The organism is Flavobacterium silvaticum (assembly GCF_012911565.1).
In the GTDB taxonomy this organism is placed as follows: domain Bacteria; phylum Bacteroidota; class Bacteroidia; order Flavobacteriales; family Flavobacteriaceae; genus Flavobacterium; species Flavobacterium silvaticum.
The window spans coordinates 1-57671 of sequence record NZ_JAAMPU010000102.1 but is presented as its reverse complement, the minus strand read 5'-3'; the positions used below and the strand labels follow the sequence as shown (position 1 = coordinate 57671).

Annotated in this window: 49 protein-coding genes (1 of these 49 running past the window's edge); 16 read left to right on the top strand and 33 right to left on the bottom strand. The window is 45.0% G+C overall.

Annotated features, from left to right (window positions below; all coding sequences use genetic code 11):
• The 3 genes from G6047_RS06385 to G6047_RS06375 form a co-directional block, all read right to left on the bottom strand.
• Positions 1-1962, bottom strand: partial view of a fumarate reductase/succinate dehydrogenase flavoprotein subunit gene (locus tag G6047_RS06385; RefSeq protein WP_169526658.1) — the 5' portion only. 48 nt of this gene lie to the left of the window's left edge; 1962 of the gene's 2010 nt are visible here — the first part of the coding sequence; the start codon lies at positions 1960-1962; its stop codon lies off the left edge, out of view.
• 15 nt (positions 1963-1977) lie between these two features.
• Positions 1978-2847, bottom strand: a complete 870-nt coding sequence (locus G6047_RS06380) for a succinate dehydrogenase cytochrome b subunit (protein ID WP_169526657.1) — start codon at positions 2845-2847, stop codon at positions 1978-1980.
• Positions 2848-2958: 111 nt separating this feature from the next.
• Positions 2959-3846: a hypothetical protein gene (locus G6047_RS06375; RefSeq protein WP_169526656.1), complete on the bottom strand. Its 888-nt coding sequence runs from the start codon at positions 3844-3846 to the stop codon at positions 2959-2961.
• Between the two features lie 151 nt (positions 3847-3997).
• Here G6047_RS06375 and G6047_RS06370 point away from each other — a divergent pair, with 151 nt between their 5' ends.
• The 4 genes from G6047_RS06370 (at position 3998) to G6047_RS06355 (ending at position 8039) form a co-directional block, all read left to right on the top strand.
• Positions 3998-5332: a hydroxymethylglutaryl-CoA synthase family protein gene (locus G6047_RS06370; protein ID WP_169526655.1), complete on the top strand. Its 1335-nt coding sequence runs from the start codon at positions 3998-4000 to the stop codon at positions 5330-5332.
• Between the two features lie 21 nt (positions 5333-5353).
• On the top strand, positions 5354-5902 hold the full coding sequence (locus G6047_RS06365; RefSeq protein WP_169526654.1) for a Crp/Fnr family transcriptional regulator: 549 nt from the start codon (positions 5354-5356) through the stop codon (positions 5900-5902).
• A gap of 62 nt (positions 5903-5964) precedes the next feature.
• Positions 5965-7257, top strand: coding sequence for an aminopeptidase P family protein (locus tag G6047_RS06360; protein WP_169526653.1), 1293 nt, complete (start codon positions 5965-5967; stop codon positions 7255-7257).
• Positions 7258-7259: 2 nt separating this feature from the next.
• Positions 7260-8039 carry an alpha/beta fold hydrolase gene (locus G6047_RS06355; protein ID WP_169526652.1) on the top strand — a complete coding sequence of 260 codons (780 nt, stop codon included), beginning with the start codon at positions 7260-7262 and terminating at the stop codon, positions 8037-8039.
• Here the strand turns inward: G6047_RS06355 and G6047_RS06350 are convergent.
• From G6047_RS06350 to G6047_RS06335, 4 genes are all read right to left on the bottom strand, one after another.
• Positions 8036-10801: a PD-(D/E)XK nuclease family protein gene (locus tag G6047_RS06350; RefSeq protein WP_169526651.1), complete on the bottom strand. Its 2766-nt coding sequence runs from the start codon at positions 10799-10801 to the stop codon at positions 8036-8038. The two genes, G6047_RS06355 and G6047_RS06350, sit on opposite strands and share 4 nt — an antisense overlap.
• 62 nt (positions 10802-10863) lie before the next feature.
• Positions 10864-12288 (bottom strand): OmpA family protein, encoded by a 1425-nt coding sequence (locus G6047_RS06345; RefSeq protein WP_169526650.1) that lies wholly within the window; start codon positions 12286-12288, stop codon positions 10864-10866.
• Between the two features lie 125 nt (positions 12289-12413).
• Complete coding sequence (gene kbl / locus G6047_RS06340; RefSeq protein ID WP_169526649.1) at positions 12414-13607, bottom strand: glycine C-acetyltransferase; 1194 nt, start codon at positions 13605-13607, stop codon at positions 12414-12416.
• 20 nt (positions 13608-13627) lie between these two features.
• Positions 13628-16765 carry a UvrD-helicase domain-containing protein gene (locus tag G6047_RS06335; protein WP_169526648.1) on the bottom strand — a complete coding sequence of 1046 codons (3138 nt, stop codon included), beginning with the start codon at positions 16763-16765 and terminating at the stop codon, positions 13628-13630.
• A gap of 131 nt (positions 16766-16896) precedes the next feature.
• Here G6047_RS06335 and G6047_RS06330 point away from each other — a divergent pair, with 131 nt between their 5' ends.
• Positions 16897-17034: a hypothetical protein gene (locus G6047_RS06330; protein WP_169526647.1), complete on the top strand. Its 138-nt coding sequence runs from the start codon at positions 16897-16899 to the stop codon at positions 17032-17034.
• Between the two features lie 23 nt (positions 17035-17057).
• Positions 17058-17666: a superoxide dismutase gene (locus tag G6047_RS06325; protein WP_169526646.1), complete on the top strand. Its 609-nt coding sequence runs from the start codon at positions 17058-17060 to the stop codon at positions 17664-17666.
• Between the two features lie 282 nt (positions 17667-17948).
• On the opposite strand, the gene G6047_RS06320 is transcribed toward G6047_RS06325, so the two are convergent.
• From G6047_RS06320 to purN, 4 genes are all read right to left on the bottom strand, one after another.
• Positions 17949-19847 (bottom strand): amidophosphoribosyltransferase, encoded by a 1899-nt coding sequence (locus G6047_RS06320; protein ID WP_169526645.1) that lies wholly within the window; start codon positions 19845-19847, stop codon positions 17949-17951.
• Positions 19848-19993: 146 nt separating this feature from the next.
• The gene (locus G6047_RS06315) at positions 19994-20920 is read right to left on the bottom strand and encodes a PfkB family carbohydrate kinase (protein ID WP_169526644.1); all 927 of its coding nucleotides are present in this window, start codon (positions 20918-20920) and stop codon (positions 19994-19996) included.
• Between the two features lie 103 nt (positions 20921-21023).
• Positions 21024-21503, bottom strand: a complete 480-nt coding sequence (gene rnhA / locus G6047_RS06310; RefSeq protein ID WP_169526643.1) for a ribonuclease HI — start codon at positions 21501-21503, stop codon at positions 21024-21026.
• Positions 21500-22066 (bottom strand): phosphoribosylglycinamide formyltransferase, encoded by a 567-nt coding sequence (gene purN, locus G6047_RS06305; RefSeq protein WP_169526642.1) that lies wholly within the window; start codon positions 22064-22066, stop codon positions 21500-21502. The genes rnhA and purN overlap by 4 nt, the downstream gene beginning before the upstream one ends.
• A 172-nt stretch (positions 22067-22238) precedes the next feature.
• Here purN and G6047_RS06300 point away from each other — a divergent pair, with 172 nt between their 5' ends.
• The 5 genes from G6047_RS06300 to pyk all read left to right on the top strand — a co-directional run bounded on the left by G6047_RS06300 (position 22239) and on the right by pyk (position 26681).
• Complete coding sequence (locus G6047_RS06300) at positions 22239-22475, top strand: acyl carrier protein (protein ID WP_014166687.1); 237 nt, start codon at positions 22239-22241, stop codon at positions 22473-22475.
• 164 nt (positions 22476-22639) lie between these two features.
• Positions 22640-23890, top strand: a complete 1251-nt coding sequence (gene fabF / locus G6047_RS06295; RefSeq protein ID WP_169526641.1) for a beta-ketoacyl-ACP synthase II — start codon at positions 22640-22642, stop codon at positions 23888-23890.
• A 90-nt stretch (positions 23891-23980) separates the two neighbouring features.
• Positions 23981-24655, top strand: coding sequence for a ribonuclease III (gene rnc, locus G6047_RS06290; RefSeq protein WP_169526640.1), 675 nt, complete (start codon positions 23981-23983; stop codon positions 24653-24655).
• A gap of 110 nt (positions 24656-24765) precedes the next feature.
• Positions 24766-25245 (top strand): IPExxxVDY family protein, encoded by a 480-nt coding sequence (locus G6047_RS06285; protein WP_169526639.1) that lies wholly within the window; start codon positions 24766-24768, stop codon positions 25243-25245.
• A gap of 5 nt (positions 25246-25250) precedes the next feature.
• On the top strand, positions 25251-26681 hold the full coding sequence (pyk, locus tag G6047_RS06280) for a pyruvate kinase (RefSeq protein WP_169526638.1): 1431 nt from the start codon (positions 25251-25253) through the stop codon (positions 26679-26681).
• A gap of 46 nt (positions 26682-26727) precedes the next feature.
• On the opposite strand, the gene dinB is transcribed toward pyk, so the two are convergent.
• Together dinB and G6047_RS06270 are read right to left on the bottom strand one after the other, a co-directional pair.
• On the bottom strand, positions 26728-27807 hold the full coding sequence (gene dinB, locus G6047_RS06275; RefSeq protein ID WP_169526637.1) for a DNA polymerase IV: 1080 nt from the start codon (positions 27805-27807) through the stop codon (positions 26728-26730).
• Between the two features lie 2 nt (positions 27808-27809).
• Positions 27810-29867 carry a recombinase gene (locus tag G6047_RS06270; protein WP_169526636.1) on the bottom strand — a complete coding sequence of 686 codons (2058 nt, stop codon included), beginning with the start codon at positions 29865-29867 and terminating at the stop codon, positions 27810-27812.
• Between the two features lie 74 nt (positions 29868-29941).
• Here G6047_RS06270 and G6047_RS06265 point away from each other — a divergent pair, with 74 nt between their 5' ends.
• From G6047_RS06265 to G6047_RS06250, 4 genes are read left to right on the top strand one after another with little or no spacing between them, the layout of a single operon-like run.
• On the top strand, positions 29942-30412 hold the full coding sequence (locus tag G6047_RS06265; protein ID WP_169526635.1) for a CYTH domain-containing protein: 471 nt from the start codon (positions 29942-29944) through the stop codon (positions 30410-30412).
• Positions 30403-31374, top strand: coding sequence for a YpdA family putative bacillithiol disulfide reductase (locus G6047_RS06260; protein ID WP_169526634.1), 972 nt, complete (start codon positions 30403-30405; stop codon positions 31372-31374). Before G6047_RS06265 ends, G6047_RS06260 begins: the two co-directional genes overlap by 10 nt.
• Complete coding sequence (locus G6047_RS06255) at positions 31371-31835, top strand: gliding motility lipoprotein GldH family protein (RefSeq protein WP_169526633.1); 465 nt, start codon at positions 31371-31373, stop codon at positions 31833-31835. The genes G6047_RS06260 and G6047_RS06255 overlap by 4 nt, the downstream gene beginning before the upstream one ends.
• 5 nt (positions 31836-31840) lie before the next feature.
• Entirely contained in the window at positions 31841-32752 is a 912-nt protein-coding gene (locus G6047_RS06250) for an alpha/beta hydrolase (RefSeq protein WP_169526632.1), read from the top strand.
• Positions 32753-32802: 50 nt separating this feature from the next.
• Here G6047_RS06250 and G6047_RS06245 read toward each other — a convergent pair whose 3' ends face one another.
• The 17 genes from G6047_RS06245 to uvrC form a co-directional block, all read right to left on the bottom strand.
• A complete protein-coding gene (locus G6047_RS06245; protein WP_169526631.1) occupies positions 32803-34203 on the bottom strand; it encodes an efflux transporter outer membrane subunit in 1401 nt (466 codons plus the stop codon).
• Positions 34200-37376 (bottom strand): efflux RND transporter permease subunit, encoded by a 3177-nt coding sequence (locus G6047_RS06240; RefSeq protein ID WP_169526630.1) that lies wholly within the window; start codon positions 37374-37376, stop codon positions 34200-34202. The genes G6047_RS06245 and G6047_RS06240 overlap by 4 nt, the downstream gene beginning before the upstream one ends.
• Positions 37377-37382: 6 nt before the next feature.
• On the bottom strand, positions 37383-38507 hold the full coding sequence (locus tag G6047_RS06235) for an efflux RND transporter periplasmic adaptor subunit (protein WP_169526629.1): 1125 nt from the start codon (positions 38505-38507) through the stop codon (positions 37383-37385).
• 16 nt (positions 38508-38523) lie between these two features.
• Complete coding sequence (locus G6047_RS06230; protein ID WP_169526628.1) at positions 38524-39015, bottom strand: GbsR/MarR family transcriptional regulator; 492 nt, start codon at positions 39013-39015, stop codon at positions 38524-38526.
• 108 nt (positions 39016-39123) lie between these two features.
• Complete coding sequence (locus G6047_RS06225) at positions 39124-39504, bottom strand: septal ring lytic transglycosylase RlpA family protein (protein ID WP_169526627.1); 381 nt, start codon at positions 39502-39504, stop codon at positions 39124-39126.
• Positions 39501-39962 (bottom strand): septal ring lytic transglycosylase RlpA family protein, encoded by a 462-nt coding sequence (locus tag G6047_RS06220; protein ID WP_169526626.1) that lies wholly within the window; start codon positions 39960-39962, stop codon positions 39501-39503. Before G6047_RS06220 ends, G6047_RS06225 begins: the two co-directional genes overlap by 4 nt.
• Positions 39963-40046: 84 nt before the next feature.
• Positions 40047-40466 (bottom strand): hypothetical protein, encoded by a 420-nt coding sequence (locus G6047_RS06215; RefSeq protein WP_169526625.1) that lies wholly within the window; start codon positions 40464-40466, stop codon positions 40047-40049.
• A 68-nt stretch (positions 40467-40534) separates the two neighbouring features.
• On the bottom strand, positions 40535-42175 hold the full coding sequence (gene pgi, locus G6047_RS06210; protein WP_169526624.1) for a glucose-6-phosphate isomerase: 1641 nt from the start codon (positions 42173-42175) through the stop codon (positions 40535-40537).
• Positions 42176-42236: 61 nt separating this feature from the next.
• Complete coding sequence (locus G6047_RS06205; protein ID WP_394352499.1) at positions 42237-43487, bottom strand: M23 family metallopeptidase; 1251 nt, start codon at positions 43485-43487, stop codon at positions 42237-42239.
• 2 nt (positions 43488-43489) lie between these two features.
• Positions 43490-44443 (bottom strand): tryptophan 2,3-dioxygenase family protein, encoded by a 954-nt coding sequence (locus G6047_RS06200; protein WP_169526622.1) that lies wholly within the window; start codon positions 44441-44443, stop codon positions 43490-43492.
• Positions 44440-45219: a DUF3108 domain-containing protein gene (locus tag G6047_RS06195; protein ID WP_169526621.1), complete on the bottom strand. Its 780-nt coding sequence runs from the start codon at positions 45217-45219 to the stop codon at positions 44440-44442. The genes G6047_RS06200 and G6047_RS06195 overlap by 4 nt, the downstream gene beginning before the upstream one ends.
• A 280-nt stretch (positions 45220-45499) precedes the next feature.
• Positions 45500-46660, bottom strand: coding sequence for a 4-hydroxyphenylpyruvate dioxygenase (hppD, locus tag G6047_RS06190; RefSeq protein WP_169526620.1), 1161 nt, complete (start codon positions 46658-46660; stop codon positions 45500-45502).
• A gap of 13 nt (positions 46661-46673) precedes the next feature.
• Positions 46674-47123, bottom strand: a complete 450-nt coding sequence (locus tag G6047_RS06185) for a CCC motif membrane protein (protein ID WP_169526619.1) — start codon at positions 47121-47123, stop codon at positions 46674-46676.
• Entirely contained in the window at positions 47120-48277 is a 1158-nt protein-coding gene (locus G6047_RS06180; protein WP_169526618.1) for a homogentisate 1,2-dioxygenase, read from the bottom strand. Before G6047_RS06180 ends, G6047_RS06185 begins: the two co-directional genes overlap by 4 nt.
• Before the next feature lie 259 nt (positions 48278-48536).
• Complete coding sequence (locus G6047_RS06175) at positions 48537-50009, bottom strand: amino acid permease (protein ID WP_169526617.1); 1473 nt, start codon at positions 50007-50009, stop codon at positions 48537-48539.
• A gap of 121 nt (positions 50010-50130) precedes the next feature.
• Positions 50131-52335 carry a patatin-like phospholipase family protein gene (locus tag G6047_RS06170; RefSeq protein ID WP_169526616.1) on the bottom strand — a complete coding sequence of 735 codons (2205 nt, stop codon included), beginning with the start codon at positions 52333-52335 and terminating at the stop codon, positions 50131-50133.
• Complete coding sequence (gene uvrC / locus G6047_RS06165) at positions 52332-54137, bottom strand: excinuclease ABC subunit UvrC (RefSeq protein ID WP_169526615.1); 1806 nt, start codon at positions 54135-54137, stop codon at positions 52332-52334. Before uvrC ends, G6047_RS06170 begins: the two co-directional genes overlap by 4 nt.
• 111 nt (positions 54138-54248) lie before the next feature.
• Between uvrC and G6047_RS06160 the strand changes: the two genes are divergently transcribed.
• Positions 54249-54821 carry a 5-formyltetrahydrofolate cyclo-ligase gene (locus G6047_RS06160; protein ID WP_169526614.1) on the top strand — a complete coding sequence of 191 codons (573 nt, stop codon included), beginning with the start codon at positions 54249-54251 and terminating at the stop codon, positions 54819-54821.
• Here the strand turns inward: G6047_RS06160 and G6047_RS06155 are convergent.
• From G6047_RS06155 to G6047_RS06145, 3 genes are all read right to left on the bottom strand, one after another.
• A complete protein-coding gene (locus G6047_RS06155) occupies positions 54784-55437 on the bottom strand; it encodes a lipoprotein signal peptidase (RefSeq protein ID WP_169526613.1) in 654 nt (217 codons plus the stop codon). The two genes, G6047_RS06160 and G6047_RS06155, sit on opposite strands and share 38 nt — an antisense overlap.
• 106 nt (positions 55438-55543) lie before the next feature.
• On the bottom strand, positions 55544-56293 hold the full coding sequence (locus tag G6047_RS06150; RefSeq protein ID WP_169526612.1) for a LytR/AlgR family response regulator transcription factor: 750 nt from the start codon (positions 56291-56293) through the stop codon (positions 55544-55546).
• 101 nt (positions 56294-56394) lie between these two features.
• The coding region (locus G6047_RS06145) for a T9SS type A sorting domain-containing protein (protein ID WP_169526611.1) at positions 56395-57671 on the bottom strand (1277 nt) is incomplete at its 5' end.

Below are 57671 nucleotides of genomic sequence, written 5' to 3'. Positions count from 1 at the left end.
TTCTTTGTTCAGGATTTCTTTATTGATATCCGGACCTTGGTATTCCCAGGCACCTACGAATTTGAAATTCACGTCGTCACGCAGGGTTTCACCTTCGCTATCCTGGTATTCTTCTCGGAAATGGCCACCGCAGGATTCGTTACGCTGCAAGGCATCCATTGCCATAAGTTGTCCCAGTTCCATGAAGTCGGCAACACGCAGGGCTTTTTCGAGTTCGGTGTTGAGTTCGTCGGCTTTTCCGGGAACGTAAACATCGCGGTGGAATTCGGCGCGCAGGGCATCGATTTCCTTAACCGCTTCTGCCAATCCCTGTGCATTACGTCCCATTCCTACCTTGTTCCACATAATATGGCCCAATTGTTTGTGGAAATGATCGACAGATTTCGATCCGTTGTTATTGAGGAATGCATCGATTTGATCTCTGACAGACTTTTCAGCCTCGTCGAATTCCGCTGTTTGTGTCGAGATTTTCCCCGTCCGGATTTCATCTGCCAGGTAATCTGAAACCGTATACGGCAACACGAAATAGCCGTCGGCCAGGCCTTGCATCAAAGCCGATGCTCCAAGTCGGTTCGCACCGTGGTCGCTGAAATTCGCTTCACCGGCCACGAAACAGCCCGGAATGGTGCTCTGCAAATTATAATCGACCCAAACGCCACCCATGGTGTAGTGAACGGCCGGATAGATTTTCATTGGAACTTCATATGGATTTTCAGCTGTGATCTTCTCATACATCTGGAACAGGTTACCGTACTTTTCCTCGATCCATTTCTTGCCAAGTTCCTGTATTTTTTCTGCCGATGGATTATGGTCGCCTGCAACAAGGGCCGCCTGTTTTCCTTTGCTGATTATTTCTGATGCAAAATCAAGGTAAACACCTTCATTCGTATCGTTCGCCTCGATTCCGTAACCCGCGTCGCAACGTTCTTTTGCTGCTCTTGAAGCTACGTCACGCGGAACAAGGTTCCCGAACGCCGGATAGCGTCTTTCGAGGTAATAATCTCGGTCTTCTTCTGCAATCTGCGTCGGTTTGAGTTTTCCGGCCCGGATCGCTTCTGCGTCTTCTTTTTTCTTCGGAACCCAGATTCTTCCGGAGTTACGCAACGATTCCGACATCAGCGTCAGTTTCGATTGGTTCGTTCCGTGGACAGGAATACAGGTCGGGTGAATCTGAACATAACAAGGGTTCGCGAACGCTGCTCCTTTTTTGTGGATTTTCCAGCCTGCGGAAACGTTCGATCCCATGGCATTCGTCGAAAGGAAATAGACGTTTCCGTATCCGCCCGATGCGATGATGACCGCGTGGGCCGAATGTCTTTCGATTTCACCTGTAATCAGGTTACGGGCAATGATTCCGCGGGCTTTTCCATCGACTTTTACAATGTCAAGCATTTCGTGGCGATTGAACTGCTGTACGTTTCCTTGACCAATTTGACGCGACAAAGCCGAATACGCTCCAAGCAATAATTGTTGTCCCGTTTGACCAGCGGCGTAGAATGTTCTTTGGACCTGCGTTCCACCAAAGGAACGGTTGTCCAGCATTCCGCCGTAATCACGTGCAAACGGAACACCTTGCGCCACACATTGGTCAATGATGTTTCCGGAAACTTCGGCCAAACGATGGACGTTTGCTTCACGCGCACGATAATCGCCTCCTTTAATCGTATCGTAGAACAAACGATAGATACTATCGCCGTCGTTCTGGTAATTTTTGGCTGCGTTGATTCCACCCTGTGCCGCGATCGAGTGTGCGCGACGTGGCGAATCCTGGAAGCAGAATGCCTTTACGTTATAACCCATCTCACCGAACGATGCGGCGGCCGATGCTCCTGCCAAACCGGTTCCTACGACAATGATGTCGATTTTGGGACGGTTGTTGGGGGCGACCAGTTTGAGGTGGTTTTTATGGTTGGTCCATTTATCGGAAATATAGCCTTCAGGTATTTTAGAATCTAACTTCATAGTTGAATTGGGCTATTAAATTGTTTTTAGGAAAAAGTGGATGTAGACGGGAAGCACGGCAAACAGGAACGGAACTACGATCGAGAACCCAATCCCGAACGCTTTTATCGCGGCATTGTATTTTGGATGGTTCAATCCTAAACTCTGGAACGCACTGGCGAATCCGTGGTACAGGTGAAAGCCCAGCACCAACATCGAAATCACGTAAAGGATCGTATAAACCAATCCGTATTTCGGATCCTTGAAGAAGGCTACCGTTACTTTGAAAAGATCTTTATATCCGTCTGCTTTCTTGACATCTGCTCCGGTGAAAATGAATTCCGTACGGTCTTTGATGTAAAAGGCTTTGCGTGAAGCTTCGGCTTCTTTTTTATCTGCGGCGACCTGATCTACCGGAATGTATTCCCCAGGGCTTTGGGTCAGGTAATAATCCTTAGCCGGTGCCATCTGGCTTTTGACTGAAATTTTTTCAAGTGGCATTTTGTTATCGAAGTGCATCACTGCCCAGAAACTCATCATGTGCGTCACGATGAAAATCAGGATAACCGTTCCCAAAATCCCCATGTTGCGCGAAGAGATCTTACTGTTCGCAGAGGCATTGTTCTTCACATAACCGACCGGACGTGCCTTGACATTGCGATACGTAAGCAAAGCTCCGTCAAACGCATGGAAAAGAATCGATAAATAAGTCAGGTAAGAAAGCGCCTTGATAGCCGGATTACTGGTCATGAACAGCGCATAGGTATTGAACTGGTGTGGATCTGCGTAAAGTATCTGTAAATTTCCAATTAAGTGCCCGACCAGGAACAGGCATAAGAATAAACCTGTAAGGGCCATCCAGTACTTTTTTGCCAGGGACGACTTCAGGAGCGCTGATTTTGCCATAAGTTGTGGTGAATTTGTAAAAATCACACAAAAATACAGCGAAACGCCTTACTTCGCAAAGCAAACGCGATAATTTATAATGAGTATAAATTCTATGAAAGCAGCAGTGTTTTATGGCGCAACTTCATGGCTCGGAATCAAGCCGCGCAAGCCCATATCGACGACAGACTCGCCAATTGCAGGTTCGTATTTCCCATCGGCCGTAACTTCATGCCATTCAAAGCTTTTGTTGATGGAAAGCGACAACGTGACAATGACATCATGGGTTTCTGTTCCCGTAATTTGAAGCGGTTGTGAAAATTGTCCCGTAACCACGCAGGAACCTGCAGGAATCGGGGAAGTCGAAGCCAACGGATTCGGGACTGTAGTGGCTCCTTCCGGTGCCTGCCCATCTATGCTGTAAGGGTAATCATCTAAAGCAAAAGCCCAATATCCTTGCTTTCTGTTCCCCTCGATATCAAAAAAATTATTGCCGATCGAATGCGAGCCGATGTACGTATTGAACCCCACGAAACTCGCCAAAGTACCCGGATAATCGACACCAGCCTGACGCACGGAAATCCCGTAATTCTGGTACGCCAATGAAACCCGCACCCATTCATAATTACCGGCCGCTATCTGTGAAAACGGGATACTGAGGAAAACCTCGTCTTCACCGACAATTTTTGCCTGGCTGAAATCAATGGCATTCGCTCCGCCCAGATTCGTTTCTGGTGCATGATACAAAACAGCACCTTGGCCAAGTTGGGTATAAGCCGTTTGGGCCAATTCAAAATAATGGGCCGATATGGAATGGAAATCGGGCGATAAAGCCGCGTTTCCGGCCGCAACTGTTGAAGGTTGTCCTAAATTATTAAGCCGCTGCTGGTTCTTATCGAACCGGAATTTTACGATCAGGCTTGGCTCTGTCGATTCACCAACGGAATCGCTTTCACACGAAAACAGTGAAAAGGTAGCTAAACAGCCAAGGACGAGGAGTATTCGGATCGATCTGGACATACGCACAGCAATTGGTTCTGGGTCAAGAACGCTCTTTCTTGCTGAATTATTGCCGGACGGATGTACCTCAGATACAAATCCGCATAAAAATCAACCGAAACTTTTTGCGTTCCGCGCGGCTGTCGTACTTTTAAGGTTTCAAAATCTGAACATGAAAATAGGGATCGACGCCATTGCATTCGACGTTTCAAAAATTCATTTACCCATAAAAACCCTGGCCGAAGCGCGCCATATCGAAGCCGATAAACTCGAAAAAGGGCTCGGTCTCAAAAAAATGACGTTGCCCGACGCACATCAGGATACGGTTGTTTTCGGGGCGAATGCGCTTACACGATTGATTAAGGACAATGCGATAGATTTATCCCAAGTTTGCAGAATTTACATCGGGACCGAAAGTGGCCTTGACAATTCAAAACCGGTCGGATCTTACATAACAGGGTTGATTGAACAGAAATTCGGTGAAAACACACTCGGGCATTGCGATACCGTCGATTTTACATTTGCCTGTATAGGCGCCGTTGATGCCATGCAGAATTGTATCGATTTCATCCGGTTGAATCCCAATAAAAAAGCCATAGTCGTCGCCACCGACATCGCCAAATACGACCTCGGCTCAACGGGTGAATATACCCAAGGTGCCGGAGCGGTCGCACTCCTGTTGTCCCAAAACCCAAGAATCATTTCGTTCGATACGAATTGGGCCACGAGCCACAAAAGCGTTTTCGATTTCTTCAAACCGTACCGGACCATTTCCAAATTCATGATTACCGGGAATGACGATAACTATCCGTGGTTCGGAAACCTCGAAGGCGAGATTGAAATCCATAAAGACCAACCGGTTTTTGACGGGCAATATTCGAACGAGTGTTATATCGACAGAACCAATGAGGCTTATGCAGCATTCAAAAAAGTTTCGGCAGATAAAATTCCATTGGACAACTGGTTCAACATCATCATGCATTTGCCCTATGCGTTTCAGGGAAGACGCATGCTTGCCGGATTGTATGCAAAAGAATTCGGGATTGAAGCTTCGGATGCGGCAGCCGTAAAAGAAATCGCGAAATCTGAAGGCTATAAAAAATTCGTTTCAGATAAATTGGCACCTGCCGAAAGTGCTTCCTCTTTGATCGGGAATTTATATACAGGCTCGATTTTCATGGGATTTTTATCGGCCATTTGTGAATATTCAGATAACAACATCGAAATCGCGGGACAAAAATTCGGGTTCCTCGCTTACGGAAGCGGGTCAAAATCAAAGGTTTTTGAAGGCACGATTGAATCTGAATGGAAAACAGCGCTTTCACCTGTCGACTTATTCGGGACTCTTGCAAAAAGCCACGCCATTTCGTTTGAAGAATATGAAGGCTTACATACCAAAATGAAGCACAATAGTGTACTCGAACCAAAGAACGAATGGGTGCTGGACCGTATAGAACACGAAAAACCGAACCTCGAAGGCGCGCGTTATTATCAGTGGATCGATTGATGTATTTCAAAACCAGATAGCATGTTGCCCGGAGAAAGCAAAGCACTTCAACAGTATATCACGGAACCGGGGTCGCCTTTCCAAAAGCTGCATCTGGACAAAAACCAGCTTCTTTGTGACCAGGGTGAAACCTGCAATCACTTTACGTTTGTCGTCGGTGGGATTTTACAACACGGCATAGAGGTCAACGGCGATGAAAAGACAACGTATCTCGCACTTCGCAACAGTTTTACATCGGCTCTTGAAAGTTTCCTTAATCGTGTTCCGTCACGTAAATTCATCAAAGCGATAGTTGCGACGGATTTGCTTTATGTGGACCGGAATACATTTGAGAAACTGATGTCTGAGGATGTTATTTTCAGACAAGCCTATTTCGACCTGATCCAAAAACAGATTTGCCTAATCGACGATTACCGAATCGACTTACTTACGTTGACACCCGAAGAACGCTACCAGAAACTGCTTTCGACCGAACCGGTTTTATTGCAGCAGGTTCCGCTGCACCTGTTATCGTCTTTCCTCGGAATCTCGATGCGTCACATGAGCCGCATCCGCAAAAACATAAAATAGCGCCAAATGTCCTGATTCTTCAATCGGCGAATGCCTAATTTTACAAAAATCAACTTAGCATCATGAAATACGATTTAATAGACAGTAACCTTTTTATAAAGAACCGCAAAAAATTCATGGCCCAGATGAAGCCAAACAGCATCGCGGTTTTCAATTCCAACGATATTTACCCTATTTCTGCAGACAGCACCATGCCGTTCCAGCAACACCGTGACATTTTCTATTTAAGCGGCGTGGATCAGGAAGAAAGCATTCTGGTTTTATTTCCAGATGCGCCTTACGAACACCAACGCGAAATATTGTTCCTGACCGAAACCAGCGAGCATATCGCCATATGGCACGGAGCGAAACTCAATAAAGAACAGGCTTTCGAGGTTTCGGGAATCAAATCGGTGTATTGGCTCCAGGATTTCCAAAAGGTTTTTTATGAACTGATGACGTATGCCGATACTATGTACATCAACACCAACGAACATTATCGTGCTTCAGTCGAAACCGAAACACGTGAAGATCGTTTCATCAAATGGTGGAAAGAAAAATATCCGGCGCATTCGGTAGCGAAAAGCAACCCGATTCTGCAGCGTCTGCGTTCGGTCAAAGAAGCTGAAGAAATCGCTTTGATGCAAAAAGCCTGTGATATTACCGAAAAAGGTTTCCGCAGATTGCTCGGTTTTGTAAAGCCCGGCGTCTGGGAATATGAAATCGAGGCCGAACTGATACATGAATTCATCCGCAACCGTTCGAAAGGTTTTGCGTATGGGCCAATCATCGCTTCTGGCAACAATGCCAACGTGCTGCATTACGTCGAAAACAATAAAGAATGTAAAGCCGGCGATTTGATCCTACTTGATGTAGCTGCCGAATATGCGAATTATTCGAGTGATCTGTCACGTACCATTCCGGTTTCAGGGAAATTTACCAAGCGTCAGGCCAATGTATACAATGCCGTGCTTCGGGTCAAGAAAGAAGCGACAAAGATGCTTGTTCCGGGAACATTATGGAAACAATATCATTTGGAAGTCGGGAAACTGATGACATCGGAACTTATCGGCCTCGGCCTGATTTCAAAAGCCGACGTACAGAATGAAAACAAAGACTGGCCTGCGTATAAAAAGTATTTCATGCACGGGACTTCGCATCATTTGGGGCTAGACACCCACGATTACGGCTTGTTGCACGAACCCATGAAAGCCAATATGGTCTTTACCGTCGAACCTGGAATCTACATTCCGGAAGAAGGTTTCGGCATCCGTCTCGAAGACAATGTCGTGGTTCAGGAAAGCGGCGAACCGTTCAACCTGATGCGCAACATTCCTATCGAAATTGAAGAAATCGAGCAGTTGATGCATTCGTAATTATGCTGGTTTACAAAAACGCATCGGTGGGTTACAGTGACGTCGGTAAGGGAAAAACCGTCGTTTTTTTACATGGCTTCCTTGAAAACAGGACCATGTGGGATGCATTCGCCGAAGAACTTTCAAAGAAGAACCGCGTCATTTCTATCGATTTGCTGGGCCATGGTGAAACGGAAGCCATAGGTTATGTGCATTCTATGGAAGACAATGCAGATTTGGTCTATAACGTTCTTTCCCACCTCAAAATAAAAAAAGCCACGATTGCAGGACATTCCATGGGTGGTTATGTGGCTTTGGCTTTTGCCGAATACTATCCGGAAATGGTTTCGGGAATCGCACTGATCAATTCCACATCACGCGCCGATAGTGACGAAAGAAAGAAAAACCGGGACCGTGCTATCAAGGCCGTGAAGATGGATTATACTTCCTTCGTCCGGTTGTCCGTCGGGAATTTGTTCAACGAATCGAATCGCGAACGACTCAACCCCGAAATCGAACACATGAAGCAGCAGGCCTTGAAGACACCGCTTCAGGGAATCGTGGCTTCGCTTGAAGGCATGAAAATCCGCAAAGACAGAGAAGTGATCTTGCATTTTGCTCCTTATCCGATATGGTTGTTTCTGGGAAAAAACGACCCGGTTTTGCCCTATGATGACAATGCCGACCAGGCTAATGAGGCATCGGTCAAACTGATTACGTTTCCGGACGGGCATATGTCGCCGATCGAGAATTTCGAGGCGTTGCTCGGGCATCTGTCGGAACTTGTAAAATCAGCTGTCTAAACTTTCTCGCGGAACGGAATTTCGGGATTCAGGATTTCAAGCAGCAAATCGACGAGGATGGATTGATAAGACTGGAGGATTTCATCGGTCACGACAGTTTCCTTTACATCTGGCCTCAGAAGCGTAAAAGGCATAAATCCTGATTTGAGGTTTTTGAACGATACGATGCCGACTTCTATTTCACGCCCTTGTGATGGGTCGCGGAACATAAACGCATATGCAAGTACCTGAAGTATTTTTTCGCGTTTGGTATCTTGTGCCAATCCGGTCCAATCTTCGAGCTGCATATCTTTGGCTTCGACTTTTCCGGTTTTGTAATCGACGATCCTCAATTTGCCGTTTCTAAGCTCTATACGATCTACGTTTCCTCCTATTTTTATCGGATACGGTAGCCGCGGATCTGTCAGTTCTCTTGAACAGGTAAATTCGAGTTCTTTGATGATTATTTCATCTCCGTTTTCGATATCGGCCAATTCCATTTTGAGAAAATTCCCCACGTGCCGTTTGGCAACTTCAAAAGCAAGCAGGTTTTTTCCTTTTTTTATTTCCCCGTCTTTATAGACCAATCGGAATTGATCCAGAATCTCAGCATCGACGTGCTTCTGGCAATCTGCAATGGCTGCTGTAGTCAGCAACTGATTCAAAAAAGGCTTGTATAGATTTTCCAATGTGGCATGAATGATTGTCCCGAGTGTATTCAGGGCGATGCTTTCCTCGACTTCTTCGGTTTCACGAATACGCAGGATTTTTCGGTAATAGAAATCAATTGGATTTCGGATGTAACCGGTCAGCGATGATGGAGAAAAACCTACTTCTGCAATTTCCCTGAGACGTTCCATTACGGATTCGGATTTTGGGATTTCCATGATTTCCGATGCAATGAGCGGAATGGGCGCAAAACGGATTTCGTGCGTCAGGTTGTGCTTCGGACGCTTTTCAATTTCGATTTGGGTCAGGAAACGGCTTTTTTCACCCGCATCGATTCCTTCGCTTTCGGTATTGTACAACAAGTAAATATTCTTGGCCCGAAGCAGTAAATGATAGAAGTGATAACTATAGATGGCATCTTTTTCCTTGAATGTTGGCAGTCCTTTTTCGCGTTTGACATCGTATGGAATAAACGAATTACCGCCTTTGCCCGATGGAAAATTCCCTTCGTTCATAGACGTGATGATAATATGGTCGAAATCAAGCAACCGGCTTTCCAGAACACCCATAATCTGTAGTCCTTCAAGTGGTTCGCCTTCGAACGAAATCTCGGCCATTTCGCTGGTTTCCTTAAAGATGTTACGCAGGGTTTCGAGATTTTCTGTTCTGCCTTCCTTACAGTAATGAACGATAAGCTGGTTGATGAGTTTATAACAGGAATACAACATGGCCAGCGAAATCTGCTCGGCATTGGTGTCTTTCCCCAGATATTCTTTGAGTTGGGTAAGCAACGAGGAAAGCCGTTGTAAAACTGCAAGCGGGCCTTTGTCCCATTTATCGAAAAGCAATGAAAAGACAGGATCAGGCGAAGCGGCCATTGATACTAATTTCTTGTGGGGAATAAACGTGTAATTCCTGTCGATGATAGTATCTATGCAATCATTGGCTTTGACAAACGGTTCAATGAACGGATGATTGAGGATTTCAAGTACATCTTTATAATAGAAAACATATTGATCCTGATTTCGGGCGATGGCATTCAAATGAAGGCGGAACAATTTTGAGATGAGGATAAACGGCGGTGTATTCTTGGCCGGATAACCCATGGTTATGTTCAAAGGCGTCGCCTCGTTTGGCAACGCATGCAATAATGGAAGCAGCAGGTTTTCCTCACCTAATATTATGGCTACTTTTTCAGATTGGCCTATAGTTCCGCTTTTATGCAGATCTTCAATGATGTTACCTGCAACCCTGGCCTGCCCGATGCTTTTTGGTGTCCCGATGATCCGTATGTTTTTCGGCTTTGAAAAATCGTCTGACATCCAGTCGAAGGTTCTGTTTGAGTAATACGGCCAGACATTTTTATATCGCCTTAAAAACAAGGAAGCATCATGGGCGGCATCTGCAAGGATGGATTTGTCGATATCCCAAAAAACATCGGCACAACCAATGGCAAGAAAATGTTGTATGATTCGTTCTTCTGCAGCATTCAAAGCATTGAAACCGGCAAATAGAAAATGGTCATTGGGTTTCATAGCTTCTGTTGCAATTTCCAGATTGGCAACAGATTCCCGATATACCATTCCCTGATAACCCAAGCCGAGTGTTTTTAACCTGCTGTACAGTTCGTGGTAATAAACCGGCAGTTTTTTCCAGAAGACAAGATAATTTTCAATCAAGTGGGTTCGTTGCGGGCCTTCCACAGACCAATGCTCGATTTCTGTAATGGCCTCGAGGTAATTGAATATCGAGTCGGGATTCAACAGATACCTGTCGATTTCATTAAAATCCTGAACCAGAGTTTTGGCCCACCCTGAGAATTGTTCAAATGTCTGGAGTTCTGATTCAGATGTAGAATCGACATACATTTCATAAAAGAAAAAAAGCAGTTCGACCCTGTCCATAATCCGCAGGCCAGATAGGTTCGTTATGAATTCGTCGATACTGATTATTTTGGGGAGAAAAATACGGCGATCCAACTGTTGGCGTAGTGATTCAATCAGAAAGACCCGCGCTCTTTTATTCGGAAGTATTATAGTAAGGCCCGAAAGAGTTTGTGTGTCATATTTAAGGACGCGTTCCGCTATCTGTGTTAAAAATGAATCTGAATGCATAGGTATAAAAATAAAAAAACGCCCCGATTTCTCGAGGCGTTTCTAGTATTATGAAGAGATAATTACTCTTTTACAAGCTTAACTTCAACTCTTCTGTTTTCAGCTTTACCTTTAGCTGTTTTATTAGAAGCGATTGGTTTAGTTTCACCGAATCCAACTGAAGTCAAACGACCTTCCTGGATACCATGCTCTTGCAAGTATGTTTTAACAGCTGCTGCACGGTTTTCAGACAATGTCTGGTTCAATGCGTTGCTACCATCGCTGTCAGTGTGACCTTCAAGAACGAATTTAGAATTTGGATACTCTTTCAGGATAGTCACCATGTTGTCAAGAACGGCAAGTGTCTGCTCTTTGAAAGTCGCTTTACCACTGTTGAACAGGATAGTTTTAGCGTAATCGTTCAATTTTTTAACTTGTTCTTCTGTGATTTCAGGGCAACCGAAGTTAGCAACAGTTCCTTTTACAGATGGACATCTGTCGTCTTTGTCAAGAACTCCGTCTCCGTCAGTATCTGGCCAAGGGCAACCACCGTTTTCTTTAGGACCTTTAACTGTAGGACATTTGTCAGCTTTGTCAGTAACACCGTCACCGTCGCTATCTGGACATCCTTGGAATTCTTTAAGACCTGGAACATCTGGACAAGCATCATCTTTATCAGCTACACCGTCTCCGTCCGTATCAGGACATCCTTGGAATTCTGGAGCACCTGCTTGCTCTGGACAAGCATCGTCTTTGTCTGGAATACCGTCTCCGTCAGTGTCAGGACAACCTTGGAATTTCTCAAGACCTGCTTGCTCTGGACAAGCATCGTATTTGTCATAGATTCCATCGTTATCTGTGTCTTTACCTCCGAATTTGAACGTAAGACCTGCGAAATGCTGCAAGTGTGAAGGTTGGTTATCCAACTGTCCTCTTTCAGCTCTGTCGTCGAAAGATTGTTTGTAAGTAGATTGGAAAGAAAGACCAACTTGCTCAGTAAACCAGAAAGTCAAACCAAGACCTCCGTTTACGGTAGCTCCGTTAGCATCATCACCGAACCAAGTATAACCACCACCAACGTGGATAGATGGGTCAAGCCATTTAGTTCCGATCATTTTAAGGAAGCTGTATTTCACAGATAGATCTGCCGCGTAATAGTTAAGATCTCCAGGGTTAGTTACCGTGTAATCTCCCATTCCGCTTGGATCCTGGTTACGTGGATTAACGAATTTGTCAATTTTGTTGATAGATCCTGTAACACCAACCACGAAGCCAGCACCTACGTAACGGGAAACGTTAAGGTAAGATACTGATGGAAGGATGTTCCAGTTGTCCTTAGCATTGAAGTACTCAGAGAACTGATCCTCAAACTTAGAAGCCGCACTAACACGTGTATCCACGGCGTTAGCTCCGAATGAAATTGCCCAAGGGTTATCGCTGTCCTGAGCCTGGGAGCTCAAACCAAACAGCATCACCACTGCGGCAAAAACTTTGTTTAGATGTTTCATACTAGATTTCATTTTTAGTTACAAAAGTTATTGAGACAAAAGTAAGCGGTTACTTTTTAACGGCAAAGTGAAATGTTAAAAAAATAACATATTGTTAAGATAAAACATTTCCTTCATTTTTAGGGTCAAATCACCTGTAAATACTTGGCTACTTTGATGAAAGCCGCAATCGCTTTATCGAGATGATCCTGACTGTGAGCCGCGGACAATTGCACCCGGATTCTCGCCTTATCCTTTGGTACCACTGGGAAAAAGAAGCCAATTACATAAATGCCTTCTTTAAGCAACTCACTGGCCATTTGCTGAGCCAGCTTGGCATCGTATAACATTACAGGAACAATCGCCGAGTCTCCATTAACTATGTCGAAACCTGCATCTAACATTCCTTTCTTAAAATAATTCGTATTCCATTCGAGTTTATCTCGCAGATTGGTGTCTTTTTTTAACAGTTCAAAGACCTTCAATGAGGCGCCGACTATTGCTGGGGAAAGCGAATTGGAAAACAAATAAGGCCTTGATCTCTGGCGTAATATTTCTATGATTTCCTTTTTTCCGGTGGTATATCCGCCCATGGCCCCGCCTAACGCTTTGCCCAACGTTCCTGTTATGATGTCGATTCGGCCCATCACCCCTTTTGCCTCCATGGTCCCTTTCCCGGTTTCTCCAATGAAGCCTGCTGCGTGGCATTCGTCAACCATCACAAGTGCATCGTATTTATCGGCCAGATCACATATTTTATCCAACGGAGCAACCAATCCGTCCATAGAAAAAACACCGTCGGTGACAATGATTTTATTACGTGCGCCGGCTGCATTTGCCGCGATTAATTGTGCTTCAAGATCAGCCATATTGCTGTTTTCGTACCTATAGCGTTTTGCCTTGCACAGCCTGACTCCATCAATGATTGAAGCATGGTTCAGACTGTCTGAAATAATCGCATCTTCTTCCCCAAACAATGGTTCAAAAACACCTCCGTTCGCATCAAAAGCAGCGGCATACAAAATGGTGTCTTCGGTTCCGTAAAAATCGGCGATAGCCTTTTCAAGATCCTTGTGAATGTCTTGTGTTCCGCAGATGAAACGAACCGAAGACATCCCGAATCCGTGCGTATCAAGCGCGTCTTTTGCAGCTTGTATCACTTCCGGATGAGAAGACAATCCGAGGTAATTGTTAGCGCAGAAATTCAATACCGTTTCACCTGTAGAAATCGTGATTTCGGCACCTTGGGGCGAAGTGATGATGCGTTCTTTTTTAAACAGGCCGTTCGCCTCTATTTCGGCCAGTTCCTGTTGTAAGCGTTGTTGTATGTTACCGTACATAAATCGTGTTTTGCAGTTTGCTACAAAGCTATCACTTTTACCGGGCCGGCTGTATAGACAAGCATTTTTTTCACGACGGAAAAGCCCATTTCAGCCAATGCATCTGCATATTCAGAGAGCTGGTGTTCGTATTTCGGATTATGCGCGCCGGTTTTATAATCGAGCAGATAGGCGTTTCCGGATGCATCGATGGCAATCCTGTCGGGCTTTATCGTTCTACCTTTCCTACTGATGATGGTTTGCTCCCGATATTGACTGTAACCGGAACTAAAAAAAGGCGATAAATCCTCATGGTTCACAATTTCAAGCGCGATGCTTTTGATTTGCTGACGGATCAAAGGCGTAATCAATCCCTGTATTTCTGCTGTGTCAAGCACAATCTCCAAATCTTCCGAAGTATTGATTTGCGACAGGATTTCATGGACCGTGTTTCCGAACCCAATCGCTTTTGCCTGTTCCGAATCCCACATCAAGGCTTCGCGACGCGCAATTTTAATGTCTTCCATGTCCAATGCAGATGCCACCTGACGGATGCTTTCGGGTTCGGCCATTTGTGGTTTTTGGGCCGATATCTTTTTATCGTCACCGAATCCATATGAAAATCTTGATCTGTCGAACAGCCCTAAATTCGTAAGGAATTCAATGAAAAATGCCGACAGGTTATTCTGCATCAACTCACCTTTCGCGGTAAAATTCATAGCAGAAATCACATACAATTGTTCCTCCGCCCGGGTCAATGCCACGTACAAAACATTGATGATATCAAGCATTTCTTCCTGCTTTTTCTGCAGATAGATTTCACTCGCTTCCTGGCCCAAATCGTTCATTTTGCTGCTTACATCGGTCAACAGACGCGGCAAACCGACAAGTTCGTCATTGCTCGGAACCCATACCTTATCGCTCGGACGTCTTGAAAAATCTTCCTCGGCATACGGAAAAATCACAACTGGAAATTCAAGCCCTTTTGATTTATGGATGGTCATAATCCGAACCGCATCTTTGCCTTCAGGTGACGGAATGCTGAACCGGTCACCGTGCTGTTCCCAATAATCGAGAAAATTCCCAAGTCCCGATTGATACTGAACTTCACGCTCCAGAACAATGTCGAGAAAGTATTGCACGTAAGCATCTGTTTCCTTCAAAGTCGCCGAAACGATACTTTCGACTGTTTCATAAAGCGCTTTTTTCCTTAATTCGTCAAACTGCAAGCCTATTCCGAGTTGGCCGAGCCATTTCCCAAGTGAAATATCATCGCGAAAAGCCAATCCGGCCGCAATGAAATCTGGCAGTTTGCTTTTTTGATTCGTGAGTTTCCCAATGCGATACAGCCATTTTGCCTTCGATTCGACATCTTTCCTGTTGTACAGATATTTGAGAAAAGCCAATAAAAACTGAACTTTTGACGATGCTTCGAGCTGAAGCGTTTCCGACGAAATAATAGGAATATTATTCTCATTCAAATGTCGCGCGAGTGAAATTCCCTGCTGTCTTTTGCGTGTCAGGATAGCAATCTCACTGAACCTAAAACCTTTTTCCTGCAATTGACGAATGTTTTTCAGTGTGGCGATTGCATATGGATCTTCATCGGCTTCATCTGCCTCATCGAGAAACGAAATAGTGACATAACCACCGGTTTTATGTGTCGATTTCTGGAAACTTTTGTTCCGATACAAATCGGCGTAATCGACGTGCTCGAAGCGATTCGACAGGAATTTAAAAAAGTCGTTGTTGAATGAAATCACTTCGGAATAACTGCGCCAGTTGGTCTCGAGCGAGTAGTTCTGCTTGTCTTTATTCGAAAACGGATTTTCGGTTTTGGACAAGGCAATGAATTGTTCGGCTTTTCCACCACGCCAGCGGTAAATGGATTGTTTTGGGTCGCCGACAATCATTAGCGTTCCTTTAGTCCCGTATTCATCCTGGCCGGCAAGCGCATTATCTATAAGCGGAACCAGATTCTGCCATTGCATTTCTGACGTATCCTGAAATTCATCTATGAAAAAATGACGATATCTTTCGCCCAATCGTTCGTAAATGAACGGTGCGGGTTGTCCCTGGATTTCGTTATGGATGATGGCGTTGAATTCAGAAATCGACAGTATGTTTTGCTCATCCTGGATTTTTGCGAGTTCAGATGTTATGGTGTTCAGAAGCGACAAAGGCGTGATATTTCTAAGGAAAGCCAGATAGAACAGTTGTTTTACCGCAATCGAATTGATGCCGATAAGCAGTGCCAGAAGTTCATTCCCTATCGTATCAATCGCCGCTTTTTGAGACGGATGGACTGATGCCGAATACCGTTTCCCGTCTTCTTCACGCAAATATCTGAGATGGCCTTCGTGCGGAATAAGTTGACCCGATGCGATTTTGACAAAATGCTTCGGGATGTAGGAACTGTAAAAGGATTTTTGCTCGATTCCATTGGCTGACATCAATTCCAGCGCCTGATTTGCCAATTCTGATGCTTCCTGCTCGAGTGATTTCACTGCTTCGAACAACCGATTCTTGATTTCAAGGAACTGCTCGATAGGTTTGTCCTTGAAATGCAATAACTCCTTTCGGTGATTTTCGTTGAGCGCGAGTTTTCCGGTATCGAGGATTTCGCGTGAAATGTCCCAGGATTTGTCGCTGTCGGTTTTTTCGAGGGTGAAGTCTATGAGCAGTTTGGTGAGGATCGGATCTTCACCAGCCCTGGCGATAATACTGTCGACAGCCTCAGCCAATAGATTATCTGTGTCGAGTGAGATTTCGAAAGTTGACGGCAGATTCAAATCTCTGGCAAAAGCACGGATGACGCGATGCGTGAATTTATCGATTGTCGAAATATCGAAAGCCGCATAATTATGGATCAAATGACGGATGACGACTTTTGCTTTTTCGCGCAGTTTTGCCTCCGGAATTCCGGTTTCAAAAGAAATGTCTGCAAGCATTTGAAGTGCTTTCCCTGACGGATTGTCTTTTGTGAATTCAAACAACGTGTCCACGATTCGGGTTTTCATTTCATGGACGGCCTTGTTCGTAAACGTGATGGCCAGGATGTTCCGATACGCATCCGGTTTTTGGGAACGCAACACGATTTTGAGATATTCCTTGACCAGCGTATGGGTCTTTCCCGAACCTGCCGATGCGTCGTAAATAGAAAATGATTTCGTATCCAAAATTCAGTTGTTACAAATTCGGGGCCTAGCCCTGATGCAAGCGTAAAGCCTTTTGAGAGAACGGCGTTGGTTTCACAAAGCGGCGCCAGCGACCAACGGAAGCTGAGCGGCGGTTCGTAAAACCCGCCGTTATGAGAAAGCTTGAAGCGGGCAGCAGGAAACAGCTCCTGAGAAAAGTTTATGGAAGCCAAGATGTTGCATTTAAAAAAATTATAACGGCAAACAGCTTTCCTTTCCAAAGTTATATCTTTAAATTTGAAAATATTTAATAACGTATTTAACAAACACTATTATGGCATTTGAACTACCAAAATTGCCGTATGCGTATGATGCGCTTGAGCCGCATATTGATGCGCGTACCATGGAAATCCACCATACCAAACACCATCAGGCTTATACTACGAACCTCAACGCGGCCATCCAGGGAACGGACATGGAAGGTAAGACGATTGAAAATATCCTGATCAACCTAGATAAAAAGAATGCTGCCGTGCGTAATAACGGAGGCGGATTTTACAACCACAATTTATTCTGGACGGTCATGTCTCCAAACGGAGGCGGACAACCTACGGGCGAGTTGGCAGCTGCAATCGATCGCGATTTTGGATCGTTCGATGAATTCAAGGCTAAGTTTGCAAAGGCCGGTGCAACACAATTTGGTTCCGGTTGGGCGTGGCTTTGCGTAAAAGATGGTGGAAAGCTCGACGTTTGCGGAACGCCGAACCAGGACAATCCTTTAATGCCTGAAGTAGGTTGTGGCGGAACACCAATCTTAGGAATGGACGTTTGGGAACACGCATACTATTTGAATTACCAGAACCGCCGTCCGGATTACATTGAGGCATTTTTTAATGTGATCAATTGGACTGAAGTGGCGAGACGATACGCGACGGAGAAATAAAGTTGGAAGATCGGAAGATCGAAGACTAACGAACTGGAGAAATAAAAAGCGGCACTTATTGAGTGCCGCTTTTTTTATGCTATTGATTCTGTAGAATCTAACTTTTACAAAATAAAAAAGGTGAAGTAAACTTCACCCTTTTTGCCCCAAATCTACCATAAACTTAACCTACTAATGCTATGGTGATACGAATGTATATTGTTAATTCGTTTAAAACAAATAAATTAGACGAAATACATCAAAAATCGATAAAGTGTCTCAACTATATCGATTTAGATGCGTTTAATATGCTCTTGCGTCTTTGCCTTCATAGAAATTCATGAACGCTTTGTTTACCACTCTGTTACCGCCAGGTGTAGGATAGTCGCCTGTGAAATACCAATCGCCAAGGTTCTTTGGACACGCTTTATGAAGATTATCGACGGTTTGGAAGATAATTCTGACTTCGGCTTTGATGTCCGGCGTGTGCAGCATTTGCGCAATCTTATCTGAAATTTCCTGATCGGTGAACGGCGCGTACATGGCAATCACTTCGTTTGTGATTTCGGCATCTGGCAAATTCTCCTGAGCCTTGCATTTGGCATAAACCTCGTCGATTACATACTGCATTCCTCGTTCTTTCAATAGGGCGAGAGCTGCCTGGAAAGCGATAAGACCTTCGAGTTTCGCCATATCGATTCCGTAACAATCCGGATAACGGATTTGTGGCGCCGATGAAACGATGACGATTTTCTTCGGGTTCAATCGGTCCATCATTTTAAGGATGCTCATCTTGAGTGTGGTCCCGCGTACAATACTGTCATCAAGGATAACCAGGTTGTCATTTGGTTTTACCACGCCATAGGTAATATCATATACGTGTGCTACAAGATCATCTCGCGAGCTGTCTTCGGTAATGAAAGTCCTGAGCTTGGCATCTTTGATCGCGATTTTCTCCATTCGGATCTTGACCGACAGGATTTCCTGCAGATGTTCGGCCGTCAGCGTTTTACGGTTGTCGAGAATATATTGGTTTTTGCGTTGGTTGAGGAAATCGCGGGCTGCTTCGGCCATTCCGAAAAATGCGGTTTCGGCCGTATTTGGAATGTATGAAAAAACAGTGTTGTCAGTGTCTTTATCGATAGTCTCTAAAATCTGCGGAAGCAACAATCGCCCTAATTCCTTGCGCTCATTGTAGATTTCGGCATCGCTTCCTCTTGAAAAATAAATGCGTTCAAAAGAGCAGGCTTTATAGGCAGTCGGCGTATTGATTTCCTGTTCGGTAACGGTTCCGTTCTTTTTGATGATAAGCGCATTTCCGGGTTTCAATTCCTGGACAGATTCAAATGCTACGTTGAAGACGGTCTGGATTACAGGTCTTTCTGATGCCACAACGACAACCTCATCATCTTCATAAAAATACGCCGGACGGATTCCTGCCGGATCGCGCATCACGAATGCATCTCCGTGTCCGAAAAGTCCCGCCATGGCATAACCGCCGTCCCAGCCTTTTGAAGCGCGTTTGAGGATTCTGGCCACATTAAGTTTCTCAGCGATAACAGGCGATGCTTCTCGTTTGGACAGCCCATTCTGTTTGCATTCGTAGTATAAATCATCTACTTCATCATCCAAAAAGTGTCCTATTTTTTCCATCACAGTTACCGTATCGGCCATTTCTTTAGGATGCTGACCGAGTTCAATGAGACTGTTGAATAATTGGGTGACATTCGTCAGGTTAAAATTTCCGGCGACAATAAGGTTTCTGTGCATCCAGTTATTCTGGCGCAGGAACGGATGGACGCTTTCAATACTGTTCTTCCCGAAAGTCCCGTAACGCACGTGCCCAAGAAAAACTTCGCCGACATAAGGCACTTTGCGTTTAAGCAACTCCGTGTCGTTGTTATATTCCGGATGCTTGAGCAGTTCATCGTTGATGCGTTCGTTGATTTGTTTGAACACATCGGCGATTGGCTGCGGATCGTTTGAACGCACGCGGCTGATGTATCGTTCACCCGGATTCAGGTCCAGCTTGATGCTCGCAAAACCGGCACCGTCCTGGCCGCGATTGTGCTGCTTTTCCATCAGCAGGTACATTTTCTGGATGCCGTAAAAAGCAGTGCCATACTTCTCTTTATAATAATCAAGCGGTTTCTTCAATCGAAGAAAAGCAATGCCGCATTCGTGGGTGAGTTTGTCGCTCATAGTTGTGGTGTCTTGACAGACGACTTGTTGTTTGTTGTTCCAAATTTCGAATGTTTTCAATTTTCCGTTCTTCCGATCTTCCGAACTAAAAACTCCCGAACTCAATTAAAAAAGCCCCGGCGTTCCGAGGCTCTAGGCCGAAGCCTTTATGCTATTTCAATATCGAACTGAGTCAGCGCCCGGAATTGTCTGAGGCGTTTGACCACATCTTCTTTCTCTAAACTCACCATTCTCTCGGTTCCGAATCGCTCTACGCAGAACGAAGCCATATTCGAACCCCAAATCACGGCGTTCTTCATGTTTTCAAACGATATGTTTTCACTTTGGGCCAGGAATCCGGCGAAACCTCCGGCGAATGTATCTCCGGCTCCGGTCGGGTCGAATACTTCTTCAAGCGGCAAAGCAGGCGCAAAGAAAATTTCTTTGTCGTGGAACAGCAACGCTCCGTGTTCGCCTTTTTTGATCACTACATATTGCGGTCCCATTTGCTGGATTTTAGCCGCTGCCTTAACGAGTGAATATTCTCCTGAAAGCTGACGCGCTTCTTCGTCATTGATCGTAATGACATTGACACGTTTGATGACTTCCTTAAGTTCCGCCAACGCACAATCCATCCAGAAATTCATGGTGTCGAGAACGACGAGTTTCGGCTTGGTTTGCATTTGATCCAACACACTTATCTGAATATTGGGATGCAGGTTTCCTAAAAGCACGACTTCTGAATCGTTGAATGCAACCGGGACTTTCGGGTTGAAATCTGCCAGAACATTGAGTTGTGTCTCCAATGTATCGCGCGAATTCAAATCGTTGTGATACCGTCCGCTCCAGAAAAAAGTCTTTCCGCCCTTTACGATTTCAATGGCAGAAATATCTATGCCGCGGCTTGAAAGCAAATCGAGGTGTTCCTGAGGAAAATCTTCCCCAACTACAGAAACAATCGCTGGTTTAACATTGAAAAAAGAAGCCGAAAGGCCAATGAAAGTGGCGGCTCCGCCAAGGATCTTATCGGTTTTCCCGAACGGTGTTTCGATAGCATCGAAAGCAACGGTACCGACAATCAGAAGTTTGTTCATTTGAAGGTTTCAATAAAGCGGCAAAGATAAACCGAAACAAAGAACCGTGCAACCCATTCCCATTGTAAAGTTTTGCCAAAATAAAACGGTAAAATTCAGCGGATTAAAACATTTTTCCGTCTTCTTTTTCATAAAAAGAATCTATCGAAAGTTGTGGAAGGCCTGAAGCCATGACTGCCAATTCATCACAACGTTCATTCTGCGGGTGTGCGTTATGACCTTTGATCCACTTAAAAGTAACCTCATGCTGCCGGTAAATCTTAAGGAACCGTTTCCATAGATCCGGATTTTTCTTTCCGGCAAAACCTTTCTTTTCCCATGAGAAAACCCAACCTTTTACCACCGAATCAATAACATATTTGGAATCAGAAACCACCTGCACTTTTGTTTTGGGCCGCAACAATTTTTCAAGCCCCACTATCACCGCCAGCAGTTCCATCCTGTTATTGGTTGTGTGTCTGAAACCTTCGTAAAACTCCTTCCGATAAGGCTTCCCTGCGAGTTCAAGGATCACGCCGTATCCGCCAGGACCGGGATTGCCTTTTGCGGCTCCATCTGTATACAGGTAGACTTCAGGTGTCATTTCCCGAGAAGGATTTCACGGATGACTTTCGGGAAATATTCGTGTTCGAGCTTTTGGACCAGTAAAGCGATTTCTTCTGCAGACGAACAATCGGCAACGGAAGTGCTTCGCTGGAAAATCACATCGCCTTCGTCATACTGCTCATTGACATAGTGTATCGAAATTCCTGTTTCCGGTTCGTTGTTTTCCAAGACAGCTTTATGGACGTTCATACCATACATACCGTGGCCGCCATATTTTGGCAAAAGCGCCGGGTGTATGTTGACGATTTTATCGGGAAAAGCCTGAACGATTACTGATGGAACATGGAGCAAAAACCCGGAAAGCACAATTAAATCCGGATTGAACTGCGCCATTTTATCCAACACGGTTCCGTCAAGCAATTCCTGTTTTGTAAATGTGACGACAGGAATTTGATAATCGGCAGCTTTGTCCACAACACCTGCGTCCGGCTTATTGGTAAATACTGCGGCCACACTGATTTTATCATCTGATTTGAAAAAGCGCATGATGTTGGCGGCATTGGTTCCGGCACCCGAGGCGAAGATGAGCAGCTTTTTCATAGAAGGCGAATATCACGGCAAAAAAAAGAATAATTGACGATAATAGCGCCCTTTGAATCCGGTTTGTTGAATAATTTTTTTAAATTAGATTCGAGAATTAATCTCCAAAAGGCAGCTATTCAATAAAGTTTTTTATTTTTGCCAACAAATTAAAATTTAAAATCAAAAGATTATGTCAGACATTGCATCAAGAGTTAAAGCGATCATCGTAGACAAATTAGGAGTTGACGAAAACGAAGTGGTTTCTGAAGCTAGCTTCACCAATGATTTAGGAGCTGACTCCTTGGATACGGTTGAGCTAATCATGGAATTCGAGAAGGAATTCGACATTCAGATTCCAGACGATCAGGCAGAGAACATCGCTACTGTTGGTCAGGCTATCTCTTACATCGAAGAAGCAAAGAAATAATACACTATTCACCCGTAGTCTGTTCAGGATACGGGTGTTTTTGTTTTACAAAACGCCGGATTGATTATTCAATCGTCTCAAAATACCAAATACCTGTGACTTTTTATGATCCGTCCAGACATAAAGCATAGGTATTTTTTGTTTAAATATAAAAGTAGTACAGTATGGAGTTAAAAAGGGTCGTTGTTACAGGCTTAGGCGCACTTACACCTATCGGAAACACCGTTGAGGAATTCTGGAACGGACTTATCAATGGCGTCAGTGGGGCTGCTCCCATCACCTACTTCGATACCACGCACTTCAAGACCAAGTTTGCCTGCGAAGTGAAGAACTTCAATATAGAGGACTTTGTCGAGCGTAAGGAAGCGCGTAAAATGGATCGGTACGCACAGTATGCTATCGTATCTTCTGCAGAAGCGGTTGCCGATGCCAAATTCGATATGCAAACCCTTGACAAAGACCGTGTCGGGGTCATTTGGGGTTCCGGAATTGGCGGATTGGAGACCTTCCAGCAAGAGGTCACCGAATTCACTTTAGGAAACGGCGTCCCGAAATTCAACCCGTTCTTTATCCCTAAAATGATCGCCGATATCGCCGGTGGGCATATTTCAATCAAATATGGTTTCCGCGGACCGAACTTTACTACGGTTTCAGCTTGTGCATCATCAACGAATGCACTTATCGACGCTTTTAATTATATCAGATTAGGGCAAGCCGATGTGATGGTAACAGGCGGTTCGGAAGCTGCCGTAACCATTGCCGGAATGGGCGGATTCAACGCGATGCATGCACTTTCCACCAGAAACGACGATCCCAAAACGGCTTCGCGCCCCATGGACAAAGACCGTGACGGTTTTGTACTTGGCGAAGGTGCGGGTGCTATCATCCTGGAAGAACTTGAGCATGCAAAAGCCCGCGGCGCCAGGATTTACTGTGAAATTGGCGGTGGCGGAATGTCTGCCGATGCGTATCATATAACGGCTCCGCATCCGGAAGGTTTCGGTGCGCGCAACGTAATGCAGAATTGCCTGCGCGATGCCGGATTGAAACCGGAAGACGTAGATGCCGTAAATATGCACGGAACTTCAACTCCGCTTGGAGATTTAGCAGAATCAAAAGCCATCGAGCAGGTTTTCGGGCAACATGCGTATACCATGAACCTGAACTCGACCAAATCAATGACCGGACATTTACTTGGTGCAGCCGGTGCGATTGAAGCTATTTCCTGTATCTTGTCTATCGTACACGGAACGGTTCCTCCGACCATCAATCATTTCACGGATGATGAAAACATAGACCAGAAATTGAATTTTACGTTCAACAAAGCACAGAAGCGGGACGTGAAAGTAGCCATGAGCAACACATTTGGTTTTGGTGGACACAATGCCTGTGTATTGGTCAAAAAATACGAATAACCTCAGGATCACCTTTTGAAACGTTTACTAAAGAACATATTCAATAAGAAAGAATCCCGCTCTCAAGAAGACGGGATTTTTTTTGACGAAATGCAGAAAATACTGGGTTTTGCCCCTTTGGATCTGGAATGCTACCGACGCACCTTTACGCATCGGTCGTCCAATAAAGTCGATTCAGACGGAAACCCGGTCAATTACGAGCGTCTCGAATTCCTTGGTGATGCCATGCTGAGTGCCGTGATCGCAGCACATTTGTTCCGCGAAGTGCCATCTGGTGACGAAGGCTATCTGACCAAGATGCGCTCGAAAATCGTCAGCCGCGAACATTTGAATGAGCTCGGCCGCGACTTGAACCTCGTCCGGTTCATCGAAAGTAAAATCGCGCCGGTCCATTTTGGTGAAAACGTCCACGGAAATATATTCGAAGCACTCGTCGGGGCCATTTATCTTGACAGAGGTTACCGGTATTGCGAAATCTTCATCGAAAAAAGAGTCATCGAGCCTTATGTCGATATTCCACGGCTGGAAGGAAAAGTCATCAGTTATAAATCCTTGCTGATCGAATGGTGCCAAAAGGAAAAACAACCGTTCCATTACGACGTTTTTGAAGATAACGGGAACGACGGACAACGTATGTACGGCGTTAAACTGAGCATCGGAAACAAGGTAGTTGCCAAAGCCAGAGCGACGTCAAAAAAGAAAGCCGAAGAAAAAGCGTCCCAACGCGCATATTTTGCATTTCAGGAAAAAATTAACAAAAAATAACGCACATCGTTTAATCTCAATCGTTTTCGTTGATAATTGGGAAATAAAGTTAAGTGTCGCGTTTACTTTTCTATTCCAGAAACGCTATATTTACGGCTTATTTATTGGGAATGGCTCTTCATAAACTTCTCATCGATGAGTTTGATGAAATCGACTACCGGCTCATCGCGATACACACTTCTTTAGAGGAGTATCGGTTGGCCTTCCTGATTAATCAAAAGCTCCGAGTGTTACTGAACCGCTGCCCAGAAAACATACAGATTACCGCAAAAACCGGTTCGGCTTCCTTATCGCGTTATGTATATGACGACGAAAATTCGAACATCACCTGGAATCTCCTTCAGAATAAATCTGACATTTTCAAACCCAACACTACCGGATTGGATTTATTCTCCGGAGTTGAAGCCCGTGTTTCCAGCAATGCCTACCTGATTCCGGAACACAAAAAAGTAGACTTTTTCCTTCAGTTGCAAAACACGAATGAAATTCCTGACTTCATCACACCTGCTTTACAACAAATTCCACAGGTGACCATGACGTACAGCATAGATATATCGACCATAAAATCAAGAAACAACTTAATATTTTAAGCCACATGCCAACGAACAAAAAAACGAAAATCGTAGCCACGCTCGGGCCAGCCTGTAGCACGCGCGAAGTCCTCAGAGATATGATGGATGCCGGCGTGAACGTATTTCGCGTGAATTTTTCGCATGCCGATTATGACGACGTCAAACAGAAAATAGACCTCATTCGTTCCCTTAACGAAGAATTCGGATATACTACTGCCATCCTCGCGGACTTACAAGGTCCAAAACTGCGCGTCGGTGTCATGAAAGACGATGTGTTTGTCAATCCGGGCGACATCATCACCTTTACAACTGCCGAAGACATTCCCGGAACTGCCGAGAAAGTGTATATGAATTACAAGGAATTCCCTGCAGATGTAACTCCGGGTGAAAAAATCCTTCTCGACGATGGAAAGCTTATGTTCGAAGCCCTTTCTACAAACGGATCTACTGAAGTTGTCGCCAAAGTACTTCAAGGCGGGCCTTTGAAATCCAAAAAAGGCGTGAACCTCCCGAATACAAAAGTTTCACTTCCGGCTTTGACCGAAAAAGACATACGAGATGCCTTGTTCGCCATCAAATGCGAAGTAGACTGGATTGCGCTTTCGTTTGTACGTACGCCTAAGGATCTTGAAGAATTGCAGGACCTTATCGCGAAGAATTCTGCCTATAAAATTCCAATTGTAGCTAAAATCGAAAAGCCTGAAGCCGTTGAAAACATTGATAAAATCGTAGCATTTTGCGATGGTTTGATGGTTGCCCGTGGTGATTTGGGAGTCGAAGTTCCGGCCCATGAAGTTCCACTGATCCAGAAAAAACTGATCAACCGCGCGAAGACAGCCAGAATTCCGGTAATCGTGGCTACACAAATGATGGAAACCATGATTACAAGCCTCACACCGACACGCGCCGAGGTAAATGATGTGGCGAACTCTGTCATGGACGGTGCCGATGCGGTAATGCTTTCCGGTGAAACTTCCGTTGGTAATTATCCGGTTCAGGTCATCGAAAAAATGACACAGATTATTGAAGCCGTAGAAGATTCACCGCTGATACAGGTACCGCAGAATACGCCTCAGGTACGCACCAAGCGTTTCATCACCAAAACCATATGTTACCATGCGGCATCGATGGCAAACGTGATCAAGGCCAAAGCGATCTGTACGTTGACCAACAGCGGTTACACGGCGTTCCAGATTTCGGCCTGGCGCCCGACTTCGCACATTCTCGTATTCACATCCAACAGAAGAATCCTGACGCAATTGAACCTGCTTTGGGGCGTCAAATCATTCTTCTACGACAAATCCGTCAGTACTGATGAAACTGTCGTCGATATAAACCAGATGGCAAAAATTGCCGGATTCGTCGAAAAAGGTGATTTCCTTATCAACCTGGCCGCGATGCCGGTTACCGATCAGGGAATGGTCAATACACTGAGAGTTTCAGAAATAGAATAGTCTCAGATATATCGAATTACAAACCGCCTCATAAGGGCGGTTTTTTTTAGAAATCGAACTTGAGCTGGACGGCGACCGTCTTTTTTTCCTCGGTGTTTAGATTACTGAGTGAAATCCCAAGCAGCCGCACCGATTCCTTCATTTTTTCCTGATACAACAATTCCTTTGCCGCATCAAAAAGCAGCGATTTGTGAGCGATGTAATACGGAAATGTTTTGCTTCGCGTCTGCAGGCTGAAATCGCTGTACTTGATTTTGAGTGTTACGGTTTTTCCCGAAATTCCGTATCGGCCAATGCGTCTTTCGAGTTCAGCAGCCGTCTTTTCGAGCTTTTCAAGCATGAAAACTTCCGATGTCAGGTTTTCGCTAAAGGTGTGTTCCGTAGCTACCGATTTGGCGATGCGTTCTGATTTGACCTCACTGTTATGGATGCCGCGGACGATGTTGTAATAATACGGCCCCGATTTACCGAAGTTCTTCTCAAGGAATTCTTCCGATCGTTCTTTCAGATCTTTTCCGGTAAAGATTCCTAATTGATACATTTTCTCAGCCGTCACTTTTCCTACACCATAGAATTTCTTAATGGGCAGGTTTTCCAGAAAAGGAATGACTTCATCGGGAGCCACGGTTTTTTGTCCATTGGGTTTGTTGTAGTCCGATGCGACTTTCGCGACAAATTTATTTATTGATATTCCAGCTGATGCGGTTAATCCGGTTTCAGTAAGGATACGCGCGCGAATTTGTTCAGCAATGATGGAAGCGCTTGGAATGCCTTTTTTGTTTTCGGTGACATCGAGATAGGCTTCGTCAAGTGACAATGGTTCTACTTTGTCCGTGTATTCGAGAAATATCTTCCGGATCTGGGCCGATACTTCTTTATATCGGTCGAATCTGGGTCGGACAAAAATAATTTCAGGACAATACTTTTTAGCCAAAACACCACTGAGAGCACTTCTGACACCGAATTTTCGTGCTTCATAACTCGCCGCCGAAACAACGCCTCTATTTTCGCTACCGCCAACGGCAATCGGCTTTCCACGCAATTCCGGGTTATCCAATTGTTCTACCGATGCATAAAACGCATCCATATCGACATGAATGATTTTGCGTAAAACTTTGGGCTCCATAGTCACGATGCCGATTCTGCCACTATTTTTTCAGATTGTTTTTCGGTCGGGAAAAAGAAACTGGCGGGTTTGGATTTGAAATGCCTGAAAATGGCAACGCTGACCAGACTGAGTTCGAAAAGTGAAATATTCCGCGAACGCAAAGCCAAGGATGCCGACAACCCAAAGCTAACAAGGAAATTGACAAGCCCGATCAACGGAATTCCAACAATAGCCCATGACAGCAAATAAGTCGATACCTGAAAATGACTTCCGTAAAGACCCAAAGCCATATTTCCGCTTGCGAATGTAATATGCCTGATGTCAAGGTCAAGCCCGAGAAAAATGCCAATCGGGGCCACACTTCCCATAAAAATCCCAAACCAGAAATTCGAAACCACGCCGGCCCAGCGTTTTTCATACCAGGCAGCAAGTTTTTGTGTCCGCGTTTTTCCGATACTTTTCTTGAGCAGCGGATGCTCCTGAATCCGGTAATACACCTGATTGTGTTTGTCGCTATTTGCGATGCTTCCGGAAATGATACCCGACAAAAACAGGAACACGCCCGCAATGGCAGCATGGAAAACCAAAGGTGAATGGATCGGGCTTAAGTCGGCCATAAGCTTAAGCCATTTTGAGTCGGCGATATTGTGGTGCGCGTAACAATCGATCAGATAAATGCAAGCCAATGAAACCGGAAAGGCCATGATGACATTCCCGACAAATGCGATGAATTGTGACCGGAAAACACGCGCGAACAACACAGCGAATTTGGTATAGCGTTCCGCCGGTTTTCCTTTCTGGCTTTCATCGTCAATGGATCGGGCCAACACCGATGCAGTCATGGCGGGTTGTTTGGTTGCAAGTGTGGCGCCTGTGAGGTAAATCAGTATGAACCCGAGCGAATAGTTCATGCTATACAAAAAAGCATGACCAAAAATACTGGTGTCTACTTTGGACAGCAGAAGCTTGAAAAGACATAAAAAACCCACAATAAATCCGCCGCCCATGGCAGACCGGAGCATCCTGAAATATTCCTTCCCTGTCCCTGTGATGTAATGTTCGCCTGTTTTGGCCGTATGTTGCGTGATTTCGTACGAGATAAGCTGCGTACTTTCCGAAAGGAATTTACGGATGTTGTTCTTGTGGCAATTGTATTTGATAAGTTCAAGAGCCAATTTTATGGAATTGGTTCTTTTTTGCGAATGCTCATCTGCGGCAAGCAACGGCATCAACACGCCCAATCGTTCCAACTGCTGGCGTATTTTGAGCAGACTTTGATTGACACGGATGCTGATTCCGTATTTTCCGCTGTTCGCGAATGCCTTATCGACGAACTCCATGCTCTGGTGATGCATCACGACGAGTTGCCTGTATATCAAATCGGATGTCCGCATATAATGAATGTCCGACATCCGAAGCCGTTCCTCAATCTGCAACAATTCACGTTCAAAACCAATGAACGGGCTTTCCATGCCATCGAATTCGGGAACCATTTGCAAGACTTCGGTTTCCATGGCGCGTCCGCTGATGCGTTGGATAATGAGATCCATGGCCAGTAACATTTGAGATAAAGACGTTTCCGGTTGCACAGTATCATAAATAGAGGAAAACCCGAATAAATCATATAGCTCTTCCAATTGCCACATCGGAATCCGCTCGACCCAAAACCTGTCCGTCGCCAAAAAGAAAACCTGGTTTAGAATGTATTCGAGTTGGTCTTTTGCGGGTTGATACGGAAGAATCTTGTGTGAGATGCGCTTCTTTATTTCATAAAAGAAATCCGATCCCTGCAATATGGCAGCGTCTGAAAGGAACCTACTGAATTTTTTTCCTTTGAACAACAACGTAAGATAACGGGAAAGTTTCTGTGTGGTTTCCGGATTGTCGCGAAAGAATTCAAGCACCGGAAGCAAATCAAATTTATCCCTGGCCGATGCATTTTTTGGCCTTATAGCCTGGATAATATCAACCAATAATTGAGGGTCGTCCGTATCAGCCGATTTTTCGAGGCATGCAGCAAGTTGGTCTGTCCAGAAAATCTGAGTGGTTCCGGCTCTCTTTTTTTTGCCCAAAATCATAGTTGTGCTTTGGGTAAAAATACAAATTGAACCACATTATTTCCTTAACTTGCTGCTAAAATACACGCTATTTCATGCTTGAAATCGAACGGAAATTCCTTGTTTCCTCCACTGCCTTCAAATATTCGGCAACTTCGCGTCACCATATTGCGCAAGGCTATCTGAACAGCAATCCGGATCGGACGGTGCGCATCCGCATCATGGGTGAAATCGGTTTTATAACCATCAAAGGAAAGAGCAACGATTCCGGGACGACGCGATTCGAGTGGGAAACTGAAATTTCATTACTCGAAGCCAGACAGTTACTCAAGCTTTGCGAAGACGGTACGATTGAAAAAATGCGCTATCATGTACCTGTAGGCAAACATCTTTTCGAAATAGATGAATTTATTGGGGAAAACGATGGCCTTGTGTTGGCAGAACTGGAACTCAAAGATGAAGCTGAAGTTTACGAAAGTCCTGATTGGCTCGGATTGGAAGTGACCGGCGACATTCGCTATTACAATTCGCATTTGAGCAAAAATCCGTTCAAAAAATGGCTGTAGACTTCGACCTCATCATCATAGGTGCCGGCCCGATTGGAATGTCGTGCGGAATCGAGGCACAAAAAGCCGGACTTACCTTCACTATTCTTGAAAAAGGTTCGCTTACTGATAGCCTGTACCGATATCCGCTCCACATGACCTTTTTTTCGACTGCCGAACGACTTGAAATTGGCGGTATCCCGTTCAATTGCATCAGCCCGAAACCCGGAAGGCAGGAAGCGTTGGAGTATTACCGGAACGTCCAGCGGTATTTCAATCTCGATATTCAATTGTATGCAAAAGTCGATTCGGTCCAAAAATCCAATGATGTATTCGAAGTACAATCAGCAGGCAAAACCTTTCGTTCCCGGTTTGTGATTGTCGCGACCGGTTTTTACGACATTCCGATTTACTTGAATGTCCCAGGCGAAAATCTTCCAATACTGACGCATTATTTCAAAGAAGCACATCCGTATGCATTTGAAGATATCGTAGTCATCGGGGCTAATAATTCGGCTGTCGATGCCGCTCTCGAATGCTGGCGAAAAGGCGCGAATGTCACGATGGTCATTCGCAAAAGTGAAATAAACGACCGCGTCAAGTATTGGGTCAAGCCCGATATTGAAAACCGAATCGCCGAAGGAAGCATCAAGGCTTATTTCAACAGTAGCGTCACTGAAATTTTCCCCGACGGCCTTGAATTGAAAGACGAAACCGGCATGCATCGGCTCAAAGCGAAACACATTTTGGCACTTACGGGTTATCAGCCGGATTTTAGTTTCCTAAAGAAATCGGGCGTGACGTTATCCGATGATATGGAACAGATTCCAAATTACAACGCCGATACGATGGAATCCAACGTCAACGGATTGTATCTGGCAGGTGTTGTGTGCGGCGGTATGCAGACACATAAATGGTTCATTGAAAATTCGCGCGAACATGCTTCACAAATAATCGGTCACATAAAAACACAATTATCATGAGAACAATACTTATGCTTTTGGTTTCGGTTTTTTCACTTACTATTTTCGGTTGCGACGGGAATGCCGTGTTCAATGAAAAAGTCGACAGCTTCGAGAACAACAGATGGCAAAAGGATAAATCACTTGATTTTTCGGTCGACATCGAAAAAACCGGAGTTTATTCGTTCGATATTTTCTTCAGCCATATCTACGATTATCAATTCGCGAAAGTGCCGTTGATCCTTGAACTCAAATATCCAGATGGCCATATCGAAAAAGACAATGTCACCATAGAAATCAAAGATTCAGACGGAAAAGAAACAGGTGATTGTTCCGGTGATTATTGCGATTTGTGGCATGTCATCCAACCACCAAAAGCATTACAGCCCGGACATTACGAAGTAAAAATCGTAAATGATTTTGGGGCTTCTTACCTTCCGAATATCCTAAGCGTCGGCCTCAAGGTTTCGGCAAAAAAATAACGGTGATGAAAAAACTTTTTTTAGGATTGCTGTTCGTTGCGCTTTCGGCATCGGCACAAAAACAACAGACACTAACATATTTCGCAAACGATACGCTCAAACTTGAGCTCGATTTATTTCTTCCGGAAAAGATGCCAAAGGAACCGATTCCATTGATAATACATGTACACGGTGGCGGATTTTCGGGAGGCGAACGTCAATCCGGTTATGATTTCTGTAAATACCTCGCTCAAAACGGATATGCGGCCGCGACCATTTCCTATACGCTGTACATGAAAAATAAAAAGTTCAGTTGCGACGGACAATTGACCGAAAAAGTAAAGGCGTTCCAGTTCGGGGCTAATGATATCTGGCTTGCAACCTCTTATTTCTTGAAAAACAAGGACAAATTCGGGATAGATGCTTCAAAGATTTTCGTCTCCGGAATCAGCGCGGGAGCCGAAGCACTACTACACGCCGCTTATTGGGACAGGAAATCCATGAGCCTGTACCCGAACAATCTTCCTGATACTTTTAAATATGCCGGGCTGATTTCAGGCGCAGGAGCTATTATGGATCTGAACCTGATTACACAAGATAATTTAGTTCCCATGCTCCTGTATCACGGAAACGGTGACAAAACCGTTCCTTATGCTACCGCTGCCCATCATTATTGCCCGCCGGGATCAAGCGGTTGGCTGATGCTTTTTGGATCTTACAGTATATTTGGTAGAATTGGTGAACTCGAAGGTTCTGGCGCGCTTTACACCTATTGCGGCGGCGGTCACGAATATAGCGGCTTTGTTATCGAAAAAGAACCTCAGCGTATTCTTGCGTTTATGAACAAAGTTCTTTCAGGAGAAAGACTCATGACGCATGATATAATCCAGACCGGAAAAAGCAACGAATTGTCAAGTGCCTACGATTTCTGCCATTAAAAAAAGCCATCGCGGAAAACGACGGCTTTTTTTTAATTTAAATCAGACACTTATTGCCATCCGCCACCAAGGGCTTTGTAAAGCAAGATAATTGAATTATACTGCTGGTATTGGTTGTCTATGTAGTCCAATTGCGTATTGAGCGCCTGGTCTTTTGCCGTCAATACTTCCAGATAATTCACCAATCCGTACTGGAGCAATTCATCAGAAAAGTTGGCCGCCTGGCGTAACGCATCAACCTGTTTGGCGCGTATGTCCAATTTGGTGGTCTCGTTGCGGTATTGTTGCAAAGCATCGGAAACTTCACGCCCAGCCGTAAGCAATGACTGTTGGAATTGCAGGTATGCTTTTTCCTGGTTCGCTTTGGCCACTTCATAAGAAGACTTGATCTTTCGCTGGTTGAAAATAGGTTGGGTCAATCCGGTAACTACATTGGCAAAAAGTGCCGTGCTGCTTAACAGTTGGTTGATATCGATACTTTGGAATCCGCCTGTCCCGGTGATTTTAAATGAGGGATAAAAATTACTCCGGGCCACATTCGTCATCTCAAAATAATTCACCAGATTGTATTCGGAGGCCATGACGTCTGGCCGTTTACTCAAGAGTAACATGGGTACGCCAAGCTTGATTTCTGCAGCTACTTTCTGGTTTTCGAAAACGCTGCGTTCAATTTTACCCGGTGTATTGCCGAGCAGGATGCTGAGTGAATTTTCCAACAGGATGATATTGCTTTTGATGTCTTCTGCCAGCACTTGGGTTGCATATAGCTGAGCTTCGGTCTGCTTGACCCCGACCTCATTGGTTTCGCCTCCATCTTTTAGTGACCGGATTACATCTACGCTTTTGACACGGTTATCCAAAGTAGAATCGATGACGCGAAGTTGCGCATCCAAAGCCATAAGTTGGAAATACATTGATGCTACGCCGGAAACGACCTGTGTCTGTATAGCCTGTCTTGCCGCAGTGGTTTGCAGTAATTGTGCCTGTGCTGAGCGTTTTGTACTCCTGATTTTACCCCAAATGTCAGCTTCCCATGACAGGCTTCCCGTAATCTGGTATTGATCTACAGATCTGTCCGGAAGAAAAGCACCTAGCTGGCTTTGCTTGGAAAGCTGTTGGTGCGTCCAGTCCGTTCCTGCACTTAAGCTCGGGAAATAACCTGCTTTTCCTTGTTTGAAATTGGCTTCGGCAGCTGCGATATTCTGCAAAGCGATACGCATGTCAAGGTTGTTCTGGATACCTTTTTTGATATGACCTTGAAGGATTGGATCAGTGAATAATTTATCCCAGCTCAAATCGGCAATCGAAGTAGTATCTTGTGATTGGTTTTCAGGGCGGTACAAATTATCGGTCTGGACTTGTGGCCTATCGTAATTCTTGGCCACAAAACACGATTGCGTGAGCGCGGCTGCAATAACGACAAGGGTTATTTTGCTGATATGTCTTTTCATGATTGGGTCGCGTTTAGATTTTCTTCAGATTCAGATTCTTCATTCCTGTCGTGCGGCCTTCCGGAAATACGTTCCTGCAGACTTTCAAAGATGACATAAAGCACAGGGATCACGAATACTCCGAAAACAGTTCCGACAAGCATTCCGCCAACAGCACCCATCCCAATCGATTTATTTCCGACGGCTCCCACGCCCGACGAAAAGGCAAGTGGCATCAATCCAAAGATAAAGGCGAGCGATGTCATCAAAATCGGGCGAAGACGCGCTTTGGCTCCTTCAATAGCCGCCTGTACGATTTCCATTCCGTGCCGTCGTCTCTGCATGGCGAATTCCACGATAAGGATGGCGTTTTTGGCAAGCAAACCGATAAGCATGATGAGTGCCACCTGGAAATAAATATTGTTTTCCAATCCGGCGAGTTTCACGAAACCGATTGCTCCGGCAACCCCAACCGGCAGTGACAGGATGACCGCCAACGGAATAAGATAGCTTTCATATTGTGCCGACAGTAGGAAATAAACGAAAATAAGACTCAGCAAAAACACTCCCGCGGCCTGGTTTCCGGCTATGATTTCCTCACGTGTCATTCCGGAGAATTCATAACCGTATGTCTTAGGCAAATGCTGCGCTGCGACTTCCTGGACGGCCTTGATTGCATCACCCGAACTGAATCCGGGTTTTGCCTTACCATTGATGTTCACTGCCTTCAACATGTTGAAACGGGCAACGGCTTCAGGTCCGTAGATACGGCTTAAGGTGATGAACTGGCTGATAGCGACCTGTTGTCCGGCGGCGTTCCTGATGTAGATGTTGTTGATTGAGTTTTCATCGGCACGGTCTTCCGGTTTTGACTGGATCATGACACGGAACTGTTTTCCGAATCTGTTGAAATCTGTTGTATACAAACCTCCGTAATATCCTTGCATGGTATTGAAGATATCGGAAACGGAAACGCCCGCATCCTTGACTTTCTCCACATTGATATCCATTTTGTACTGAGGGAAATTCGGGTTGAAGTTCGTCATCGCGTACTGGATTTCCGGACGTTGGTTCAAGGCCCCGAGGAATTCCCCCGTAACCTGGCTCACCTGTTGCCAGCTATCGTCTCCTTTGTCCTGGAGCTTGAGTTCGAAACCGTCGGCCGTACCAAAGCCCTGGACGCTTGGAGGCGTGAAGAACAATACTTTGGCGTCTTTGAAACCGGCTGTCCTTGCAAACAATTCACCTACTATCGCATCCACACTTTGATTGGCTTCCTTACGGTCTTTCCAATCCTTTAATTTGATGACGCTAAACGCATAAGATCCACCGTTGACACCGTTGAGCAAACTGAATCCGACAACGCTCATCCGTTCCTCTACCAAAGGCATGGAAACGAGAATCGAATCCAGCTTGTTTACGGTCAATTGCGTCTGCTCCAGCGTAGTTCCGGGAGGCAATGTGACATCGGCCATGATGATTCCACGGTCTTCGTTCGGGATGAATCCGGTTGGTGTGCTTCTGAATAAGACTACTATAATTCCAACGAAAACCAGAAGTGCCGCAGCCGTAATCCATTTTTTGGCTCCAAGGAAACGAAGCGACTTGACATATTTCGCATTCATACGGTCAAAGCCTGCGTTGAAAGCGATAAAGAACCTGTCTTTGAAATTTTTCTTTTTATGGTGTTCCGATTCATCGTGTGGCTTTAAGAACAGTGCACAAAGAGCCGGACTCAGCGTCAATGCATTTACGGCCGAAATCAAGATGGCAACCGCAAGCGTTATCGCAAATTGGGTATAGAAAACCCCGGAAGGCCCTTGTAGGAAAGTCACCGGAATGAATACCGCCGCCATGACAAGCGTAATCGAGATGATGGCACCCGTGATTTCGCTCATGGCTGACAAAGTCGCTTTTTTAGCCGATTTTTCCCCTTCGTCGAGTTTGGCATGGACGGCTTCTACAACCACAATCGCGTCATCGACCACAATACCAATCGCGAGTACCAGTGCAAACAGGGTAAGCAGGTTTATGGAAAACCCGAACACATTCAAAAAGAAGAACGTTCCCACGATGGCCACGGGAACTGCGATGGCAGGGATCAATGTTGACCGGAAATCCTGAAGGAACAGGAATACAACGATGAATACCAGTATGAACGCTTCGATCAATGTCGAGATTACCTTTTCGATCGATGCGTCGAGGAAGGTTTTGGTGTTGAACGGAACGACATATTTGATTCCGTCGGGGAAATTCTTCTGGGCTTCGCTAAGGATGCTCATGGTTTCCTCGATGATGTCGTTGGCATTTGAACCCGATGTCTGGAAAATACCCACGGCAACACCTTCTTTACCCATACCGAAGTTCTTCGCCCCATAGTTGAAAGCGCCGAGTTCGACTGTAGCTACATCACGCAGGTGGACAAAATTTCCGTTCCCGTCAGACTTGATGACGATGTTTTCATAATCTTCGGTCTTTGACAAACGCCCTTTATATTTGATCACGTATTCGTAGACTCCTTTTGCATTTTCCCCGAATTTACCCGGCGCGGCTTCTACGTTTTGCTCCTGAAGTGCCGCCTGTACATCTTTTGGCGCTATTTTATAAGCGGCCATTTTTTCCGGGTCGATCCAGATACGCATTGAATAATCCTTGGCCCCGAATACGTTTACCTGTCCGACACCTTTTACACGCTGTAATTGCGGAACAAGATTGATCTTGGCGTAGTTCTGGACAAAAGTCCCATCGTATTCCGGATTTTCAGAATAGAGCGACAGGAACATGAGTGCCGATGTCTGGCTTTTCAATGTCGTTACACCGGTCTGCACAACGGCCTGTGGCAGCTTACTCGTTGCACGTGCCACGCGGTTCTGGACGTTTACGGCTGCGATATCGGCATTGATGCCCAATTCGAAAAATACCGTGATTTTTGCCGATCCGTCGTTTGCAGCTGACGATGTCATGTATGTCATTCCTTCGACACCGTTAATTTCTTCTTCGAGCGGAATCACGACACTGTTCAGTACCGTTTCTGCATTCGCTCCTGTATAGGTCGCCGTCACCTGAACCGTTGGTGGCGCGATTTCCGGATATTGTTCAATCGGCAAAGACGTCAATCCCAAAATACCAAGAATGGTAATCAGGATGGAGATGACCGTTGAAAGTACCGGACGTTCTATGAATATTTTAAACATAAATTCTTATTTGGCGGGTTGGGCTGCGGTGTCTTTTGCAGCGGAATTGGTTTCGGCTTGTCTCTGCTGAGGCGCAATCTGCATATCGTCCTTCATTTTAGAAGCACCTTCTACCACGATTTGTTCCCCGTCTTTCAATCCGTCGGTAACAATAAAATCAAGGCCGGAAGTTCCGTTGGTTTTAATGATGCGCGATTTGACTTTATTGCCTTCACCCAAAACATAAACCAGCTGTTTGCCTTGCATGTCGATGACCGCATTTTGAGGAACCACAATTACGTTTTTCTGGACAACCGGCAAACGTACGGTTCCGGTTCCGCCACTTCTCAAAACAGCTTCCGGATTTGGGAATTCCGCACGGAACTGGGTTGTTCCCGTTTGTGGATCTACAAGCCCGTTGATGGTTTCGATTTTGCCTTTTTGATCGTACACCGAATTATCTGCAAGCAACAATTCCACGCTCGGCACATTTTTCAATTTATTGGCAAGTGTCGCGCCTTTGAAGGTTTTGGAAAAGTCAATCATCTGCTTTTCATTGAGCGAAAAATAAGCCCGCATATCGCGGCTGTCAGAAACGGTTGTCAACGGCTTTTCACTCGTAGCGCTTACAAGTGTTCCGTTTTTATACGGAAGGCTTCCTATTACACCATCGGCCGGTGAAGTTATCCTGCCATAACCAATGTTGGCTGCAATACTGCCGTAATTGCTTTTGGCCTGGGAAAGTTTCGCCTTAGCCGTTTCCAATTGAACATTACTGATGATATTGCGTTGGACAAGTGGCGCCAAACGATCCACTTCAACCTGTGCGGCATTTACGGCAGCCTTTGCAGCAGCGGCATCCTGTGAAAGCGTATTGGTTTCCAGTTGAAATAAAAGCTGCCCTTTTTTAACCTGTTGGCCTTCATCTACGAACGTTTTCTGGATAAAGCCACTTACTTTAGGCCGTATCTCAACGTTCTGCCGGCCTTCAAGGTTAGCCGTATATTCCTGATAAATGGTCGCATCCTGGTGTGCTATAGTCTGGACCGGAAAAGGCATTGGACCCGCAGGTGGCGGCGCCTGTTCTTCTTTTTTGCCGCAAGAAAGGAAAAGCAACGATGCGGTTACTGACAGCAGATAGGCATTCTTCATTGGTATCTATTTAAGGTTATTGATTTTTATTTGTCTGTTCGATTTCTCGGAATTTTTCAATCGTGCGATACAGCATTTTTTCCGCGTCGAGAACGTGTTGCTGGTAGGCTACGATATTCTTCAGATCCAGGATTTCCAGCGCTCCCGTAGAAGTTTCTTTGCGGTAATTGATCATTCGCTCTATTATCTTTTTTTCAAAATTTATGATTTTCAGATAATTATCCAATCTTTCACTAAAAGGCGACGGCTTGAAAAATTTCCTGCGGTCACCGGCCACCGTATAATAATTGATCTTGCCCATTTTGAGCAACAGTTGAATATTGGTCGATACGGAACTCTTGCTCGAATGCGTCCTTTCTACCAATTCCTCAAATGTAATCCCGTTGTTGAATCCGTCTAAAATCAGGATGCCCAATATCCGGGATGCCAACGGCGGCAAATGATACAGCCGCTCGAAATGCACTCCGAACATTTCAATCAATTCCGCCTTTTCCTTCTCCAGCTCCATTATAAAAAATTGAAGTCCAAAATTAGGATTAGTTCGGTTGGTTCGGCGTTTACCGAACTTTAATGTTTTGTTAATGTTCCGAAATCGATGTAGAGGAATAGTCGATCCTTATCGGATAACTTCGAGATTTACCGTCAGCGTGCCGTGGTTTTTATTGTCTGCAATAGACATGAACGCACGCTTTGACAAATCTATTTCGCGGCTTTTCTTTTGCGGGCCGCGGTCGTTTATTTTTACGATGACCGATTCGCCATTGGCTACATTGGTCACTTTTACTTTGGTTCCGAAGGGCAACTTTCTGTGAGCCGCGGTCAAATCGTTATTACTGAAGCGTTCTCCGTTTGCCGTTTTGCGTCCGTTGAACATATCTGCGTAATATGAGGCTTCTGCATGTCGTTTATACATACTTGCCGAAGCATTTTTCGAAGACGAACACGAAGCAGCAACCAAAGCTATGATAAAAACGATGACAACGGAAACTTTCTTCATTGGATAATCTCAATAGTTACTTTGAGCGCACCGCCCCAACCTTTTCCGGCAATTTCCATAAAGGCTTTTTTTGTAAGGTCAATATCGCGTCCGCGGGTAAAAGGCCCACGATCAGTGACTTCTACTATGACCGATTTACCATTCGCTTCATTCGTCACCTTAATTTTAGTTCCAAAAGGCAATTTCCTGTGTGCTGCCGTGTATTTGTTGTTGTCGAACTTTCTTCCGCTTGCGGTACGTCTCCCGTTGAATCTTTCTGCGTAATACGAAGCATGCGCATTTTTTTTGAAAGGTTTCAATTTTAAGTTGGAAACGAGTTTCAGACTGTCTGCAATGACGGCATTCTTCTTAATCGTATCCTGAGAAGTCTTGGGTGAACTAGTGACTGCGGCCGGAGCCTGGCTAAAAACACCAAAGCCGCAAATCAAAAAAAGGAATAGTAAAAGGTACTGTTTCATTCGGAAATAATTTTGCGGCGCGCCATTAGCAAACACCGTTCCTATAGAATAAAAAAGCGCCCGAGGCGCCTTGATTTTGGTTCGTTAAAACCACAATTGATATGGGATCCTGCTTGCAATCAGCACCAATCCGATGGAATACATTAATGCAATTACCTGGAACTTTTTGGCATCTTCTGTTTTGCGTTTATGTGCCGACCAACCTACTGTTATCAGGACCAACGCAATCAGATTTATCAGCGGATGTTCAAGAGAGGTCAATCGTTGTGTACCCGTCATGACGCCAAGCGAATCTTTTCCCAACGGGGACACGAAATACAGTATTAACCCAATGACCAATTGTGTATGCGCCGCTATCAAAGCCAATAATGAAATTTGCCTGTCACTGGTTTTGAACGGACGGTTCGAAAGCTTTCCGGCCAATGCATTAACTGCTGCAATAGCTAAAGTGAGCAAAACGATGTATGCCCAACCGGAATGTGCTTTTTGGATAAATTCGTACATACAGATACTGTTTGGAAACCAAATATAGTAAAATCCCGACAAAAACGTTTTCGACGGGCCGAACCAGATTAAGCGTCGAGGAAATGCTTCAACAAATTCGTCGTCGAACTGTCGTGTTTTCCTATGTTTTTACTTTCGATTTCAGACAGCAACACATTTGCCAGTTGTTTCCCCAATTCCACGCCCCACTGGTCAAAACTGAAAATATTCCAGATGACGCCTTGTACAAAAATTTTGTGCTCGTACATCGCTATCAAAGCACCAAGCGACTCGGGCGTGAGTTTATCGATAAGCAACGTATTGGTCGGTTTGTTTCCGGCAAATTCCTTGAACGAACGCAGGAAATCAGCTTGTTCTCCGGAAATTCCCTGGGCAGCGAATTCAGCGTTTACGGTTGCTGTATTTTTTCCGTTTAGCAATGCTTCGGTCTGTGCGAAAAAATTAGACATCAGTTTATTGTGATGATCCTGATCGCCATGCAATGATCTTTTGAATCCGATGAAGTCTACCGGAATCAATTTTGTCCCCTGATGTATCAATTGGAAAAAGGCATGCTGGCTGTTTGAACCCGGTTCACCCCAAACGATTGTCCCGGTTTGGTAATTGACCGCATTGCCATTCCTGTCTTTATCTTTTCCATTGCTTTCCATGACACCTTGCTGCAGGTAAGCCGAGAGTCGCTTCAGGTATTGGCTGTAAGGAATGATCGCTTCCGATTCGCTTTTGTAAAAATTATTGTACCAAATGCTGACCAAAGCCAATACAACCGGAATGTTTTGGGAATGTTTGGCAGATTTGAAATGCTCGTCCATTCGGTTTGCGCCTTTGAGCAACTGATCGAAATTATCGTATCCCACGGCGAGCGCGATGGTCAATCCGACGGCACTCCACAATGAAAAACGTCCGCCGACCCAATCCCACATGGGGAAAATATTTTCTTCGGCAATGCCAAATTCCGTAACCTTTTTAATGTTGGTCGAAACAGCTACGAAATGTTTTGCCACATCTTGCTGTGTGCCAGATTTCAGGAACCATTTTCGAATCGTCTCGGCATTGGTCAACGTTTCCTGTGTCGTGAATGTCTTGGATACGATTACGAAAAGCGTCGTTTCAGGATTAAGTCCGGACAGGATTTCGTTTACATGGTCGCCATCTATATTTGAAACGAAATGCGCGTTCAATTGGTTTTTGTAGAATTTAAGCGCTTCTACAACCATATCAGGGCCTAAATCGGAACCGCCGATACCAACATTGACAACATCGGTAAACGCTTTTCCGGTAAAACCTTTGCGTGAACCGGAAATGACTTCGGCCGTAAAGCCTTCCATCTTTTGCTGTACCGAACGGATTTCCGGGATTACATCTTGCCCATCGACCAAAACCGGTGTTTCATTTTGAACACGTAAAGCCGTATGTAGTACTGCACGGTTCTCAGTTTGGTTGATCAGGTCGCCTTTGAAATAGGACTCGATTGCCTTGTCCAAACCACATTCGTTGGCAAGTTCGAGCAATAATTTTATGGTCTCAGACGAAATCCGGTTCTTGGAGTAATCAAGGAAAAAATCCCCGAATTGTATGCTGAACTCATTCGCACGGTTCAAATCCTGTGCAAACAAGTGTTTCATCTCCAGATGATGGTTCTCGTTAAAATGCGATTCGAGTTTTTTCCAGGCCGCTGTCTGCGTCGGGTTTAGTTTGGCTAATGACATGTCGATTGATTTCTGGGTGCAAAAATAACGATTCGGCACATATAGGCCGAATGCTTTTGTGTTATGCTTTCTGTAGGCTGCCGAATTTAGCGATGGCAACACTGTCAAGCGTCTTTTTAAGAGGTGCGATTTCAGATAGGAAACGTGGTTTGTATTTGTCGTTCATCGGAACCGAATTAGGTAATTTTAAGCGCAACGGATCAACCTGTACACCGTTTTTCCAAAATCGGTAGCATACATGCGGACCTGTCGCCAAACCCGTACTTCCCACTTTGCCGATTACCTGTCCCTGTGAAACGCGCTGGCCGCGACGGACAAGAATTTTGGACATATGCAGGTATTGGGTCGAATAGGTTCCGTTGTGTTTGACTTTGACGAAATTTCCGTTTCCGGCGGTATAACCAGTTTGTTCCACTACGCCAGCAGCTGTCGTCATGATTGGCGTTCCGGTTGCAGCGGCGTAATCTGTTCCTTTATGCGCTTTCCAGATTTGCTGTACCGGATGGAACCTGTTCCTTGAAAATCGGGAAGAAATGCGGCTGAATTTCAAAGGGGCCTTGAGGAAGAAATTCTTGAGGACTTTTCCTTCTTCATCGTAATAATCGACGCGGTTGGAAGTCGTGTCCTGCTTAAACGGAAACGCGTAAACCAACTTGCCTTTGTATTCGAAAAACGCGGCTTCAAAATCTTCGACTCCGTCATAAACGGAATCATTGATATATCGTTCGGTGAACGTTATCGCGAATCGGTCGCCTTTCTGAAGTTTGAAAAAGTCGATGCTCCAGGCGTAAACCTGTGAAATCTGTGTCGCCAGGCCTGTATCGACGTGTTGTTTTTCGAGTTCTTCGGTCAAAGATCCGTCGAGGCTCGCGGCAATGGTGCGTCTGCGGATTTTTACGGGTTTGACCTTTTTATAAGCTGTTACCGAATCGCGCAAATCCACCACATAATAACTCAATCTGTCCGGCTGGTATACAAAAGCCTGTAGTTTATGATCGGCTGATTTTGATTGTAATAACGTGTAAGCTTTCCCAATCCGGATCTTCCTGACATCGAACGTATCGCGGACTTTTTCTACGATTTCATGGATTTGAGACGGATTGAACCCTTGCTTGCCCAAAATGCTGCCAAAAGTATCTCCGCTGACAATCGTATCGCGAACCACATTAAAATCGTTGAGTTTAAATCCAAACTCCATGGTTTCGGGAAGCTTTCCCACCATTATTTTCTTTGAAATTGGTTCGTCCTTGGATTTTTGGCAGGAATTGAGCCCGATGACGAGCAAAGCCAATAGTGGAATCAGCCTCTTCAACATCAAACTTTTTTAGTGGATTCGTAGGCCTCATTGCCCCAGTTCGCCAGTTCTTCTTCAGACCATAACGCCGGGAAAAAGATGCGTCTCTGGTATTTTGGGTGCATATATTTTTTCCAGTCGCTTCCGCCTGTGGCTTCTCCGTCACCGTGCCCGCTGTCGATGTATTTTCGTGCCGCATTCAAATGACCCATGACCCATTTGATATTGACAGTGTGGTCGTAGTGACGCATTGCCTGGCGTAATTCCTCGTTTTGTTGGTCTTCTATCGGCAATTCCGAAAATTTACGCCACAGGTTCACCGTGTTGTATTCTTCCATGAATTTGAGGAATTCGTCTTTGTATTTTTTCTCGAATTGCTGGATCAGATAGGACTTTTTTCCCGTTTTGTAATCCTTGCCCGCAGCCTGCCAGTACAAATGCTCGAAAGCGTGTGAATACGGCGTGTTTCTGTCGATGGTATCCCGAAAACGATAATCGATAAGGTTGATTAAATCTGTAGAAGCGAATTCCACCAAACGATATTGTGCGCTTTGGAAACCGCTTGCCGGAGTCAGCGTATTACGGAATTTCATGTATTGGCCCACTTCCATTCCGTCGCCCATGATGGTAAACGACGATGTCAGCAAATCGAAATACCGGCTGATCCGCATCAATCTTTCAGTAAAAAAAGAAGTAGAAGGTTTTTCGGTATGGCAAATCTGGTCGAGTTCCCAAAGCACCATTTTGAAGAGAAGCTCATTGACCTGATGGTACATGATAAATACCATTTCATCTGGCAATGTGGTACGCTGGATTTGAAGATTCAAAAGTGCATCGGTCTGTATATAATCCCAATACGTTATTGGCTTTGACCAAAGCAGGCCTTCAAGATGCGTTTCGGTCTTTTGTCCTATAGAAGCATATTTCTGCTCCAGTTGCTCGAGCAATTCCTGTGGAATGTCGGGTTGGGTCATTCGGGTTTGATTTTAAATGAATGTTTGAGCCCTTTGTATGCTTCGAGATCGGCCTTTATGGAGCCGACGGCGAGACTTGCCTTGATGCGAACGGGAATTTTATTGTCGTCATCTGAAATCCAGATGGTTAAGCTTTCCTCCTCTTTGAAAACACGACCCGATTGCACCAATGGCCTGAAAATCATACACGGAACGGTGCCAAATTTAGTGCTTACATTTTCGTTACCGATATATTTTAACTTGAATTTGATCACCTCATCGTCAAAAAACATATCAGCGGTGATTGCTTCGCCAACTTTCATTTTATCGATCGTTGGATAATTTCTCAAATAGTAAAACATCGAAACTACATCAAGAACGTTGTCCGGAGTTACCAGCACCTTCTCTGTTTTGCGTTTGTAATCCTTGAACGTAGCGCGGTTACCTGTTTGATTGAAGAAGGTTTCCTGGTCTTTGGTGTATCCGCCTTCGTCTATCTTCCTGACCGATTGTGTTGGCAGACAGGTGTTTTTATCAAAGAAACTTTCATATCTGTCTTCCACTTTAAAGAAAAGCTTGGACATTCCGACCGTCCAGCCTTTTCCTATGGCATGAAAGATTTTTTTTGAGCCTAGCTGAGCTTCCTTTAGCTCAAGCGTTGCATATCCGGCGTTGACGAAACCATAGTGGATGCGAAATTTGAAATATTCGCCGACATCGAATGCGTCTTCGCGGACGGAAGCAGATTGGAAAGCGCATGAAATCACACAAAGAAAACCGAGCAATATCTTTTTCATAGCTTAAAAATAGGATTTTTTTCGCGCCCGCCTGACAACATTTATTCCAAAATAACCTAAATAAAACAAAAAACCCGGCTTGCAGATGCAAACCGGGTCTTATGTCTTAACCAACCAAACTATAAATTATGAAACTTACAGATCGAAACGGTTAACTACTCCGTTTCAACAGTGCAAAAATAGTTTGGAATTTACAATATTGAAATCAAAAATTCGTTTTTAACAATAATTTGACAACGAAAACGTTGTAGCGAATCACTGATTTGTGAAATATTCAAAATCACAACGTTCCTCTTTTAGCTTGCTCACGTTCAATCGATTCAAAAAGCGCTTTAAAATTACCCGCACCGAAACCTTTTGCGCCCATTCGCTGGATAATTTCAAAAAATAGTGTCGGACGATCCTGCAACGGCTTTGTAAATATCTGGAGCAGATAACCTTCCTCATCGGCATCGACCAAAATGGCTAGATTCTGTATCACATTAAGATCTTCTTTCATCATACTCATATGATCGCCCAATCGGCGAGGCACATCGGCATAATATTCTCCGGGAGGAGCCGATAAAAATTCAACTCCGCGAGCACGCAATTGCGTAACGGTTGTTATGATATCGTCTGTTGCGATGGCAACATGCTGAATGCCGGGGCCACCATAAAAATCAAGATATTCCTCGATTTGGGATTTTTTCTTTCCTTCGGCAGGTTCATTGATTGGGAATTTGATGCGGCCGTTTCCGTTCGACATCACTTTGCTCATCAAAGCCGAATATTCGGTATTGATCTGCTTGTCATCGAACGACAGGAAATTGACAAAGCCCATCACGTCTTCATACCACTTTACCCACGTGTTCATTTCGCCCCAACCTACATTCCCGACCATATGATCGATATATTTGAGACCCGTCGGCTCCGGATTGTAATCAGATTTCCATTCTTTGTAACCAGGAAGGAAAACACCGTTGTAGTTCTTTCTTTCAACAAAAACATGGACAGTTTCGCCATACGTGTAAATTCCGGAACGAACCACTTCTCCGAATTCGTCTTTCTCGACGGTCGGTTCCATAAAAGGTTTCGCGCCGCGTTTGGTGGTTTCTTCAAATGCGGAACGCGCATCTTCTACCCACAAAGCGGCGACTTTTACCCCGTCACCGTGCTTTTTGAGATGTTCATTGATTGGTGAATCGGCAGTTAGCGGAGTTGTCAGCACCAAGCGGATTTTGTCCTGTTTCAACACATACGACGCCCTGTCTTTAACGCCTGTTTCCAAACCTGAGTAAGCGACGGACTGGAATCCGAAAGCGGTTTTGTAGAAATGTGCCGACTGTTTGGCGTTGCCAACATAGAGTTCGACGTAATCTGTTCCGAGCAATGGCAGGAAATCCTGTGCGCCTTCAAATATTTTTTCAAGTCCGTATTCGACTGATTTTACTTCTTTTGACATAATTTTTAATTTTTTATTCGACTGAAGTTGAATCGATGTGCACCGTTTTGATGTACGTTGTATCGATATAACTCGTGTCTTGTTGTGTTTTATAATAAGTGCTGTCTGTTTCAATCTGGTGCCTGCTATTTCTCAGGCTTCTCCAGAATTCCGGCCCTGCCATTGATCCCACAATGACAAAATAAATCAATTGTAAAAGCAGTATAATACCGCTGATGGCAATGGCAATGATATTTATAATCCGCCCTGTGCTTACCATCTCCCGTGATTTTCCGCTGTACATTTCAGGATCTGATGCATGAAGAAGCAGACTTCTTTGCGCCTGGGTCAGGCCAACTATTCCCAATACAAGCGACGCAATCGCAAAAACGCCGCAGCAGCATCCAAACAGAATAAGAACAAGGGCAATTACTCCCAAAATCACGGACGATGGATCGCCCGGTAATTTATGGAACTGCATCATTCCACCCATGATTTATAGTACTGCCCGTCGTCGAGTCCCATAGCTTCTTCAGTCACCATCAACGGCTTGAACGTATCGACCATAACGGCCAATTCCTCTGTAACGGTCTTCCCGATGCTTCGTTCCATGGCACCAGGCGCAGGCCCGTGCGGAATTCCTTTTGGATGCAAGGTGATATGGCCCTGTTCAATATTGTTGCGGCTCATAAAGTCGCCATCGACATAGTACAAAACCTCATCGCTGTCAATATTGCTGTGATTATAAGGTGCGGGAATGGCTTTCGGATGATAATCGTAAAGCCTTGGACAGAACGAGCACACCACGAATGTCGCTGTCTCGAATGTCTGATGCACCGGCGGCGGCTGATGCACGCGACCTGTAATCGGCTCGAAGTTATGGATGCTGAAACCATAAGGGAAATTATATCCGTCCCAACCAACGACATCGAACGGATGCGTGGCGTAGACCATTTCATGCATCATTCCTTCCTTCTTAATCTTGATGATAAAGTCGCCTTTTTCATCATACGTCTCCAATTCATCCGGAAATTTGAAATCACGCTCGCAAAACGGAGAATGTTCAAGCAATTGGCCTGAAGCATTTTTGTATCGTTTTGGTGTGTAAAAAGGCGCATGTGATTCGACGTAGAAAATACGGTTGTCTTCTGTATCGAACTGCATCTGATAAATCATGCCTCTCGGAATGATCAGATAATCGCCATATTCGAAAGTAATATTTCCCATCATGGTCCGCAGTTTTCCGGAACCTTTGTGGATGAAGATCATTTCGTCCGAATCTGCATTCTTATAAAAATAATCCTTCATGGAATGTCTTGGCGCGGCAAGCCCAATGATGCAATCGCTGTTGACAAGCATTGGTTTTCTCGAATCGAGAAAGTCATTTTCCGGCTTGAGCTCAAAGCCTTTGAAAAGCAATGATTTTATGTTTTTGCCGATTGCGATTTTGGGTTCGACCGAGTAACTTCTAAGAATTTCCTTCACCTGCGTCGGACGATGCACATGGTACAAAAGCGAAGAATGTCCGTGGAAACCTTCCGTCCCGAACAATTGCTCATAATACAATCCGCCTTCCGGCTTCTCGAATTGCGTATGTCGCTTTTGAGGAAAATTGCCGAGTTTATGATATACTGGCATAGAAAAATGAATAAGGGTAAATAATCCGTTAGCAACCGAAGATTCGGCCGGGGGTCAGGTTAAGATACGGAATTCACTCCGGATTCCGCTTGATCAGGAATTTGAGATGGGCCAATAAACCGATCCATGTTTTCATCTTTCCAAATATCGGAAAAATATAATTTTTGCCCTTGTTTCTTGTGGATTATTTATAAAAGAAAACTCCGGAGTCCATTGTCCGGAGTTTTCTTTTATAATGCGGAATAAACTTCAATTCTAATTATGAAGGATTATTAAGTTTGCTATGCTTCTTACTGTAACCAAAATAGAAGATGATCCCTAAAACCATCCACCCAATCAGTCGCAACCAGTTGAGCCAGCCCAAACCGAAAATCATCGCCAGGCAAACCGCAACACCCAAAATGGGCACTAACGGAACCCAGGGTGTTTTGAATTCACGTACCATGTTCGGTTCTTTTTTACGCAATACGACAACGGCAATACATACCAATATAAAGGCAAACAACGTTCCGATACTGGTCATATCACCCACAACATCGCCAGGAATGAAAGCCGCAAAAAGCCCTACAATCAAAAGAATGATTAGGTTGGCTTTGTATGGTGTCTGGAATTTGGTGTGCAGATGACTGAAAAATTCCGGAAGCAAACCGTCTTTCCCCATTGCGTAAAACACACGGGACTGGCCCAAAAGCATCACCAATATTACCGAAGAAAATCCGGCGAGGATAGCAATCGTCACAAAAGAGCCGAGCCATTCATAACCAATCATATACTTATTGATCGCAAAGGCGACCGATGCTTCTTTTCCTCCGGTACGGAAATCTTCAACCGTAGCAACGCCAGTCAATACGTGGGCAAACAAAATGTACAACAAGGTACAGATGGCCAATGAGCCCAGAATACCTATAGGCATATCGCGCTTTGGGTTTTTGGTTTCCTGAGCAGCCGTACTTACCGCGTCGAATCCGATAAAAGCGAAAAAAACCGTTCCCGCAGCGCCCAGAATTCCCATGATACCACCAAAATGATGGCTCACACCCGCATCATCGACATAGGTTGTGGCTGGTGGAATGTACGGTTCGTGGTTCGCCGGGTTGATAAAGCCCCATCCGACGATAATGATCGCCACAACGATGGCAACTTTCACGATTACAATCAAACCGTTTACAAAAGCAGATTCCTGTGTTCCTTTGATCAGCAACAAACTGATGACACCCACAATGAACAGTGCCGGCAAGTTTATGATTCCGTGTTCACCCAGGTCAGAAACCTGGAAAGGCGAATGCGACAATCCATACGGAATGGGCTGAACATGAAGCACCGAGACCAATAGATTATTTAGATATTCACTCCACGCAATCCCTACGGTTGCTGCTCCAACGGCATATTCCAAAATCAAATCCCAACCGATTATCCATGCCAAAAATTCACCCATAGTTGCATAGGTGTACGTGTAGGCACTTCCTGAAATTGGAATGGAAGAAGAAAGTTCGGCATAACACAATCCGGCCAAGGCACATCCTATTGCCGCCACGATAAAACCGATGGCTACAGATGGGCCTGCATTCTGGGCCGCCGCAGTTGCTGTCCGTACGAAAAGTCCGGCTCCGATGATTGCCCCGATTCCGAGCGCAACCAATGACCATGCGGTCAGCGTTCTTTTCAATCCTTTTTCAGATTCAGCAGCTTCCGACAATAATTGGGTCAGTGGTTTCTTTTTCCAGATTGACATATAAATAGCGTTTGTTTAATTTTAGATGATGTCTTGACACATTTTAGCAAGACAGAATGCCAAATATATAGTTTTTCACCAAAAAACTTGATGAAACGGACTGATGTTTTGGTTTGTCCGATCAGAATGCAAAACCTACATTGAACCAAACGAAGCCTTTAGGTAATTCCGGCGACCACGAATATTTGATCTCAATAGGACCAATTATCGTTTCCATTCCGTAACCGAAAGCATATCCCGTGTATTTAGGAGATGAAATCCAATCGGCATCGCGGAACAATCCGTTGCCGACCTGGGCGAAATTGGCCGTGAAGTTCAAATGATTTTTGCGGAAGATTTCATAATCAAGCGTTCCTTCCACCTTTAGATAACTGTCACCGGAAATTCCGAGGAAATCATATCCGTAAAATGGCTTAATGTTATCGACAGGCTGGAACCCGAAACCGCCAAGGATGAAATTGAAATACGGAACACCGCCATCACCAATGGTTCCGCCTGCTTCCGCACTGCCTTTTACGGTAAATTTCCGGTATAACGTACGGGCAATTCCGGCTTCTGCCTTAAGTATCGAATATGGTGAAAAATCATGGTTGTAATTGGTCGACGACAGATACGATTGGAAATCGGCTGAAGCAAGCCAACCGATCTTTGGGAAATACTTATTGTCGTAAGAATCGTATTTCAGATAGGCCAACGTACTGAAATACCGGCTTTTTTCAAAGGTTTTATCGGCTGTCGGCAAGGTTTCGGAACGCACCTGCAAATACTTCATTTCCGCCCCGATGCCAAGAATGAACTTTTGCATGAAAAGTGTCTGTACATAAACCTGGTTCGATAAATCGAAGAAATCGATGTTGATTGTGTTCAAACCCAAGACCTGCAAAATATCGCCATTGCTGAAATCGGTATTGATGTTACTGTTGAACTGATTGTAGCGCGACCTGAGCCCAAAGCTGAAATAAAATCCGTTGTCCACATAATAATCCAGATTATATCGGGTATTGTCGCCCAAACCGACATCGAGCGAAATCACGTCGTTCTTGAACAACAACCGTTTATGGGTAAAATTCGTCAAAACGCCGCTTTTGTACAATCCGTCGTAATGCAATCCGAAACGCAGCATCGTCCGCGACGGGTTCTCGACCAGGTTCAAACGGAATTCCTCTTCGCCATCGGTTTCATGTATCGAATAGGAAATGGAACTGAAGTTCTGGGTCGCACTCAGGTTGTCGATGCCGCGTTTCAAATCGTCGTAACTGATCATACTCTGGTTCTTGAAACCCAGTTTCCCCAAAACGTAAGCGCGTGTGTAGTTATCAAGTTTGTTTATGGAAACCGAATGGATGCACAAACTGTCATTTTCACGTCCCAAATCCGGTCTTTTGTAACCTGTAGGATGCACAATGGATTTGATTCGTTCAAGTTGTGCCTTCGCCGCTGCTTCCCCTTTGGCGATAATATCTCCGCCTTCGCTAAAGGAAAGTACCGAAAATTCATTGAGTTCAGGCTTGATGTAAATATCAGTTTCGGCCCGCTTGCGTTTCATGATTTCCTTTTGGCCGATGGTAGAAATCTGACCGAGAATCCGCGTGGCATCATTGAGAGCTTTGCGGTCTTTCAATCCGTCCTGGACATCGACGCCGATGATGATATCGGCACCCATTTTTCGTACTTCTTCAATGGGATAATTATTTGCGACACCTCCGTCAACAAGCAATTTCCCATCGAGTTCCACCGGGCTGAACAACGATGGCAATGCCGAACTCGCGCGAATCGCCATAGGCAGATAGCCTTTGTTCAAGAGTACTTCTTCGCCGGTTTCGATATCGGTCGCGATGCAAAAAAACGGAATGGGAAGTTTATTGAAATCATCAACATGACGCACCCGATGCAGTAAGCGCGACATCAGGTTGAAATTATAAAGTCCTTTGGAATAAGCCCTTGGAATGCCTATTTTGAAATTATCGAACGGCAAGGTCAACGCATACAATTCGTCCGATCTTTTGCCATAAAAGTTTTTTGCAGCCCTGGGTAAGTAATCCTGCAATAGCGCATCGAAATCGGTCGAACGGAAAATGGAATCGATCTGGGTCGCGTTGTATCCGGAAGCATATAAGCCGCCAATTATGGCACCCATGCTCGTCCCGCCGATATAATCGACTTTGATACCGTTTTCCTCAAGCACTTTGAGAACGCCGATATGTGCAAAGCCTTTCGCCCCGCCGCCACTAAGAACCAGACCGATTTTTGGGCGGCGCACCGAATCCTGGGCGTTCATCGTCCACGAAAAAAGAACCATCAAAAGCAGAATGATTTTATATTTCATGAACCTGCTTTTTCCGATTGATAAAACGCGATGATTTTTTGGGCTCTTGAATTTCCAACTATGGCAGCGATTTCAGGTTCGGATGCCAGCTTCAAACGCTTGACCGACTTGAAATGTTTGATGAGTTCCGTCATGGTTTTCTCACCCACGCCCGGAATGCTTTCCATAGATGTTTTCAAAGCGCCTTTGCTGCGCTTGTCGCGGTGGTGCGTAATCCCGAACCGGTGTGCCTCGTTTCTGAGCTGTTGGATGATTTTGAGTGTTTCCGATTTCTTGTCAAGGTACAATGGAACCGGATCGTCCGGATAAAACAATTCCTCCAAACGTTTCGCGATACCCAGAATCGAAATTTTTCCCCTGAGGCCCAGAAGCTCGAGGCTTTTTAATGCTGCCGACAACTGTCCTTTTCCCCCATCGATGATAATCAATTGCGGAAGGGGCTGGTTTTCGTCGAGCAATCGGCGATATCTTCTGTGGACGACTTCTTCCATCGAAGCGAAATCGTTCGGGCCGTCGACGGTCTTGATATTGAAATGACGGTAATCTTTCTTGCTGGCCTTTCCATCCTTGAAAACGACGCATGCCGAAACGGGATTCGTTCCCTGGATGTTCGAATTATCAAAACATTCGATATGGCGCGGTTCTTCGGGCAGACGTAAATCTTTTTGCATCTGGGCCATAATCCGATTGGTGTGTCTGTCCGGATCGACGATCTGGATTTGCTTGAGTTGTTCCATCCGGTAATATTTCGCGTTTCGGACGGACAATTCCAGGATTTGTTTCTTATCGCCGAGTTGTGGCACGGTGACTTTTATCTTCTCGCCCAAATCGACGGCAAACGGAACAATGACTTCTTTTGGCCGGAGTTCGAATCGTTCCATGATTTCGACTATTCCGAGTTCGAGCAATTCCTCATCGGTTTCATCGAGTTTCTTTTTGAGTTCGAGCGTGTGCGAACGGATGACAGACCCATGGGCAATCTGCATGTAATTGACATAAGCCGCGCCTTCATCGGACACAATCGAAAAGACATCTACATTCGTCAACTTCGGATTGGCGACTATCGACCGCGACTGGTAATTCTCCAGCACTTCCATCTTGTTCTTGATATATTGTGCTTTCTCGAATTGCATTTCAGACGCATATTCCTGCATCTGCTTCTTGAAATCCTTTAAAGATGTGCCGAAATTTCCCTTAAGGATTTCACGGATCATATCGACGTGCTTCTCATAATTCTCCCGGCTTTCATAACCTTCACAAGGTCCTTTGCAATTCCCGATATGGTATTCGAGGCACACTTTGAATTTGCCGCTTTCGATATTTGAATCCGTCAAATCATAATTGCACGTCCGCAACGGATACAATTCCTTGATCATATCGAGGATCGTATAAATCGTTTTGAAACTGGTATATGGCCCGAAATATTCCGAACCGTCGCGGATCATTTTGCGGGTAGAAAAAATCCTCGGGAAAGCTTCCTTCTTGATACAGATCCACGGATACGTCTTGTCGTCTTTGAGCATCACATTGAACCGCGGCTGCAGGTTCTTGATCATGTTGTTCTCCAAAAGCAAGGCATCGCTTTCAGAAAGCACGACGATATGTTTGATGGTCACGATTTTGCGAACCATAACGTTCGTGCGCGCATTATCGTGGACTTTGTTGAAATATGACGAAACCCGTTTTTTGAGGTTTTTCGCCTTGCCCACATACAGTAGTTTTTCGTCTTTGTCGTAATACTGATACACGCCGGGATTATCTGGCAGTGTCTGTATTTGTAACGCAAGCGGATTGTGGGTCATACAGCAAAAATAACGAAAAGCTGTCGTCAGGCAATTTCAGTGAGGCAGTAAAACATTTGGATTCGTTACTTTTAACGCGCGCTTTTGGCGTATCGTATCAATTGAAGGAAAATGACAAAAGCCGAAGTTAGGAAACGCTATCTGGATTTACGCAAAAAACTGACTCCGGACGAGATAGAATCGCTGAGCCTTGGCATCGCAAACCAATTTTTAAGGCTTCCGATTTGGGATATGAAATACTTTCATGTCTTTCTTCCAATCCGTTCCAAAAATGAGGTTGATACCGAATTCCTGCTGACTTTATTGCAAGGAAAAGACAAAGAAGTGGTTTTGTCCAGAAGTGATTTCGAAAGCCATCAGATGCATCACTTTTTACTGACGGATTCCACGCGCATTATCGTCAACGAATATGGAATTCCTGAACCAGAAGATGGAATCGAGGTGCCGCCAAATAAGATAGAAGCTGTAATTGTTCCGTTGCTTGCCTTTGATGCAAACGGACAGCGAATCGGGTATGGAAAAGGATTTTACGACCGGTTTCTTTCTGACTGCAATAGCAATGTACTCAAAATCGGGGTTTCGTTTTACGATATTTCCGATAGTTGGGAAGATGTACTGCCGACAGATATCGCGCTTGACTTTTGTGTTACTCCTGAGAACGTGTTTGATTTTCGGCAGGTGTAGCAACAGCGGGCTTTTCTTCTTCCTTATGGAACGCCTTTTTGTTGAAGACAATAAGGATTCCGACGCCAATTGAGATAGCAGAATCGGCTACGTTGAAAATCGCATTGAAAAACGTGAATTGTTTCCCGCCCCAAAACGGAACCCATTCCGGCAACAGGTAATCTTCTACGAACGGCAGGTAAATCATATCGACCACTTTTCCGTGAAACCAGGTTCCATAAGGCCTGTCAGAAAATAATGTAGCTAATTGGTGGTGGCTATCGTCAAAAATAACCCCGTAAAAAACCGAATCGATGATGTTCCCGAAAGCACCTGCAAGAATCAGCGCAATGGCAACGATAAGGTAATTGGAAGATTTAGCCTTTATGGCGCTGTTGAGCCAATATCCGATGCCGCAAACCGCGAGCAATCTGAAAACCGTCAGGATCAATTTGCCATACTGGCCCGGAATTTCAGTTCCCCAGGCCATGCCTTCGTTTTCAATGAAATAGAGCCGGAACCAACCGTCTTTAGGAACCATGTCACCGAGGAAAAAATTGGTCTTGACATATATTTTGGTAAACTGATCAATGGCAAGGACCAAAAAAATGATCAGATAAGCTTTGCGTAGGGACATGCAGATTTTTTTATTGCGGCAAAAATAGAAGGAAAAATGTCAATACTGAAATGTCATCTCCCAAATAATTGACAATTTGTTGAAAATCATCATTCAAAACCAAAAATCACAGCGTTTCGAGCAGCGCCATGAATTCATCCCGTTTACGCACGGCCAAAGGAATGGTAGATTTGTTCTTGAGGATAATGGTCGAACCTCCGTCACTTTTAAGCAGATGATCGAAATACATCATATTGATCAAATGGGATTGATGCGTCCTGAAGAAACCCAGCGGAGACAACAGCGTATCATATTCTTTGAGCGTCGTCGAAACCACCAGTTTAGGCGCATTGATAAAGAAAAATGTGGTGTAATTCCTGTCGGATTCACAATTGACGATATCCTGGACGTTGACCGAATAAATCTTATCCATGGTTTTAAGAACCAGTTTTTGCAGGTCTTTCGGTCGTTCGATATTGGTAAACAAGGTGCTCAGCCGAATATCGAATGCTTCCTTGGTAACAGAATCCTCTGCTTTTTTTACGGCTTCGATCAAGTCAGTCGGGTCAATCGGCTTGAGCAGATAATCAATGGCCGAAAAACGGAACGCCTTTATCGCGAAATCCTGGAAACCGGTTATAAAGATGACTTTGAAATTGACAGGTCGAAGTTGCTGCAACAGGTTGAAGCCGGTTCCATCAGGCATTTCTATATCGAGGAATACCAAATCGGGCAGGTATTTTCGTATGACTTCGACCCCAGATTTTACATCGTTTGCCTCCGCTATGATGGCAACATTGGGGCAATGCTTTTTGATAAGGGCCATATTCTTGGCCCGGATCGTATCGATATCGTCTATAATGATGGCTCTCAGCATATTTTGTACTTGTCGTAAAGATATGGAATCAAAAATCTGGAAAATAACAAAAGAAAAACCGCAGTACAGACACCGCGGTTTTTCATTAAAAACTTAACTTATTATCGTTTTACGATCCGGAAAATCGTTTGTTGTGAACCGGATTTTACCTCAACAAGATACACTGCTGCCGGCAATGCTGAAAAATCAACCGAAACTTCAGGCGCATCATATTTTCGGGTCAGGACTTTTTGTCCGAGTAGATTTACGATGGTTACAGATGTTATTCCGCCCTCATATTCCAACTGTAAAGATCCGGTTACAGGATTCGGATAGAAACGCAACTGCCCTTTCAAATCGTCTTGCACACCCAAAGTTACCGTAACAGATACAGCAAGTGGCTCAACCGATTGGCATCCGTCTACATGCTGAATGGCAAAATAGGTAGTTCCATCTGCCAAAATCTCAGATGCATCCAACGGATTGAGTCCTGATATTGCTTCTTCATACGTTGCAAACCATTCCACATTTTCACCTGTAGCCAGCAAATCAGCAACTGTTGCTCCTTCAACATAAGATTGTGAGGTTGAGCCTGTCGGAGCAGCAACCGAATATACTACGATGGTCATCGTCGCAGATGTAGCACACTGACCTGCCGATGGCGTGAACGTGTATGTCGTAGTCGCGGTGTTATCGAGTGCCGGTGACCAGCTTCCCGTGATACCGTTATTGGAAGTCGTGGGCAAAGCCGATAAAGTCGCTCCCGAACAGATCGCCGCTACCTGGGTGAACGTAGGTATTGTGTTCGAGTTGACCGTGATTGTCATCGTTGCAGATGTAGCACACTGACCTGCCGATGGCGTGAACGTGTACGTCATAGTAGCGGTGTTATCGAGTGCCGGCGACCAGCTTCCCGTGATGCCGTTATTGGAAGTGGTAGGCAAAGCCGATAGAGTCGCTCCCGAACAGATCGCCGCTACCTGGGTGAACGTAGGTATTGTGTTCGAATTCACCGTGATTGTCATCGTAGCCGTAATAGCACATTGTCCTGCCGATGGCGTGAACGTGTACGTCGTGGTCTCAGTATTGTTCAGCACCGGTGACCAGCTTCCCGTGATGCCGTTATTGGAAGTCGTCGGCAAAGACGATAGAGTCGCTCCCGAACAGATCGCAGCCACCTGTGTGAAAGTAGGTGCCGTGTTCGAGTTGACCGTGATGGACATCGTAGCCGTAGTCGCACACTGACCTGCAGTCGGGGTGAACGTATAAGTCGTAGTCGCGGTGTTATTGAGCGCCGGTGACCAGCTTCCCGTGATGCCGTTATTGGAAGTCGTAGGCAAAGCCGATAGAGTCGCCCCGGAACAGATCGCGGCTACCTGGGTAAATGTAGGTGCCGTGT

Bases quoted from the DNA above. Each gene is read 5' to 3' on its own strand.
- G6047_RS06240 (WP_169526630.1), bottom strand. From the start codon at position 37,376: ATGTTTAAAATATTCATAGAACGTCCGGTACTTTCAACGGTCATCTCC.
- pyk (WP_169526638.1), top strand. From the start codon at position 25,251: ATGCCAACGAACAAAAAAACGAAAATCGTAGCCACGCTCGGGCCAGCC.
- pgi (WP_169526624.1), bottom strand. From the start codon at position 42,175: ATGTCATTAGCCAAACTAAACCCGACGCAGACAGCGGCCTGGAAAAAA.
- G6047_RS06150 (WP_169526612.1), bottom strand. From the start codon at position 56,293: ATGCTGAGAGCCATCATTATAGACGATATCGATACGATCCGGGCCAAG.
- G6047_RS06175 (WP_169526617.1), bottom strand. From the start codon at position 50,009: ATGTCAATCTGGAAAAAGAAACCACTGACCCAATTATTGTCGGAAGCT.
- G6047_RS06260 (WP_169526634.1), top strand. From the start codon at position 30,403: ATGGCTGTAGACTTCGACCTCATCATCATAGGTGCCGGCCCGATTGGA.
- G6047_RS06160 (WP_169526614.1), top strand. From the start codon at position 54,249: ATGACAAAAGCCGAAGTTAGGAAACGCTATCTGGATTTACGCAAAAAA.
- G6047_RS06365 (WP_169526654.1), top strand. From the start codon at position 5,354: ATGTTGCCCGGAGAAAGCAAAGCACTTCAACAGTATATCACGGAACCG.
- G6047_RS06380 (WP_169526657.1), bottom strand. From the start codon at position 2,847: ATGGCAAAATCAGCGCTCCTGAAGTCGTCCCTGGCAAAAAAGTACTGG.
- hppD (WP_169526620.1), bottom strand. From the start codon at position 46,660: ATGTCAAAAGAAGTAAAATCAGTCGAATACGGACTTGAAAAAATATTT.
- dinB (WP_169526637.1), bottom strand. From the start codon at position 27,807: ATGGAGCCCAAAGTTTTACGCAAAATCATTCATGTCGATATGGATGCG.
- rnc (WP_169526640.1), top strand. From the start codon at position 23,981: ATGCAGAAAATACTGGGTTTTGCCCCTTTGGATCTGGAATGCTACCGA.
- G6047_RS06170 (WP_169526616.1), bottom strand. From the start codon at position 52,335: ATGAAATATAAAATCATTCTGCTTTTGATGGTTCTTTTTTCGTGGACG.
- G6047_RS06220 (WP_169526626.1), bottom strand. From the start codon at position 39,962: ATGAAACAGTACCTTTTACTATTCCTTTTTTTGATTTGCGGCTTTGGT.
- G6047_RS06315 (WP_169526644.1), bottom strand. From the start codon at position 20,920: ATGAACAAACTTCTGATTGTCGGTACCGTTGCTTTCGATGCTATCGAA.
- G6047_RS06215 (WP_169526625.1), bottom strand. From the start codon at position 40,466: ATGTACGAATTTATCCAAAAAGCACATTCCGGTTGGGCATACATCGTT.
- G6047_RS06330 (WP_169526647.1), top strand. From the start codon at position 16,897: ATGAGAAAGCTTGAAGCGGGCAGCAGGAAACAGCTCCTGAGAAAAGTT.
- G6047_RS06355 (WP_169526652.1), top strand. From the start codon at position 7,260: ATGCTGGTTTACAAAAACGCATCGGTGGGTTACAGTGACGTCGGTAAG.
- G6047_RS06375 (WP_169526656.1), bottom strand. From the start codon at position 3,846: ATGTCCAGATCGATCCGAATACTCCTCGTCCTTGGCTGTTTAGCTACC.
- G6047_RS06265 (WP_169526635.1), top strand. From the start codon at position 29,942: ATGCTTGAAATCGAACGGAAATTCCTTGTTTCCTCCACTGCCTTCAAA.
- G6047_RS06360 (WP_169526653.1), top strand. From the start codon at position 5,965: ATGAAATACGATTTAATAGACAGTAACCTTTTTATAAAGAACCGCAAA.
- G6047_RS06300 (WP_014166687.1), top strand. From the start codon at position 22,239: ATGTCAGACATTGCATCAAGAGTTAAAGCGATCATCGTAGACAAATTA.
- G6047_RS06155 (WP_169526613.1), bottom strand. From the start codon at position 55,437: ATGTCCCTACGCAAAGCTTATCTGATCATTTTTTTGGTCCTTGCCATT.
- rnhA (WP_169526643.1), bottom strand. From the start codon at position 21,503: ATGACACCTGAAGTCTACCTGTATACAGATGGAGCCGCAAAAGGCAAT.
- uvrC (WP_169526615.1), bottom strand. From the start codon at position 54,137: ATGACCCACAATCCGCTTGCGTTACAAATACAGACACTGCCAGATAAT.
- G6047_RS06230 (WP_169526628.1), bottom strand. From the start codon at position 39,015: ATGGAGCTGGAGAAGGAAAAGGCGGAATTGATTGAAATGTTCGGAGTG.
- G6047_RS06225 (WP_169526627.1), bottom strand. From the start codon at position 39,504: ATGAAGAAAGTTTCCGTTGTCATCGTTTTTATCATAGCTTTGGTTGCT.
- fabF (WP_169526641.1), top strand. From the start codon at position 22,640: ATGGAGTTAAAAAGGGTCGTTGTTACAGGCTTAGGCGCACTTACACCT.
- purN (WP_169526642.1), bottom strand. From the start codon at position 22,066: ATGAAAAAGCTGCTCATCTTCGCCTCGGGTGCCGGAACCAATGCCGCC.
- G6047_RS06245 (WP_169526631.1), bottom strand. From the start codon at position 34,203: ATGAAAAGACATATCAGCAAAATAACCCTTGTCGTTATTGCAGCCGCG.
- G6047_RS06195 (WP_169526621.1), bottom strand. From the start codon at position 45,219: ATGAAAAAGATATTGCTCGGTTTTCTTTGTGTGATTTCATGCGCTTTC.
- G6047_RS06350 (WP_169526651.1), bottom strand. From the start codon at position 10,801: ATGCATTCAGATTCATTTTTAACACAGATAGCGGAACGCGTCCTTAAA.
- G6047_RS06320 (WP_169526645.1), bottom strand. From the start codon at position 19,847: ATGAGCGACAAACTCACCCACGAATGCGGCATTGCTTTTCTTCGATTG.
- G6047_RS06345 (WP_169526650.1), bottom strand. From the start codon at position 12,288: ATGAAACATCTAAACAAAGTTTTTGCCGCAGTGGTGATGCTGTTTGGT.
- kbl (WP_169526649.1), bottom strand. From the start codon at position 13,607: ATGTACGGTAACATACAACAACGCTTACAACAGGAACTGGCCGAAATA.
- G6047_RS06255 (WP_169526633.1), top strand. From the start codon at position 31,371: ATGAGAACAATACTTATGCTTTTGGTTTCGGTTTTTTCACTTACTATT.
- G6047_RS06285 (WP_169526639.1), top strand. From the start codon at position 24,766: ATGGCTCTTCATAAACTTCTCATCGATGAGTTTGATGAAATCGACTAC.
- G6047_RS06370 (WP_169526655.1), top strand. From the start codon at position 3,998: ATGAAAATAGGGATCGACGCCATTGCATTCGACGTTTCAAAAATTCAT.
- G6047_RS06235 (WP_169526629.1), bottom strand. From the start codon at position 38,507: ATGAAGAATGCCTATCTGCTGTCAGTAACCGCATCGTTGCTTTTCCTT.
- G6047_RS06325 (WP_169526646.1), top strand. From the start codon at position 17,058: ATGGCATTTGAACTACCAAAATTGCCGTATGCGTATGATGCGCTTGAG.
- G6047_RS06185 (WP_169526619.1), bottom strand. From the start codon at position 47,123: ATGATGCAGTTCCATAAATTACCGGGCGATCCATCGTCCGTGATTTTG.
- G6047_RS06250 (WP_169526632.1), top strand. From the start codon at position 31,841: ATGAAAAAACTTTTTTTAGGATTGCTGTTCGTTGCGCTTTCGGCATCG.
- G6047_RS06180 (WP_169526618.1), bottom strand. From the start codon at position 48,277: ATGCCAGTATATCATAAACTCGGCAATTTTCCTCAAAAGCGACATACG.
- G6047_RS06270 (WP_169526636.1), bottom strand. From the start codon at position 29,867: ATGATTTTGGGCAAAAAAAAGAGAGCCGGAACCACTCAGATTTTCTGG.
- G6047_RS06200 (WP_169526622.1), bottom strand. From the start codon at position 44,443: ATGACCCAACCCGACATTCCACAGGAATTGCTCGAGCAACTGGAGCAG.